At 45.2% G+C, this 57,671-nt stretch carries 51 protein-coding genes (1 of these 51 only partly in view); 28 read left to right on the top strand and 23 right to left on the bottom strand.

Features of this window, described 5'->3' with window-relative positions; translation table 11 throughout:
* Nucleotides 1-968: 968 nt before the first annotated feature.
* A complete protein-coding gene (locus ACFI6L_RS12410; RefSeq protein ID WP_014948543.1) occupies nucleotides 969-1,616 on the bottom strand; it encodes a GNAT family N-acetyltransferase in 648 nt (215 codons plus the stop codon).
* A 220-nt stretch (nucleotides 1,617-1,836) separates the two neighbouring features.
* Nucleotides 1,837-2,202, bottom strand: coding sequence for a DUF3192 domain-containing protein (locus tag ACFI6L_RS12415; RefSeq protein WP_014948542.1), 366 nt, complete (start codon nucleotides 2,200-2,202; stop codon nucleotides 1,837-1,839).
* A gap of 298 nt (nucleotides 2,203-2,500) precedes the next feature.
* Here ACFI6L_RS12415 and ACFI6L_RS12420 point away from each other — a divergent pair, with 298 nt between their 5' ends.
* Nucleotides 2,501-2,812: a hypothetical protein gene (locus ACFI6L_RS12420; protein WP_462574117.1), complete on the top strand. Its 312-nt coding sequence runs from the start codon at nucleotides 2,501-2,503 to the stop codon at nucleotides 2,810-2,812.
* Between the two features lie 59 nt (nucleotides 2,813-2,871).
* Here ACFI6L_RS12420 and syd read toward each other — a convergent pair whose 3' ends face one another.
* Nucleotides 2,872-3,414, bottom strand: a complete 543-nt coding sequence (gene syd / locus ACFI6L_RS12425) for a SecY-interacting protein (RefSeq protein ID WP_283626524.1) — start codon at nucleotides 3,412-3,414, stop codon at nucleotides 2,872-2,874.
* Nucleotides 3,415-3,559: 145 nt separating this feature from the next.
* Between syd and queF the strand changes: the two genes are divergently transcribed.
* The 7 genes from queF (at nucleotide 3,560) to ACFI6L_RS12460 (ending at nucleotide 11,508) form a co-directional block, all read left to right on the top strand.
* Nucleotides 3,560-4,420: an NADPH-dependent 7-cyano-7-deazaguanine reductase QueF gene (gene queF / locus ACFI6L_RS12430; RefSeq protein ID WP_252119880.1), complete on the top strand. Its 861-nt coding sequence runs from the start codon at nucleotides 3,560-3,562 to the stop codon at nucleotides 4,418-4,420.
* 72 nt (nucleotides 4,421-4,492) lie between these two features.
* Nucleotides 4,493-6,049: a diguanylate cyclase gene (locus ACFI6L_RS12435; protein WP_014948538.1), complete on the top strand. Its 1,557-nt coding sequence runs from the start codon at nucleotides 4,493-4,495 to the stop codon at nucleotides 6,047-6,049.
* A gap of 11 nt (nucleotides 6,050-6,060) precedes the next feature.
* Nucleotides 6,061-7,437, top strand: coding sequence for a nucleotide 5'-monophosphate nucleosidase PpnN (ppnN, locus tag ACFI6L_RS12440; RefSeq protein ID WP_462574118.1), 1,377 nt, complete (start codon nucleotides 6,061-6,063; stop codon nucleotides 7,435-7,437).
* Between the two features lie 191 nt (nucleotides 7,438-7,628).
* Nucleotides 7,629-8,003 (top strand): DUF3192 domain-containing protein, encoded by a 375-nt coding sequence (locus ACFI6L_RS12445; protein ID WP_014948536.1) that lies wholly within the window; start codon nucleotides 7,629-7,631, stop codon nucleotides 8,001-8,003.
* An 11-nt stretch (nucleotides 8,004-8,014) separates the two neighbouring features.
* Complete coding sequence (locus ACFI6L_RS12450) at nucleotides 8,015-9,625, top strand: histidine kinase (RefSeq protein WP_462574119.1); 1,611 nt, start codon at nucleotides 8,015-8,017, stop codon at nucleotides 9,623-9,625.
* A 230-nt stretch (nucleotides 9,626-9,855) separates the two neighbouring features.
* Nucleotides 9,856-10,863: an isocitrate dehydrogenase gene (locus tag ACFI6L_RS12455; protein WP_014948534.1), complete on the top strand. Its 1,008-nt coding sequence runs from the start codon at nucleotides 9,856-9,858 to the stop codon at nucleotides 10,861-10,863.
* A gap of 330 nt (nucleotides 10,864-11,193) precedes the next feature.
* Entirely contained in the window at nucleotides 11,194-11,508 is a 315-nt protein-coding gene (locus tag ACFI6L_RS12460) for a ComEA family DNA-binding protein (RefSeq protein ID WP_049585970.1), read from the top strand.
* A 145-nt stretch (nucleotides 11,509-11,653) separates the two neighbouring features.
* Here ACFI6L_RS12460 and galU read toward each other — a convergent pair whose 3' ends face one another.
* Complete coding sequence (gene galU, locus ACFI6L_RS12465) at nucleotides 11,654-12,547, bottom strand: UTP--glucose-1-phosphate uridylyltransferase GalU (protein WP_014975843.1); 894 nt, start codon at nucleotides 12,545-12,547, stop codon at nucleotides 11,654-11,656.
* An 846-nt stretch (nucleotides 12,548-13,393) separates the two neighbouring features.
* On the opposite strand from galU, the gene ACFI6L_RS12470 reads away from it, so the two are divergent.
* The 3 genes from ACFI6L_RS12470 to galE all read left to right on the top strand — a co-directional run bounded on the left by ACFI6L_RS12470 (nucleotide 13,394) and on the right by galE (nucleotide 16,336).
* The gene (locus ACFI6L_RS12470; protein ID WP_014975839.1) at nucleotides 13,394-14,914 is read left to right on the top strand and encodes a peptide MFS transporter; all 1,521 of its coding nucleotides are present in this window, start codon (nucleotides 13,394-13,396) and stop codon (nucleotides 14,912-14,914) included.
* A 100-nt stretch (nucleotides 14,915-15,014) separates the two neighbouring features.
* Nucleotides 15,015-15,317, top strand: a complete 303-nt coding sequence (locus ACFI6L_RS12475; protein ID WP_014975838.1) for a DUF6170 family protein — start codon at nucleotides 15,015-15,017, stop codon at nucleotides 15,315-15,317.
* Nucleotides 15,314-16,336 carry a UDP-glucose 4-epimerase GalE gene (gene galE, locus ACFI6L_RS12480; RefSeq protein WP_014978530.1) on the top strand — a complete coding sequence of 341 codons (1,023 nt, stop codon included), beginning with the start codon at nucleotides 15,314-15,316 and terminating at the stop codon, nucleotides 16,334-16,336. Before ACFI6L_RS12475 ends, galE begins: the two co-directional genes overlap by 4 nt.
* Before the next feature lie 185 nt (nucleotides 16,337-16,521).
* Here galE and ACFI6L_RS12485 read toward each other — a convergent pair whose 3' ends face one another.
* From ACFI6L_RS12485 to ccmA, 10 genes are all read right to left on the bottom strand, one after another.
* Nucleotides 16,522-17,466: an MlaA family lipoprotein gene (locus tag ACFI6L_RS12485; RefSeq protein WP_462574121.1), complete on the bottom strand. Its 945-nt coding sequence runs from the start codon at nucleotides 17,464-17,466 to the stop codon at nucleotides 16,522-16,524.
* A 2-nt stretch (nucleotides 17,467-17,468) separates the two neighbouring features.
* Entirely contained in the window at nucleotides 17,469-18,800 is a 1,332-nt protein-coding gene (gene ccmI, locus ACFI6L_RS12490) for a c-type cytochrome biogenesis protein CcmI (protein ID WP_462574122.1), read from the bottom strand.
* Nucleotides 18,797-19,294 (bottom strand): cytochrome c-type biogenesis protein, encoded by a 498-nt coding sequence (locus tag ACFI6L_RS12495; RefSeq protein WP_462574123.1) that lies wholly within the window; start codon nucleotides 19,292-19,294, stop codon nucleotides 18,797-18,799. Before ACFI6L_RS12495 ends, ccmI begins: the two co-directional genes overlap by 4 nt.
* The gene (locus tag ACFI6L_RS12500; RefSeq protein WP_462574124.1) at nucleotides 19,291-19,992 is read right to left on the bottom strand and encodes a redoxin family protein; all 702 of its coding nucleotides are present in this window, start codon (nucleotides 19,990-19,992) and stop codon (nucleotides 19,291-19,293) included. Before ACFI6L_RS12500 ends, ACFI6L_RS12495 begins: the two co-directional genes overlap by 4 nt.
* Nucleotides 19,992-22,049: a heme lyase CcmF/NrfE family subunit gene (locus tag ACFI6L_RS12505; protein ID WP_462574125.1), complete on the bottom strand. Its 2,058-nt coding sequence runs from the start codon at nucleotides 22,047-22,049 to the stop codon at nucleotides 19,992-19,994. Before ACFI6L_RS12505 ends, ACFI6L_RS12500 begins: the two co-directional genes overlap by 1 nt.
* A 3-nt stretch (nucleotides 22,050-22,052) precedes the next feature.
* On the bottom strand, nucleotides 22,053-22,547 hold the full coding sequence (gene ccmE / locus ACFI6L_RS12510; RefSeq protein ID WP_462574126.1) for a cytochrome c maturation protein CcmE: 495 nt from the start codon (nucleotides 22,545-22,547) through the stop codon (nucleotides 22,053-22,055).
* A gap of 75 nt (nucleotides 22,548-22,622) precedes the next feature.
* Complete coding sequence (ccmD, locus tag ACFI6L_RS12515) at nucleotides 22,623-22,832, bottom strand: heme exporter protein CcmD (RefSeq protein WP_462574127.1); 210 nt, start codon at nucleotides 22,830-22,832, stop codon at nucleotides 22,623-22,625.
* Nucleotide 22,833: 1 nt separating this feature from the next.
* Nucleotides 22,834-23,625: a heme ABC transporter permease gene (locus tag ACFI6L_RS12520; protein WP_014948513.1), complete on the bottom strand. Its 792-nt coding sequence runs from the start codon at nucleotides 23,623-23,625 to the stop codon at nucleotides 22,834-22,836.
* Nucleotides 23,625-24,290 carry a heme exporter protein CcmB gene (gene ccmB / locus ACFI6L_RS12525; RefSeq protein ID WP_014948512.1) on the bottom strand — a complete coding sequence of 222 codons (666 nt, stop codon included), beginning with the start codon at nucleotides 24,288-24,290 and terminating at the stop codon, nucleotides 23,625-23,627. Before ccmB ends, ACFI6L_RS12520 begins: the two co-directional genes overlap by 1 nt.
* Complete coding sequence (gene ccmA / locus ACFI6L_RS12530; RefSeq protein ID WP_101563607.1) at nucleotides 24,290-24,913, bottom strand: cytochrome c biogenesis heme-transporting ATPase CcmA; 624 nt, start codon at nucleotides 24,911-24,913, stop codon at nucleotides 24,290-24,292. Before ccmA ends, ccmB begins: the two co-directional genes overlap by 1 nt.
* Before the next feature lie 280 nt (nucleotides 24,914-25,193).
* Between ccmA and ACFI6L_RS12535 the strand changes: the two genes are divergently transcribed.
* Together ACFI6L_RS12535 and ACFI6L_RS12540 are read left to right on the top strand one after the other, a co-directional pair.
* Nucleotides 25,194-27,791, top strand: a complete 2,598-nt coding sequence (locus tag ACFI6L_RS12535) for a flagellar hook-length control protein FliK (RefSeq protein ID WP_462574129.1) — start codon at nucleotides 25,194-25,196, stop codon at nucleotides 27,789-27,791.
* 11 nt (nucleotides 27,792-27,802) lie between these two features.
* On the top strand, nucleotides 27,803-28,120 hold the full coding sequence (locus tag ACFI6L_RS12540; protein WP_014948509.1) for an EscU/YscU/HrcU family type III secretion system export apparatus switch protein: 318 nt from the start codon (nucleotides 27,803-27,805) through the stop codon (nucleotides 28,118-28,120).
* A gap of 152 nt (nucleotides 28,121-28,272) precedes the next feature.
* Here the strand turns inward: ACFI6L_RS12540 and ACFI6L_RS12545 are convergent, their stop codons facing one another.
* The 4 genes from ACFI6L_RS12545 to ACFI6L_RS12560 all read right to left on the bottom strand — a co-directional run bounded on the left by ACFI6L_RS12545 (nucleotide 28,273) and on the right by ACFI6L_RS12560 (nucleotide 32,297).
* Nucleotides 28,273-29,469, bottom strand: coding sequence for an ABC transporter permease (locus ACFI6L_RS12545; RefSeq protein ID WP_110288384.1), 1,197 nt, complete (start codon nucleotides 29,467-29,469; stop codon nucleotides 28,273-28,275).
* Complete coding sequence (locus ACFI6L_RS12550) at nucleotides 29,453-30,274, bottom strand: ABC transporter ATP-binding protein (protein ID WP_014978519.1); 822 nt, start codon at nucleotides 30,272-30,274, stop codon at nucleotides 29,453-29,455. Before ACFI6L_RS12550 ends, ACFI6L_RS12545 begins: the two co-directional genes overlap by 17 nt.
* Nucleotides 30,275-30,590: 316 nt before the next feature.
* The gene (gene recA, locus ACFI6L_RS12555; protein WP_014948506.1) at nucleotides 30,591-31,637 is read right to left on the bottom strand and encodes a recombinase RecA; all 1,047 of its coding nucleotides are present in this window, start codon (nucleotides 31,635-31,637) and stop codon (nucleotides 30,591-30,593) included.
* A 120-nt stretch (nucleotides 31,638-31,757) separates the two neighbouring features.
* Nucleotides 31,758-32,297, bottom strand: coding sequence for a CinA family protein (locus ACFI6L_RS12560; protein WP_342324690.1), 540 nt, complete (start codon nucleotides 32,295-32,297; stop codon nucleotides 31,758-31,760).
* Nucleotides 32,298-32,440: 143 nt separating this feature from the next.
* On the opposite strand from ACFI6L_RS12560, the gene mutS reads away from it, so the two are divergent.
* From mutS to ACFI6L_RS12605, 9 genes are all read left to right on the top strand, one after another.
* Nucleotides 32,441-35,062 (top strand): DNA mismatch repair protein MutS, encoded by a 2,622-nt coding sequence (gene mutS / locus ACFI6L_RS12565; protein ID WP_239244424.1) that lies wholly within the window; start codon nucleotides 32,441-32,443, stop codon nucleotides 35,060-35,062.
* A 156-nt stretch (nucleotides 35,063-35,218) separates the two neighbouring features.
* Nucleotides 35,219-36,850 carry a CTP synthase gene (locus ACFI6L_RS12570; RefSeq protein ID WP_014978516.1) on the top strand — a complete coding sequence of 544 codons (1,632 nt, stop codon included), beginning with the start codon at nucleotides 35,219-35,221 and terminating at the stop codon, nucleotides 36,848-36,850.
* Between the two features lie 59 nt (nucleotides 36,851-36,909).
* Nucleotides 36,910-38,202 (top strand): phosphopyruvate hydratase, encoded by a 1,293-nt coding sequence (eno, locus tag ACFI6L_RS12575; protein WP_014975823.1) that lies wholly within the window; start codon nucleotides 36,910-36,912, stop codon nucleotides 38,200-38,202.
* Between the two features lie 146 nt (nucleotides 38,203-38,348).
* Nucleotides 38,349-39,083 carry a hypothetical protein gene (locus tag ACFI6L_RS12580; protein WP_462574130.1) on the top strand — a complete coding sequence of 245 codons (735 nt, stop codon included), beginning with the start codon at nucleotides 38,349-38,351 and terminating at the stop codon, nucleotides 39,081-39,083.
* 353 nt (nucleotides 39,084-39,436) lie between these two features.
* Entirely contained in the window at nucleotides 39,437-40,996 is a 1,560-nt protein-coding gene (gene leuA / locus ACFI6L_RS12585) for a 2-isopropylmalate synthase (RefSeq protein ID WP_462557848.1), read from the top strand.
* Entirely contained in the window at nucleotides 40,997-42,094 is a 1,098-nt protein-coding gene (leuB, locus tag ACFI6L_RS12590; protein ID WP_462574131.1) for a 3-isopropylmalate dehydrogenase, read from the top strand.
* Between the two features lie 9 nt (nucleotides 42,095-42,103).
* Complete coding sequence (gene leuC / locus ACFI6L_RS12595; RefSeq protein WP_014975820.1) at nucleotides 42,104-43,504, top strand: 3-isopropylmalate dehydratase large subunit; 1,401 nt, start codon at nucleotides 42,104-42,106, stop codon at nucleotides 43,502-43,504.
* Between the two features lie 3 nt (nucleotides 43,505-43,507).
* Entirely contained in the window at nucleotides 43,508-44,113 is a 606-nt protein-coding gene (gene leuD / locus ACFI6L_RS12600; RefSeq protein ID WP_014948483.1) for a 3-isopropylmalate dehydratase small subunit, read from the top strand.
* 346 nt (nucleotides 44,114-44,459) lie between these two features.
* Nucleotides 44,460-45,656: an HD-GYP domain-containing protein gene (locus ACFI6L_RS12605; protein WP_462574132.1), complete on the top strand. Its 1,197-nt coding sequence runs from the start codon at nucleotides 44,460-44,462 to the stop codon at nucleotides 45,654-45,656.
* Between the two features lie 89 nt (nucleotides 45,657-45,745).
* On the opposite strand, the gene ACFI6L_RS12610 is transcribed toward ACFI6L_RS12605, so the two are convergent.
* On the bottom strand, nucleotides 45,746-47,029 hold the full coding sequence (locus ACFI6L_RS12610) for a general secretion pathway protein GspB (RefSeq protein ID WP_462574133.1): 1,284 nt from the start codon (nucleotides 47,027-47,029) through the stop codon (nucleotides 45,746-45,748).
* The gene (locus ACFI6L_RS12615) at nucleotides 47,022-47,933 is read right to left on the bottom strand and encodes an ExeA family protein (protein WP_014948480.1); all 912 of its coding nucleotides are present in this window, start codon (nucleotides 47,931-47,933) and stop codon (nucleotides 47,022-47,024) included. The genes ACFI6L_RS12610 and ACFI6L_RS12615 overlap by 8 nt, the downstream gene beginning before the upstream one ends.
* A 220-nt stretch (nucleotides 47,934-48,153) precedes the next feature.
* On the opposite strand from ACFI6L_RS12615, the gene ACFI6L_RS12620 reads away from it, so the two are divergent.
* The 6 genes from ACFI6L_RS12620 to hemW all read left to right on the top strand — a co-directional run bounded on the left by ACFI6L_RS12620 (nucleotide 48,154) and on the right by hemW (nucleotide 54,623).
* A complete protein-coding gene (locus ACFI6L_RS12620; protein WP_462574134.1) occupies nucleotides 48,154-49,332 on the top strand; it encodes a CCA tRNA nucleotidyltransferase in 1,179 nt (392 codons plus the stop codon).
* A 13-nt stretch (nucleotides 49,333-49,345) separates the two neighbouring features.
* Nucleotides 49,346-50,380, top strand: a complete 1,035-nt coding sequence (locus tag ACFI6L_RS12625) for a WD40 repeat domain-containing protein (protein WP_462574135.1) — start codon at nucleotides 49,346-49,348, stop codon at nucleotides 50,378-50,380.
* Between the two features lie 274 nt (nucleotides 50,381-50,654).
* Nucleotides 50,655-51,368 carry a hypothetical protein gene (locus ACFI6L_RS12630; RefSeq protein ID WP_462574136.1) on the top strand — a complete coding sequence of 238 codons (714 nt, stop codon included), beginning with the start codon at nucleotides 50,655-50,657 and terminating at the stop codon, nucleotides 51,366-51,368.
* A 73-nt stretch (nucleotides 51,369-51,441) separates the two neighbouring features.
* Complete coding sequence (srmB, locus tag ACFI6L_RS12635; RefSeq protein WP_014948476.1) at nucleotides 51,442-52,668, top strand: ATP-dependent RNA helicase SrmB; 1,227 nt, start codon at nucleotides 51,442-51,444, stop codon at nucleotides 52,666-52,668.
* A 220-nt stretch (nucleotides 52,669-52,888) separates the two neighbouring features.
* Nucleotides 52,889-53,491 (top strand): XTP/dITP diphosphatase, encoded by a 603-nt coding sequence (locus tag ACFI6L_RS12640; protein WP_014948475.1) that lies wholly within the window; start codon nucleotides 52,889-52,891, stop codon nucleotides 53,489-53,491.
* On the top strand, nucleotides 53,484-54,623 hold the full coding sequence (hemW, locus tag ACFI6L_RS12645) for a radical SAM family heme chaperone HemW (protein ID WP_462574137.1): 1,140 nt from the start codon (nucleotides 53,484-53,486) through the stop codon (nucleotides 54,621-54,623). The genes ACFI6L_RS12640 and hemW overlap by 8 nt, the downstream gene beginning before the upstream one ends.
* A 101-nt stretch (nucleotides 54,624-54,724) precedes the next feature.
* On the opposite strand, the gene ACFI6L_RS12650 is transcribed toward hemW, so the two are convergent.
* The 3 genes from ACFI6L_RS12650 to ACFI6L_RS12660 all read right to left on the bottom strand — a co-directional run.
* Nucleotides 54,725-55,519, bottom strand: a complete 795-nt coding sequence (locus ACFI6L_RS12650) for a YggN family protein (protein WP_014975812.1) — start codon at nucleotides 55,517-55,519, stop codon at nucleotides 54,725-54,727.
* Nucleotides 55,520-55,829: 310 nt separating this feature from the next.
* A complete protein-coding gene (locus ACFI6L_RS12655) occupies nucleotides 55,830-56,402 on the bottom strand; it encodes an Lcl C-terminal domain-containing protein (protein ID WP_014978491.1) in 573 nt (190 codons plus the stop codon).
* Nucleotides 56,403-56,404: 2 nt separating this feature from the next.
* A protein-coding gene (locus ACFI6L_RS12660; protein ID WP_278344050.1) for an Lcl C-terminal domain-containing protein crosses the window boundary here: on the bottom strand, nucleotides 56,405-57,671 show its 3' portion. The gene runs 512 nt beyond the window's last position; only the last 1,267 of its 1,779 coding nucleotides appear in the window; its start codon lies beyond the right edge, outside the window; its stop codon occupies nucleotides 56,405-56,407.

The following is a 57,671-nucleotide window of genomic DNA, read 5'->3' on the forward strand; positions in this document are numbered from 1 at the left end:
CCTAATTCACCATTCAGGTCAGGTTTTACATAACAAGTGCATACGGATTGGTAATAAACAACGCAAAAAAAAGGGGAACCTAGCGGCTCCCCTTTTTCCTGGAATTTTGAGTATCCTTCTCCGCGATCCTTTGCGACTAAAATCTTCCCGATTAAAATCCGTATACGCCCCTTTCCATCTAATCTCGCGCCTTCCTGTGCGAGCTACACATCCATGCGTAGGTCCCTTTCCTTTTATCCTAATTTACTGCACATCCTTCATACAGTGTTCCTCTTCCTGAGGCTGTCCTTGTCAGACTCCGCTGACGTTCCCTTCCCTCATTCCATTATTTGCTGTACATCCTGCTACAGCTTTGCCAATCCCTTAGCATGTCCTTCTTTCGTCCTTGGTTTGCTCGTCCATGCAAACTAGAAATTCCTTAATGGCTATCCTGCCGTTGGCTTCTTGCCTCTAGCTCCTTGCTAGCTCTCGTCCATTTTTCCCTGCTACATCCTGTATGCGAAGTCCTTTCACATTTTACGTCCCTGAATCCCTTTATATCCTTTAAAATCCGTTTCTAACATCCTGTTAATGCAGTGTCCTATCTGCTTTCCTTTCCCTTTCCCCACTGCCTTGTGGGAGTCTCATCCTTAAGTTGTCCTAACTTATTCCGTTGATGATCCTTGACTCAATCCGTGACTCGTCGTGTTTCCTTGTGACATGTTCATAGTATCCCTTCCAATTATTACCGCCATATTGAATTACAGAGATTTAAGAAAGATTCTTGTACGACTTTTGACTAATTTTTAAAAACTTCAATATAATCAATAACTTTATACTTTAGTATAAATTAATCTTTCATCATTTAGGTAAGATCACTCACAGCGTTTGTAGGAAATGTCTTACAAACGCTGTAGTAAATTTGGTGTAAAGATTGGAACTGCAACGTATGACGTTTTTGTAGGAGTATCACAACGAATAAAAAAACATCATTTTAGCCTGAACATCACCTCACCGTTCACATGAGAAAGGCTTAGTTGTCCTACAACCTGATAATTGTCATCGTTAAAGAAAGCGCGATGTTTTTCTATAGTCACGAATACCGAAACACCCTCACTTTTTTCATCTTCCTCTACCACGCTATCAATAGCGCCAAGTAGAATATGCCCAAGCCCATGATGTTGATAATCTGGATGCACTGCGATGAAACTCAGCATGTGGAAGTTATCGGCGGGAACTAATGCTCGCACTTTTTCTTCTTTCTCTAGCATTTGCTTTGTACCGAACAAACCTGCCGTTAAAAGCATCCGCAATCTCCAGTGCCAGTAACGTCCTGAACCAAATGCTGCATCGGGCGCGGTCAAGCATGCAACGGCAATAAGCCGCTCATCATCGAACAGGCCAATCATCGGCTGCTCTGCAACCCAAAATGCATTGAGCTCTTCACGGATAGCTGACCGTAGACGGCTTTCATAACCTTCTTTTTCTGCTTGGAAAATGTCAATGAACAATGGGTCATCTACATACGCATTGTAAAGAATAGAGGCGGCAACTTTGAGATCATCTACAGATAGATAGATGGCTTTAACCGTGTCTTGCAAGGGGGCTATTGCATTATTAATAGCATCAGTATTCATCAGGGGCTCCTTGTACGCAAAGTTATACAGCTGCTTTTACCCATTTAAACAAAATGAGAGAAGTGGACACTACCGCACAACTTTTATCATTGCGCCAACCACCCACTTAAACTGATTAAACTTTAGCCTACGCGAAAAACCCCTGCATGTTAACTTTTTATTAACATTTAAAAACAGTAAGTAATGCCTACTTTCGTAATCAATTACCAACTAACGATTATTAGTGCATTAGGCTATAAGCACTGTCACCCCAGCCAACTAAGTTTCCATTTCTGAAAACCAACGGCGTGCACTCGTCTTTTGTGGTGATACCATCGCCCATCGTTTTTTGAGTTCGGTAGTAAAGTACGCGATATGTGCCGTCTTGCTTTTCGAACAGTTCATTGAAATCCGCAACGCCCATTTTTCTCAATACACTTTCGTAAGTTGTCCCTGTTTCAAGATTCGCAATGTGTTTACGATTGTTAAACTCTCTGTCTTCCCAATCAGCACCATAGTGACTATCTGAACCGCCACCTACTGATACGACACAACCTGAAAGCAAAACTGAAGATGCCAAAGCTACTGAAAGAAGAACCGTTTTCATGTGAATTCCTTAATTATGTGTGTTGTTTTTATTCGATACTACGCCTACTTTGTGAACCGACACTGAATAGACATAAATACGCTAACGTAAGAACCACTGCGTTTATGCGTGATAATGTAAGTTATGATTGGTAAACAAGATTAAGGCCAAAAATTAAATCATTGATTTTTATAATAATCTTAATAACACCATTCTACGAAGACTTGGAAAAATGGTGAAATCAGTAACTTATTAGTGAAATTGACTACGTAGACAGGCTACACTGCGACTATTCATGACTTTGAACCATTTTCGTATTATGAGTAACTCTAACCTGCAGCAACTTCACGTTTTGTGCCTTCAAATGCATAAAGAAGGAAAAACACCGTCCGTAGGCATTTTACGTGCAAAAGCTCCCTTTAAGGTATCGGTAACCGAAGCTATTGAAGCGATTAAGCGATTTAACGCACACAAACCTAAGCTAGAGGTATCTAACGAAGAAAACGTAGCGCAACAAAATCCTGTTGCCACAACTGATGAGCCGGGCAATTTGCATGCACGGGTAGAGACGTTAGAAAAAGAAGTGGCGGAGTTAAAGCGGGCGCTACATCAAATTATTAACGCCCAATAGCTTTTAGTCTTGCAGGCCGGTAATTTTAGGTCTGATTGACGTCAGTCAAAGCATTAACGTCATATAGCAGGTGTAAGTTGCTCAATAAACACCGCAAGAGATGGCGCAAGAATTTTGGCAGGCTCTCTGCCAACCTGCTCAAGTGCCACTTCGCCACTTTCGTTGACAACGGTTAAAATAAAATCTTCTTCGTCAGTTAAACCAAAAAACAATGTTGGCGCTTGCCTAAGTCTTTGCTTCATCAACAAATGCCCAATCAAGTTTTGCTGTAATCTTTCAAAATCTTCGGTATTGAAAACTTGAAGCAATTCACAGCGACCTTGCGGGGCGTTAGCCTTTAAATTATCGCTGTAGTAACGAGTAAAATACTCGCAGTAGTCAGGATTTAGCTTTAGCGATAATGCCTCTTCAACATTACTGAAAGACTGCACAGGCGATTGAAGCGTAGGAGACCATCTTACAAGTTCACCGTCTTGCGCCGTCGTCTCATAGCACGGCGAGGGCCACTCGCTATCAAATGCTATCTTGAGTCCCTCCGCCTCGGCTTGTTCGACATAAGATGATACAAATTTATCTAATTGTGCTGAAATTGTTAGAGCCATTATGACGTTACCTACGTATTTTTGGGGTACACTATACAACTAAACAGTTAAGTCAATACTGGGGTTAATTCTACTGCGCTGTAAGACTGTGTGTCGCTGTGCAGTTCAACAATTTAAATCCCGCGTAGATGCATAAAAGGTTCTTATGTCGACGGACAACTCACCTCAAAAAATTACTATCTCTGCACCTGATGACCTCTCTTTGGGTAAACAGGTTGACTATGAATTTGAATATAATCCTGACTTGTTGCAAGGCGTGCCGCGCAGTCTAAGTCGTGATACGTTGAACTTGGCCGGCTCAGGTTTACCTTTTGATGGTATCGACACTTGGACAGGATACGAACTTTCTTGGCTTAATTTAAAGGGTAAACCTAATGTGGCAATTTTAGAATGCCACGTTCCTATTACCTCAAAGAACCTAATCGAATCAAAATCATTTAAGCTATATTTGAATAGCTTCAACCAAACAAAATTCGCTTCAGCAGAGGACGTACGACAAGTGCTTCAAGCGGATTTGTCAGCGTGCGCAGGGGAGCCTGTCGAGGTAAAACTAATTCTTCCAGAGCAGTTTTCTTCGCTACAATTCCAAGAATTTAACGGAATCTTGTTAGATAGTCTGGATGTAGAAATCGATCAATATTCCCCTAATACTCAATATTTGACTGTTGCGAAAAATGAAACAGGTATTCAAGAGACGCTTGTTTCTCATTTACTTAAATCTAATTGTTTAATCACAAGTCAGCCAGATTGGGCTAGTATTCAAATAAGGTATGAAGGAAAAGCTATTGAACACGAAGGGCTTTTGAAATATCTAATTAGCTTTAGGCAACACAACGAGTTTCATGAGCAATGCGTTGAGCGCATTTACAACGACATCATGCAGCATTGTCAGCCAGATAAGTTAACCGTTTGTGCGCGTTACACACGACGAGGAGGTTTAGATATCAACCCTTTCCGTTCAAATTACGAAGCGCCTTATGCTAATCATCGTCAAGCACGTCAGTAATATAACGGTGAAGTACCTACCAACGCTACCTAAGCCGCGGCAGTAATAGCGAATTAGAACAAAGACGAGATTATGGAAGCAAAACAACTACAAACCCTAAAACAAAATAACGCGCTTCTTTGTCAGTTTATTGTGAAACTCTCAGCATTTTATGAGGGCTTCTCGGATAAGATCGATACTGAACTTAAGGTGTTACGAGGCCACCTTTCTGGCACACCTAATTTTAGTCTTGCCGCTGTGAGCATAGAGAAACTCAACAAATCACTTCAGCATCAAGAAATAACGCTTAGAAAATACAGTGTTGATACTGTTTCATCGCTAGAAGATGCAATGAAACAACTACAGAAAATTGTATTTGAAGATACTGAATTAAAAGGGTTAACCACGCAGGAATTGATTAAGCTTAATCAACCTGTAGGTGATATCTTCAGTATTTACAAACTCTATTCAAAAGCCATTGCGCTTCACCGCATTGCGCTCAACAAGGAAATGGTTGGACTTGAGCCATCTGAAACCACAGAAACTAAGTCCACTAACAATGAAAGCACATCGGCTCGTTCGATTAAAGATGATAACCCTCACTACCGTTCTATTTTGGTTGAGCTTAATCACCTTATTGCTTCTTATGCGCAAAAAAAACCTAACGATCAGCAACTCAATGATATAAAGCAACGTCTTGATGAAGGCATGGATGAAGACCAGCTGCTTAAAAGCTGCGTTGTAATTTTGCGCATGATCGTTCAAGACGCTATGTCAGAGGCGAGCTTAACAGGAAAAGTGATTCAGAGTCTGCACCGTTCATTAGGTGAAGTGAGTAGTGACGTCAGCAATACGATCCAAGGCAGCCAAGCCCAGTTCGAGCAGCGCCAAGCTGGTAATGAGCAACTTAAACGTGACATTATTCACATCGAAGAAGCCGTATCGGAAAGCAGTTCTCTAGAAGCACTTAAAGAGCAGACACAGTTTCGCGTAGAAAAGCTTGTGACTACGTTAAGCGAGCAACAAAGCAACGATCAGCAAGGTCAAGAAGCGCTAATGGCACTGCTCTCCTCTATGCAATCGCGAATAGATACACTTCAGCAGCAAACCAGCGTCTATAAAAAGAAGCTGGCCGAACAAGCAATGCAAAGCCGCACCGACCCCCTCACTCGGCTTCCAAACAGGCAGGCGTATAATGAGAGACTAGAAGCTGCTTTCACTAAATTTAAAGAAAATGGCGACTTGCTTGCGGTCGCCGTTGTGGATATTGATCATTTCAAGTCAATCAACGATAGATTCGGGCACGCAGCAGGCGATAAAACTCTTCAGGTAGTGAGTAAATTCTTAAAGCAAAGTTTGTCCGAAAATGATTTTATTGCCAGGTGGGGAGGAGAAGAGTTTGTAATGCTACTGCCTCAGGCGCAGATGGCAGATATAGATAAAAAGCTTAATGAAGTTAGAACGAAACTTGCTGCAATGCCGTTTAAATTCAAGCAAGAAAAAGTAAAAATCACCGCATCTTTTGGCGCAACCTGTTTCAATGACAATGATACTACTGAAACTGTGTTTGAACGCGCCGATGAGTACCTCTATAAAGCAAAACGAAACGGCCGCAACCTCGTAGTCACTGATTTAAGCACTGACTTATAGGAAGTAAAAATATGAAGAAAGTGCAGCTTAACCCTGTTGGCTGGATGAGCCAGCTATCACAAGTAGAAGTTTCTCGTCTTCAAGACGCCACCAACAGCGAGCTCTTTGCTATGTTCAGAAACTGTTGCCTTGCAGTATTGAACAGCGGCGTTGACGAAGACAATTTCGAAGCACTTTTTGCTCCTTATGAAAATTTTGAAATAAAACTCATTCGTCGTGAACGGGGCGTAAAAATAGAACTCGTGAACCCTCCTGAAGTGGCTTTCGTTGACGAAAAACTCGTTCGTGGTGTGCACGAACATCTATTTGCGGTCCTTCGCGACCTGCTTTATATGGGTAACAAGTACGCATTTCTTCACCAAACCGCACCGGCTGAAGGTAACGACATCACAGACATGGTGTTTGACATGCTACGCCACGCTAAAGCGCTTGAAGGGAACGATGGCGTAAACACAATTGTCTGCTGGGGCGGCCATTCCATTAATCAAGTTGAGTACAAATACACGAAAGAAGTGGGCTATCAGCTCGGCTTACGTGACATGAATATTTGCACAGGATGTGGGCCTGGAGCGATGAAGGGGCCAATGAAGGGCGCCACCATAGGTCATGCAAAGCAACGCCACAAGACAGGCCGTTACATTGGCATCTCTGAGCCGAGTATTATTGCCGCCGAGCCGCCCAACGCCATTGTCAACGAGCTCATTATCATGCCTGATATTGAAAAGCGTTTAGAGGCGTTTGTTAGACTCGGACATGGCATTATCGTGTTTCCAGGCGGTGTAGGCACTGCCGAAGAATTACTTTATCTGCTTGGCATTTTGATGAATGAACGCAATGCGCAGCAACCTTTTCCTTTCATTCTAACAGGGCCTGCTGGTAGCGAAGGATACTTTGAAGCCATAGACGCCTTTGTTGGTGCAACACTGGGTCCAGAAGCACAGTCAAAATATCAAATCATTGTAGATGACCCAGATGAAGTAGCACGCACCATGAATAAACACCTTGAAAAAGTGAAGAAGTTCAGAGGTGCGATGGGTGACGCATTCAGCTTTAATTGGTCATTAAAAATTGAACAAGACTTTCAACAGCCCTTTATTCCAACGCATGAGAGTATGGCCGACCTTCAACTGCACTTAGATCAAAGTAAAAGTGATCTAGCGGCCAATTTGCGCAAAGCGTTTTCAGGCATTGTTGCGGGTAACGTAAAAGCAGAAGGCATTGCTCAGATCAAAAAACATGGTCCGTTTGAGCTCACCGGTGATAGTACACTGATGGAGAAGGTTGATACACTACTCGAGTCGTTTGTAAAACAGCATAGAATGAAGCTGCCTGGTAGCGCGTACGAACCATGTTACGTTGTAAAGAACGATAAGAGAAACAGCGAATAACACGAGACCGTGGCAAGACGCATTTGCTTACGTTTACTACTTATGTTTAGTAGTCGTTTTGCGGTACACTATTAGAGAGTATTGTTTAACGAATGAATGTAGTGCACATTTAGCCTATGCTCGGCTCCCGAACAATGTCGGGCTTTGGCTTGCAGTAGCATTCAAGTAAAGAAAAACGAGAAGTAACGGTCATGAATACCAAGGTTATTCGTCTAATTTTAGCTGGCATCGCCCTTTATGCGGTGTTTGTTTTTATGGTTATCGCGTTCTATCCCGATAAGCCTGAGAATATGGATTGGAAAGACCGTGAAGAATATAACCGTGTCCAAATAACCAAGTTAAAGTTAGGCAGTACAAGAGAAGAAGTTTTGGCGTTACTAGGCTCACCTGACATTACAGAAGCCAAGCGGCAGGGTGCCACAGCTATTCAAGTTATGTTTTTTAGAACACAACATGTGCGCGCTGACGGCTTAACCACGCAAGATGAATGTACACCGTTGCTTTTTGAAAACGACAAACTTATTGCATGGGGTGAAGGGGCTTACTCCAGTTACCAAAAAAGTTAGAAGGATGGGGAGTGAGCGACATCATTTCCACGCTTAAACGCCTGGTTCAGTTAGGTAACACTGAACTTTCTGTCGAGCAGCGTATAAACCACTGGTTGAAAAGCGCTAAACGGATCCTGACCTTAGTAAACGCCAATCCAGCGCTTGCTGCAGCAACGTTACACATCGATAATGACCTTCCCAAAGATACTCAACATCTTTTATTATTGTCGCTGTTTGGCAAGCTTTGCCGATTAAACGACCACTATTTACAACATGTGCTTGCGTCTTTACTCGCAACCCTCTGGCTTTCAAGTAAAGGAACACCAAGCGACCAAACGGCCAATATTATTCGCTTTTTGCGTAAACACAATCTCTCGATTTGGCTGGATATCATTAAAATTCAAAAAGCATTTCAGTCAGACAAGCCAATTAACTACGTTGCAGACATTCGGCTTAATATGGTTCAAAGGCTTTGTCTCCTAGCAAATGTTTTCGCTACTAAAACAAAAAAAGCAGATTATCGTGAGGTTTTCACTCAGATTGTTTTACGCCTTCCAGCACATCATCGTCACCCTATTGCACCACTTATCAACCTATTTAATGGTGTGCTACCTGGCGCAAAGGTTTACGCAAACGGCGTACCGGGCGCGCTAGTCGACATTCAGCAAAATCACGGCTACGTATTTATGCTTAGCCAAGGCGATGAAGATGGAAAGTGGCTTCCTCTATCGTCAATACGCTCTCCCATTTCACTATCAATGCCGTTTGAGCACTTTGTTGCTCTTTACACTGATACCGCCACTGCGAGAGTAAATCATGGCGGCACACCATTTTTACCTTCTACATTCGCAATTCAGCATCCCCCTAAAGCTCTTATAACTATTATCGATGAGCTGCAAAAGCGCGATGTAGATATTGAACAACTTTGCGAAAAAATTGAAAGCGTGCCCACGTTTAATCACTTTTTGATGCACACTGCAAGTCAGGACAACCGTCTTCAGCTTCCGGTTAAAAGCATTAAACAGGCGGTTTTGACCTACGGCATTGAACGTGTGGGTGACATGCTTATTCAATTTGCGCTGTTAGAACGGCTAACGCAAAACCAATTTCCACTGATGGGCATGTGCAAGCAATTAACTTTATTGGCTTGTTCATTTGCAAGCTATTTCGCACAACTCGCCGATTCGAAGTTTTCGCCGCAATCTGCCGCATTGACTATGACCTTTGTTTGTACTCCCTTGTTCACGCTACCAGGGTTTAAAGTGTCACGAGCATTACCCGTCGACCTCAGCAAAGCTGTGTCCATTAATAGCGCATTCAAGGTCAAATCTGACACGCCTTGGCTAGCAATCGCTTCTGAACTTGCTGGAAGTTGGCATCAAAGCTCGACGTGGCGTGCCGTTATACACCAATGCAGTAAAGTAAGTACGGACGTTCCTAAATCACTTCAAAAGGAACAAGCAATTCTGGTGTTGAGCTTCGCTCTCGCCAAAGCATGCTTATTTAATCAGGATATTTATTCATTACTTCAGGATATCAATATCAAAACACTTTTAAATATCCTAGGTATTCGACGAGATGATGTGGTAAACGCACTAGACGCCAATGGGTCACTTTTGTTCTGTCCGCTTGCACAGTAACGCCATTTACTCCAATACATCGTACTCAGCTATTTAATTAATCTTTACGAATGGCTATAACTTGCGCCAGGTATCGTATAAAATACGGCAACTTTTGCAGTGCTTAACCCTTTTTCCCTACATTTTCCATTATAATAAGTAAGCAGGCAGAAATTGGCTCATAAACGCCAAGCTACAAATTGAATAAACCTAACGATTTTGACAACAGAATTACCAGAGGATCCCTCCACATGACTCAGCAACGTATTACAGTCATTCGCGGTGACGGCATTGGCCCGGACATTATCGATGCAACCACAAAAATTTTAGATAAGGTTGGCTGTGACTTTGCCTATGACTATGCCGATGCTGGCCTAGTCGCACTGGAAGAACATGGCGAGCTTCTACCTCAAGAAACTTTAGACCTAATCGCAAAAAACAAAGTTGCGCTTAAAGGTCCTTTAACGACCCCCGTTGGTGAAGGTTTTACTTCAATCAACGTTAGTCTTCGCAAGCAGTTCAAACTGTACGCAAACCTTCGTCCTGTGATGTCATTCAAAGGTACAAAAGCACGTTACGAAGACATCGATATCATTACCGTTCGTGAAAACACGCAAGGTATGTACTCTGGTCTTGGCCAAGTTGTATCAGAAGACGGTAACGAAGCTGAAGCAATGAGTAAGATCACTCGTGACGGCGCTGAAAAAATCGTTGTTTTTGCTTATGAATTAGCGCGCCGTGAAGGTCGTAAGAAAGTAACAGCTGTTCACAAAGCTAACATCCTTAAGTCAACATCAGGTCTTTTCCTTAAAGTAGCCCGTGAAGTTGGTGAGCGCTATCCTGACATCGAGTCAGCTGAAATGATCGTTGATAACTGCTGTATGCAGCTTGTGATGAACCCGCATCAGTTTGACGTTATCGTTACGACTAACCTTTTCGGTGACATTCTATCTGACCTATGTGCTGGTCTTGTCGGTGGTCTTGGTATGGCACCAGGTGCAAACATCGGTGAAGATTGTGCAATCTTCGAAGCCGTTCACGGCTCTGCACCAGATATTGCTGGTAAGAACTTAGCTAACCCGACGTCAGTAATCTTGGCAGCAGCGCAAATGCTTGAGTACCTTAACATGGGCGATAAAGCAGAGAAAATTCGCGCAGCACTAAAAGACGTTATCGAGTCTGGCGATCGCACAACGCGTGACCTTGGTGGTGAAGCAGGTACAACCGAGTTCACTCAGGCGCTTCTTGACCGCCTATAAGCATTTTAGCTTACACCTTTCAATTATTTCAAAACGGGCTTAATAGCCCGTTTTTTTATGCCTCTATTAATCACTCCCCTGCTTTAAACTGTACTAAAACTGGACTACCGCTTTTCTCGTTCACCTTTATTATTTCCTTTGTACACGTTGAAGTGTGCTGAGCTTTGTAACTTGGTCACAACAGAAGACAGGAAATTTTTAAAGAGGCCTGCTCCGCTTGCATCTAGGTTACAAAAGTCAGCGCGCTTTGGTACATGACTTAAACCCATTTACTTAAATATTGCGCCGATAACGCTTTATGGCGCGCTTAGCAACATACAAGGAAAGATGATGAAAAAATTAATCTCAGGTTTACTCGTACTATCTGCACTAGCCATTCAAACGCCAGCGGTTCACGCTCAACCAGCGGATAGCGAAAATTCGCAAGCTAATGAAGGTACAAGCCAACAACAACGTATCGATTTAAACTCCGCGACCGTAGAGCAATTAATTACCCTACCCGGCGTTGGACAATCTAAAGCGAAAGCTATTATTAAATATCGTGAAGAAGTAGGCCCGTTTCTTGAGGTCGCACAATTAACTCAAGTGAAAGGTATCGGTGAAAAGATGCTTAATAAAATTGAAGGCTATGTACAGGTAAGATAGAAGGACTAAAGCGAAAAGGCGGTACGCTGGCTCCACACACAAAAAATGCGCCGCAAGGGCGCATTTTTAATCGTTTAAAGCTATTTAATTGCCTTAGGCCTGCTGTTCTTTCATCTACACTAAAGATCAACAAGCCCTAGTAAGACTATTTAACAACAGAAGCTAAGTATTCTTTAAATTCGTCGCCTAACGATGGGTGACGTAACGCATATTCAACGTTAGCTTTCATGTAACCCAACTTACTACCGCAATCGTGACTCTTACCTTTCATGTAGTAAGCATCAACTTGTTCAAGTTTCATCAATGCATCAATAGCATCAGTAAGCTGAACTTCACCACCGGCTCCTGGAGGCGTGAACTCTAACAGATCCCAGATTTTTTCTGACAGAACGTATCGGCCTACAACGGCAAGGTCAGAAGGTGCTTCGTCGCGAGGCGGCTTCTCAACCATTTTGTGAATCTTCGCTGACTCACCTGGCGCAATTGCCGCGCCGTCTAGGTCTGCGATACCAAATTTAGAGATATCTTCGTCTGGTACCTGCTCAACCATGACCTGGCTTACTCGGCTGGTGTTAAATTTGGCAACCATGTCTGCAAGGTTATCCTTCTTAGGATTACTTGCTGCATCATCAATAATGACGTCAGGTAGTACTACCGCAAATGGCGCATCGCCAATCAGAGGTCGAGCACAAAGTACTGCGTGACCAAGTCCATTCGCAACGCCTTGGCGAATATGCATGATAGTTACATCTTTTGGACAGATTGACTGAACTTCTTCTAAAAGTTGGCGTTTTACACGCTTTTCTAGCGTGGCTTCTAGCTCAAAGGAGGTATCAAAGTGGTTTTCAATACTGTTTTTACTCGCGTGCGTTACTAGGATAATTTCTTTTAGTCCTGCAGCAACACATTCGCTTACCACGTATTGGATCAATGGCTTATCAACCACTGGCAACATCTCTTTTGGTATAGCTTTCGTTGCTGGGAGCATTCTCGTCCCAAGGCCCGCTACAGGGATTACCGCTTTTTTAACCTGACTCATAGTTAATATCCTTTTTTAAAATCCTAAATACACGCCTAAGTCGACTTTCAGCCGTTTGTTATTCCTTAAGCTGAGATATATTCACTGTTGTTCGCAAGACTAATGCAATCGATGTTCCAATTACCTTTTTAGAGCGTCTGTGTATTGAAAATGGGCAAAACAGCTCAAAACCACCGATAAAAGCACAAAATTAGGGATAAATAATATCTAATGCACCATAATAGTGAAAGCGTTTATGGTTTGTCCTTCCTTTCCTACACATCAAGTGTCGCTTTTTTTCACACTACTTTTTGGAATTAGTTAAACAGCAATTGATTCAGTCGTACCATTTCACTCGACTTTACCCAGCTTCCCTTTCAACTCTGACATCATTTCTTATTTCGTTTTATTTAAAACAACATCTAGACTTAATATACCTCAAGGGTGTTTCATCAAGATTACGAAGCCGCTTAAGATAACTTTTAGGCTGTTGGCAAAAACTACAACACTTTGTAACTGTAGAATCACCTACCCTTCCAGATGATAATGCTTACCCCACGGTTATCTATAACCTTGTTCTTTTTGGTGTGTCATTGCTGCTTATTTACGGAATAGTACGAATTGTAGTAGCTACTATCCGCGAGCTTTAGTGCCTCCATCTGTTTAGCAAGCCAACTCTTCAATCGGCTAAGTCGTACAAGACTTAGCCGATTGACACCGCTTTGATGAAGTTTGTCGCCCAAATCTTGTGTCTTTAAGCAAGCTCTAGTATAAGAAGCTATCCGCCTTACGGACTACTATCAAAGAGCCTATCCTATAAGTGCTCTACAATAACAACCATAAGCAATATGGAATTAAAATATAATTATGAAACCATCTAACGATACTAGCTTTTTCGGCCATCCAGGGGGCCTAAGAACGCTATTCTTTACAGAAATGTGGGAGCGCATGAGTTATTACGGAATGCGCGCGCTACTCGTTCTTTTCATGACCGCGAGCTTACAAACGCAGGGTTTGGGCTTTACTGTTGCAACCGCTGGCGCTATCTACGGCCTATACACAGGTGCGGTATATTTCCTAGGTTTACCGGGCGGCTGGTTAGCGGACCGCTTAATTGGTGGTAAGAACGCCGTATGGTATGGCGGTATTATCATCTTCGCAGGCCACGTGGTACTCGCCATAGACTTGCAAAACCTTTTCTTCGTGGGCCTTATCCTTGTTGCTTCGGGTACTGGCTTACTAAAACCTAATATTTCTGCGATGGTTGGCCAGCAATATGGCGACGACGACGGCCGTCGTGACAGTGGTTATGCGCTATATTACATGGGCATAAACATCGGTTCACTCATCGCCTACCTAGTTACCGGTTATTTACAGGAAAACTGGGGCTGGCACTATGCATTTGGTGCAGCTGCCATCGGTATGGCAATCGGCCTAATTCAATATTACTTCAGCAACCGTTCGTTATCGGCTGATTCTGTTGCTCCTGCAAACCCATATCAAGGTGCGGCTAAACAGCGCGCATGGATGGGCGTATGGGCAGTGATTGCACTTGCTGTTGTGGTAATTGTGCTTGCACACATGGGCACTATCGTTATTGAGCCAGTTGCCCTTGCTCAACAAGTTGCCATCGTATTTACCGCAATCTTCTTCCTTTACTTCGGGTTCATTTATTTCAAAGGCCAGCTAAGCGACAACGAGAAGAAGCGCATGTGGGCGCTGTTTTTAGTGTGTGTCGCTTCAGCATGTTTCTGGTCTGGTTTCGAACAGGCTGGCTCTTCACTCAACCTATTCGCACAGAACTATACCGACCGCGTACTTGAAAGCGGCTCGCTACTTACATCTTGGTTCGGGATGGACGCTATCCCAACAGTATGGTTCCAGCTTTCAAACTCGCTATTTATAATCATCCTGTCGCCTTTCTTCGCTGCCCTTTGGATTAACCTTGCTAAAAGAATGATTGACCCGTCGTACACGATTAAGTGTGCCGTAGGTATCGTTATTATGGCGTCGGGCTTCTTGGTAATGTTTATGGCGTCTCAATATGCTGCACAAGGCCTTAAAGTTGCGCCTATGTGGCTTGTTACTACCTACTTCTTACACACTGTTGGTGAGCTGTGCCTAAGCCCTGTTGCACTAAGTGCAGTAAGTAAGCTATCGCCTAAGCGTTTCGCAGGGCAAATGATGGGGGTATTCGTACTGACTTACTCTATTGGTAACATCATTGCTGGCTTACTTTCAGGTAACTTCGACCCAGAAAACGTAGAGCAAATGCCAGACCTGTATCTTCAGATTGCCCTATTTAGCATCGCCATTGCCATCGTGATTGGTTTAATGAGCTTTAAATCTCGTTTCTGGGAAAAAGCAGGTATTGAACAAAAAGCGTAATTTATTGTTAGCATGTTTTAAGTGCTGACCAATTACCCTACAATAACCGCCGCAACGTAACGTTCCGGCGGTTTTTTATTAAGGGCATTTGCATAAACCTATGAAGTTTTATTTTTCTACCAGAGACATTCCTGCCTTAAAAGGTCTTCCACTGACAGAGCGCGTTAAGTTGCTTGATCAGGCCGCAAAGCGGCTATCTGTCCCTGAGAAGACTTTACTGAATGTGCTAAAGTTACTCGTCATTGTCCCCGTATTCGCATTTATTCTTCAAACCGCGTCAAATTGGACCTCGTTACTGTGGGCTTTTGTGGTATTTTTAATTTATCCATTGGTTGTAAAACCTATTCAATATTCCATCTGCGCTAAATACATTGCGCAACCGTCTAGCAAGGAGAATGCATGAAGACCATCTTAGTCACTGGTGGTGCAGGCTATATAGGTAGTCACACAGTTTTACAGTTACTTGAACAAAACTACGGTGTTGTAGTGCTGGATAACCTTGCAAACGCAAGTGCTGAATCACTTCGTCGCGTAGAAGCGTTAACAGGCAAGTCGGTTACTTTTGTTCAAGGTGACATTCGCGATACCGCCGTGTTAGATGACATATTCAGCGAGCATAACATTTATGCCGTTATTCACTTTGCCGGTTTAAAAGCCGTCGGCGAGTCTGTGCAAAAGCCACTTTCATACTATGAAAACAACGTGTACGGCACGCTAACGCTATGTAAAGCTATGCAGAAGCACAATGTAAAGAATATTGTGTTTAGCTCATCTGCAACGGTTTACGGCGATCCAGCATCGCTACCGCTACGTGAAGATATGGCCACAGGCCACCCGACAAACCCTTACGGTATGTCGAAGCTTATGGTTGAGCATATGCTTAGCGATCTTTACGTATCGGACAACGAGTGGAACATTGTATTGCTTCGCTACTTCAATCCAGTTGGCGCACACGAATCTGGCCAGATCGGTGAAGATCCCAACGGTATTCCGAACAACTTAATGCCTTATATCTCTCAGGTTGCTACCGGTAAGCTAGAGCAGCTAAGCGTGTTCGGTGACGACTACGATACCGTTGATGGCACAGGCGTTCGCGACTATATCCATGTTGTTGACCTTGCCAATGGTCACTTGAAAGCACTTGATCGTTTAAACCTTAACATGGGCTTAGACAAATACAATCTGGGTACAGGTCAGGGTTATTCAGTCATCGAAATGATCAAAGCTTTCGAAAAAGGCTCGGGTAAAACCGTATCCTATAAGATTGCACCGCGTAGAAGCGGCGATGTGGCAGCCTGTTATGCCGACCCAACAAAAGCTGCTACAGAGCTTAACTGGCATGCAGAAAAAGGCTTGGAAGACATGTGTGCCGACACATGGAACTGGCAGTCACAAAACCCGATGGGCTATCCAAAGGATTAGCTTGTCGTTTGAACGCTGCCAATAGGCTTGTTCACATACCTAGAACTAAAAAGCCATGCTGTTGAGCATGGCTTTTTTTGTGCGGGCATTTATAGCTAGAGTGACGTTGAAGTTGAGGTTAGATAACAATAACTAAACCCTGCCCCCGAACTTTATCCAACATCGTTTTATTTATTACTCTTGCTCTATTTGCCGTCTTTCGACTTGGCGTCTTTTTCTTTTAGCTTAGCTTTCTCACTGTCATCAACTGACGAATCTTCTGAATCTGTCGACTCATCAACACCTTCTTCCGACGTTTCTTCATAGCTATCAAAATCATTGCCTTCCAACATTGCTTCAAAATCAGCAAAGTCATCTAGCTGCTCATCATCAATGGCTTTATCGCCGCTTTTACCGTCGGTAACGCGAAACTCCAAGTTTTCAAAGTAAGCATTTTTCACAAAAGCATAGTCATCAACAGACTGCTCAAGCTGCGCCTCTTGATCAAGTAATTGAGCTCGTGTTTCAAGTACCGAAATGCCAATACGCGCTAAGTTTACAGACCCTTCAAGTAACGACATTGGAAACGCAAAACCGTCAACATAATCCCCTGTGAAGCTTCGCGGATCGCTTGGGCCTAAAAAGGGCAGCATTAAGAAAGGCCCAGTATCTAATCCCCACACAGCCAGAGTTTCACCAAACTGCTCGCGTTTACGCTCAATGCCAATTTTTGACGCAACGTCAAACGTGCCAACTAACCCTACCGTGGTGTTAATTAAAAAACGAGCCAAGCTATCTAAGCCATCATCAACTTTGCCTTGAAACATATTATTCAAAAAGTTCGCAGGCTCTTGTAGGTTGTCCGTGATGTTCACCAAACCAGTTCGCGCAGGCTGAGGCATCACAGTCACGTAGGTAACGGTTATTGGGCGTAAGATGTAGGCATCCAACACATCCCAGTTAAAATCCCAGATTTCACGGTTAACTGGCTCGAACGGGTCACGGGGGTCTGAAGTATCCACTACAGCCTGGTTCGACCCAGTGTCTTGAGAATACGCTTGAGCCTGATCTTGCGTATGGTTACTCGCACAGCCACCTAAAAGACTTGCAGCAATAATCAACCCGGTTGCGAGTGATTTAGACAGTTCCATACTTATAATTCCTTATCAATAATAACGCTTAGTGAAGATGTTTCGTTGGCAGTAACGCTTGCGCTCACACTGCCTTGCCATTCGCCTTTTGAAACTGCCACATTACCATCTTTAGATAGTCTTGCGGTAACCACCACATCAGAAAGTGTTGCTAGCGTGAATTGTGGCATCATTGCGTTCTCTGTGGTTAGAGTAACGGAAACAGGGAAGTCTTCTATCGGCAGTTTAACCACAGCAGCAGGCATTTTGTTGTCAGAGTTCGCATCTTGAGCGAACACTATCAAGAAACCGTCTTTAGGCGCTTTTATATTAGCGTCGTCAGATAAATTCACCGTAATATTAAAGCCGGTTTGCGCTTCGCTGCTATAACTTTGAGCTTCGCTACTAGCATTTTTCGCTTCGCTACTGGCATTTTGCGCTGTTGGTGTATCAGTAATTTCAGCACCTGTATTTTGTAGCGCTGCCATTTCACTGGTATTCCCTTGTAGCTCTTTTATACGCGCCACTAAACGTTGCGCCATATCGCTATCAGCTGGTAACTTACCTTCAACTTGCTTATAAAAACGCTGAGTATTTTCAAGGTCGCCAAGTTGAGCAGAGACCACCGCCATCATCAGCGCAAGGTTATCATTCGCTGGATTGTCGTTAAGCAAGCCTAATAAGATAGATTGCGCTCGTTCCAGGTTGTTTACATCCCCTGTGGTCATCAAAGCTTGAGCAAGCGTAATGCGATTAGCAGAGTTAGATGGCGCCAAACTCACCGCTTTATCAATAGCTTCAATGGCCTGTACTTCTTGGCCAATACTCAGCATCAATCTGCCAAAATACATCCATCCTGTGTCGTCTTCGGGCTCTTCTCTCAAACGCTGGCGTATAGCAAGAGCAAGGCTAGCAATGTCTTGTTGAGTCAGGTTATTCGCATTACCGCTAGCAAGCTGTTGACTCAACTGGGGCAGCGCTTCAATGGCTTGGCTTGCCTGGGCAACACGACCCATTTGATTTACCTGCGCATATACAATCACTCCGCAGGCTATCGAAAGCACGGCGCCAATCGCGAGCGGAAGTTTTGCATTACCCGTTTTATGAGATTGAAATGCGCTTTCATCTACCAGCGCTAGTTTTAGTTCGTCAACGGCTTGTCGTTTATCATGCTCACTAATGAGCCCTTCTTGCACTTCACGATCAAGTTCAGCAAGACGCTGCTTAACAATTTGCGTATTGCTTAAACTATCTTGTTTTGCGTGATTTTTATTACGCAGCCATGGGAAAGCGACAATTAATAGAACAAGCGTAATTAAGCCTGAAACAATAATATAAAACTCAGACCAACTCATTCTTTCTCTCGCTCCAACATTTCATCTGCTTTAGCTAACTTAGCGGCCATATCTTCTGGTGGTGTTACCGATTTGCGGCGAATCACCACAATTAGGGCAATAAAAATAAACAAAACAGGGCCAGCCCAAAGCCACAAGGTCGCAGCTGTAACTGGCGGTTGATAATGCACAAAATCGCCATAGCGTGACTTCATAAAATCAATCACTTCTTGCTCTGTTTTGCCTTGCTTTAGTAACGCGTACACTTTTCGGCGCATGTCATGGGCAATCATGGCGTCGCTATCAGCAATATTCTGGTTTTGACACATAGGACATCGTAATTCTGCGGTAAGCTTTAAAAAGCTTTCACGCTGAGCAGGCGTGTCGAAAGAAAACTTATCTTCAGCCGCACTTACTGAAAAAGCGCTAAGCACAAACAACAGCGTAAAAACGCTTAGCGCAATAGCTTTAAAGGACGCGAGACTGTGGGAGGAAGTGTCCGATAACATAATCATTCCCCTCCCTGTGCACTTGCGGAGCTCTGATTATTCTTTTCCTTAAGCGTGTTCGACAATGTAGGCTCTGAGGCCATAACTGCATCTAAATCTACCTTTTTGCCATTGCCTGTTTTGCCAGATGCTTCTGCCACCAACTGGTTATATAGCGGGCCAACTTTGGAGTTCCAAACACGCTCGTTAATATCGCCTATGTGGTGCATACGAATAATGCCTTCAGCGTCGATAACAAAGTGTTCTGGCGCTCCTGTTACGCCAAGGTCGAGCGACGTATCGCGATAGACATCAAAAATATTATACGCGTAAGGGTTACCGTAACGGCTGAGCATGTCGGTAACTTCTTGCTGAACACGGCTCAGTGTTTTCGTTCCAAAGTCTGGGTCTAAGTCCTGATCAAAATACAAACCTACAATGTGAACGTTTTGTTCGTTCTTTAACTGAGTAAGGTACGGCATCTCAACAGCGCAGGTCACGCACCATACACCCCATACATTTAATATGGTTACCTTGCCCTTTAAATCTTCAGGCGTATAGGAAATGTCTGGCTGCATCAGGTCTGGCAGTGAGAATGCAGGTAACGTCTTATCTTGAACCTGAGAATCTAACTCTCTGGGGTCAGAAAAAAGCCCTTTAAACAGGAAAATGACCAGCAAAGAGAACAACACTAACGGAATAGCAACGAGTGGTGCTTTTTTCATTATGCGCCTCCTTTCACTGACGCATTTGATGGAGTGGATACTTGACCATGAGATTGCTCTGCGTCGTTCTCACTTTTCCCACCAAATACACGTTTTATCTTCTTAACCTTAGCCATGCGGTAACGTTTGTCGCTAATAGAAAAGATACCGCCTATAGCCATAACCACTGCACCCGCCCATAGCCAGATAACAAACGGTTTAATGTAAATACGGATGGCCCATGCGCCATTGTCTAAGGGCTCGCCCATAGCGATAAACAAATCCCTTGCGAGATTTGAGTGAATAGCGGCTTCAGTCATCGGCATACGCTGTACGATATACAAACGCTTTTCTGGCTCTAGATGCGCGATCAATTCACCGTCTTGATAAACGTCGAACACGCCTTTGTCCGCCTCAAAGTTCGGACCTTGAACTTTTACGACATCCCTAAAGCTAAAGTCATAACCGCCAAGAGAAACGGTATCGCCAATGTCCATGCGAACATCCCGCTCCATTTCGTAGTTTGAAACAAGGGTAATACCGATAATGCAGATAGCAAAACCCACATGGCCCAGCACCATTCCCCAGTGACTTGGCGTAAGCTTGCGAAGTTTAACTAGCACCGATGCATTATCATTGTTACCTGATGGCATAGCCGATAAGCGCTGCATCACCTCTTGCACCGTAGTAACGAGGATCCAAAATACTAATATCATGCCTAAAACGCCCATATAGGTTGGTTCATCATAGGCAAAGTTAACTAGTACACCGGCACTTAGCGCAATACCGCCAGCGATTAATAGCTGTTTTTGTAATTCACTGGCTTTTTGCTGTTTCCAGCGCGTAAGCGGGCCAAGACCGAGCATTAGTACGAATGGCACAATCAATAACGTGAACATTTGATTGAAGAACGGAGCGCCTACCGAAATACTGCCTAGACCTAACTCTTTATGTACAAGAGGCAGTAGTGTACCCAACAATACAACCAGTGTTGCTGCGCACAAAAATACATTGTTACCCATTAACAACACTTCACGGGAAAACGCTTGATAGCGGCCAGGGCTTTTAAGTGAAGCAGCACGCATAGCGTAAAGCAGCAAGCCAAAGCCACTAAGTACAATCAATATTCCCAGTATAAATAAGCCTCGGGTTGGATCGCTTGCAAACGAGTGTACCGAAACAATCACTCCAGAACGTACTAAGAAGGTGCCAAGTAAACTCAAACTAAATGCGGCAATAGCAAGCAGTACGGTCCACGACTTAAACGCCTTTCGCTTTTCGGTTACGGCTAGCGAGTGCATTAGCGCAGTACCGACCAGCCAAGGCATGAAAGAGGCGTTCTCAACTGGATCCCAGAACCACCAGCCACCCCAGCCAAGTTCGTAATACGCCCACCAGCTACCTAGCGCAATACCCACGGTAAGAAAAGCCCAGGCAGAAATGACCCAAGGCCTTGACCAGCGTGCCCAGGTTGAGTCTAGCTGCCCTGAAATTAGTGCTGAAATTGCAAAAGCAAACGCGACAGAAAAGCCAACATAACCCATGTAAAGCATAGGCGGGTGAATGATCATGCCAAAATCTTGCAGCAGCGGATTAAGATCTCGCCCATCGACCGGGAAAAATGGCAGCATGCTGTTAAACGGGTTTGAGGTAAGCAGCATGAATAAGTAAAAACCGATGCCCACCATTCCCAATACCGACAGCACCCGTGCGACCATAGCAAGAGGAATACCCTTGCTGAATATCGCCACTGCTACTGTCCATATGGAAAGCATCAACACCCACAGCAGAAATGAGCCTTCGTGGCCGCCCCACACAGCGGTAATTTTATAATAAATGGGAAGTCGACTATTTGAGTGCTGTGCAACATAGGCCACACTAAAGTCGTCGGTAACGAAGGCATAGGTTAAGCATACATAGGCAATAAGCGTGAAGGTAAATAAGCCAATCGCCAACGGCTTGGCCGTTGCCATTAACGCTTCGTGCTGACGGTGAGCCCCCCATAGCGGATAAACGGCCAATAATATAGAGAGCACTAGCGCAAGCGTCAGCGCAATATTTCCAATCTCTGGCACCATTATTTATTTGCCTCCACTGCCGGTAGTCGACCCGTAGGAAGGCATATTTTCAGGTTTAACGTGCTTAATGCCTTTCATCTTCTCAGCAAGCTCAGGAGGCATGTACTCTTCATCGTGCTTCGCTAGCACTTCCTGCGCTTTAATGCTGCTTGCACCAGTGAGTACACCCGTTGCTACAATGCCTTGGCCTTCGCGGAATAAATCAGGAAGGATGCCGGTGTAAGTCACAGTCACCGTTGGGCCAGTATCGATAAGGTCAAAGCTCACCGCTAAGCTTTCTTGATCCCTTTTCACACTACCAGGTACCACCATACCGCCTATACGAAGACGCTGGCCAACCTGCGGTTTCTGTCCGTTTTTACCTTCAATGATCTCGCTCGGCGTATAGAAAAGGTCAATACTGTCGTTTAGGGCGTAAAGCATCAGTCCAATTGCACTTACTATTAAAAAACCGATAATTCCCACTACGGCTAGTCGCTGCTTTCGTCTCGGGTTCATGCAACTCTCACTTCGAAAAAACTAATAAACGATAAAAACGCAAATGAATGCTAAGTTCACTTTTCACATTAACACTTAGGTGTTGTCTTGCTGTTGCTGTCGCGCTTTTTGAATACGCGCTTTGCGTTCTTTTTCCACCACTACCTGCTTTAAAAGGTCGCGATGTTTACTAAAACTCTGAATAGCGATAATGCCCATTGCTAAGAACGTAACGCCAAACGAAAGCCATACATAAAATGCATAGCCTCCCATATTTAAAAAATCGGCAAAGGATTCAAACTGCATCTTAACTGCCCTCTTTTAAACTAGCAGTAGCCGCATCACCAGGTTGTTGATTTAATGCTTTATTCATTGCTAGCGCTTGTACCCAAGGTCGGTGCATTTCTCTAAGCACAATCTCATTACGTAATCGTACAGTGGTAACAGCTCCAATAAAAAAAGCGAAGCCCAGCAGGTTAATTAACAACGGCCACAGCATTTCAGGGGCAATTGAAGGGTTGTCGAATTTACTGATAGTCGCCCCTTGATGCAACGTATTCCACCACTCTACCGAGTAGTGAATAATGGGGATATTTACTACGCCTACAAGCGCCATTACGCCTGCGGCTTTACCCGCCTGCTGTTTATCTTCAAAAGCACCGTAAAGCGCAATCACGCCCATGTACAAGAAAAGCAGAATAAGCTCTGAAGTTAGGCGTGCATCCCACACCCACCAAGCGCCCCACATTGGCTTGCCCCAAGCGGCGCCGGTGAACAGAGCAATAAACGTCATTACTGCGCCGATAGGCGCCATAGCAATCATGCTCATATAAGCGGTGCGCCACTGCCAAACCATACCCACCAAGGCCGCAATCGCCATGGCAACATAGGTGCCCATAGACAAAATGGCGCTAGGTACGTGGATATAGATGATTCTAAATGAATCGCCCTGCTGATAATCTTGAGGCGCAAAGGCCAGCCCCCACACGGTGCCTACGCTTAAACACGCTAGAGCGCCAACCCAAAACCAAGGCTGTAAAGTTAAACAAAGCTGATAGGCTCGCTCTGTTTTTGCGTAGGGATGTAACCACTTCCACATTAGTTTTGACTCACTTTTAAAGAATATGCGATGGCAAACGGTGCCAATGCCGCAGCCAATAAAAGCATGGCGGCAATAATAGCAAGTTGCGCATGATAAGGTAATTGCAGTGCGGCAGAATCCACAGCCGACGTGGCAAATATCAGTAACGGAATAAAGACAGGGATTAGTAGCAGTGCCAACAGCACTCCACCTTTTTGCAATCCAACGGTAAGCCCTACTGCAATGGCACCAATTAAGGAAAGTAACGGCGTCCCCAATATCAAGGTTAAGACAAGGGCGATATACATATCGACCGTTAAATTCAAAAACATGGCTAGTAGCGGAGACAACAGCAATAATGGTACAAAGCTAACCAGCCAATGGGCAGCCACTTTTACCGCACTCACCGCTGGTAATGGCATACCAGATAACATGTACTGCTCTAGCGACCCGTCTTGAAAGTCATCGCGAAAAAGCCTTTCCATCGCCATGAGCGATGACAAAATTGCCGCAATCCATATTACCCCTGGTCCAATGCGTTGAAGGGTGTCGGGAGACGGACTAACGCCTAAGGGAAATAAGGTCACCACCATCAGCAAAAACATCAGAGGTTGCACTAATTCTGCTTTTTGCTTGAACGCAACCTGCATGTCGCGCTTAAAAATTCCTTGGTAAAGTGACATTAAAAGCGGTACTCCAAATCGAATACACGGTGTTCCCCTGCAGTTTCTGATAGGTGTTGATGCGAAGTAGTAATGATGAGACCGCCGCGACCAACGTGCTCTTTCATACTTTTTTCAAGCATGTGAACCCCTTTCACATCAAGCGCTGTAAACGGTTCGTCCAGTATCCACACCTTTGCTGGCTTTAGCCACAGTCTCGATAGCGCGACGCGACGCTGTTGACCGGCCGATAAATACCTTACGGGCACATCTTCAAGTCCAACTAATCCCACTTTCTCTAATACATCAAAAAGCGTGTTAACAGGCACCGATACATTATGTTGAGCTAGCCAGAACGATAGATTATCTAGGGCAGAGAGACTGCCGTTAGTTCCGCTTTTATGGCCAAGATAAAAAAGGTCTTGGTAATAACCTGTCTTGTCCGCTGAAATGTCCATGCCGTTGTACAATACTGCACCTGATTCAGGTGAACTCAGTCCTGTTAAAATGCGCAGCAAGCTGGTTTTCCCTGCACCGTTAGGACCGCGTAAATACAGCAACTCACCGGGTTCGACAACCAGTGAAAGCCCTTCAAAAAGGGTTCTGTCTCGTTTGCTGCAGGTTAATTCGCGCGCCTCTAACACTACCTGGCTACTCCAACCTTAAAAAGAGGTTCTAAAAAATGGCGCTAGTCTACCACATGAACGCTTTTTCGCAGTCGCGAATTCCAATTAAATATGATTTACTTCAATGACAAAGGTATTTTTCCTAAGAGCCATCCGTCGTGAGTAAGTGTTATCCCTCCGCCTAAAGGATGAATTCTTTTGCTTCATCTTATCAACTGGTCAATAACGAAACTGCCAAACAGAGCTTTGCTATACTTAAATAAGTAAGGAAAAGCGCGACATTGCCGATATCTCAATTATGACAACACCACTATCATCTCTATTGGCAGCCGCTCTAAATCAAACAACTGGCCCGACGTCGCCTGTCTCGGCCGCTTTATCGTCTACAGATGCCACTACTCAAGGATCGAGTCGAGGAGCAACGCCTGTGATTGCCAACGCTGCGCTTTCGCAGGCTACCGCTTTAGACAATGCGGCGAAAGTGATAGTTGAACGCTTGCCTGAACGAGTGCTATCGATAACGATGACATCAAGTAATGCATCGTCAAATTTAGTGCCGTCGGTCGCCCAAGTATTGCACGTTGTCTTACCCGCAGAAGTTAGCGCTAAACTCTCCAAACACGCTATTCATAATGCGCAAATTGCTCTTCTGCCCCAAACTTCAGACCAGGTTTCAAACCCAGAAACGAAAAGTGTTCAAAATGCTTCTCAAAGTCAGTTAAGCGCTCAGTCTGCAATACTCCTTTCTACAAGTTTGTCTCAACAAGGCGCGTCATTGTCAGCGCCCGATAAAGCTGGATTACTGAAAGCTGTGGCACAAGCTCTGGCTGCAAATAACGCCGCCGTTACGCTTAAGGGTCAGCTTTCTATTTCTACAAAGAGCGAAAACTTTGGGCAACTCATTCTTACCACGGCTAAAAACGAGGATGTTCCCCTTACAGACATAAACACTGAAAAGCTGGATAGCAAGGCGAAAGCAGCGCTTCAAAAGCTGGTCGGCCAGCAGGTCGTTATAGGACTAAGCCGAGCTCGCAACGGTGGAATCGCGCTGCAAATCTCTCAAGATTTTTCCAATGGAAGCGGTGGTCCGAAAAGCAGCCATCACAATTTCGCCACTATCACCCATAAAGATGTAAGTACCAACTTACAACAAAAGCTCATTTCCGATTCACTAAAGCAAGGTGGCGTAGCCGTAGAGCACAACTTAAGCAACCCGCCACAACTTAACGCGCTGTTAAAAGGCTTTGGTGCTGACACTAACGCGTTAAAAGTGCTTTCTGCGTTAACCTTAACGGGTAGCAAACTCTCAATTCGCACTGCGCAACAAAGCGCGTTATTACATATAAGCTTACCGCAGAACAAGGCCCCTTCCCTTTCGGCTCCAACTTTGAATCTGGAGCAGGTGAATAAACTTAACCTTTCACAATTACCAAAAGTGACGGCGAAAGGGCTCGATGCCGTCACGAGGAATAGCTCGCTCGAAGCCTCTTCATCCATTACAAACCTAAAGGCAGCGGCTCCCACATCGCTTAAAGGAACGGATGTACACAACGCAATTAGTACACTTTCTCGGGTATTACTGAGCCAAACAGGCAGTACCAGCCAAGCATTAAGCCAACTCGTTGCTATTGTTGAGAATGGAAAGTTACCGCCCAGTAGCGGCGCTCCTCAAACACATGGAGCCCAGCATTTCGATAAAATTTTGCAGCACCTAAAAGGCCTTGATGCACTCAACGCGAAACCTTCGCAAGTCAAAATATCTGATGGAGCGTTTATCGGCCCGCCTAAGCCTTCCAGTGAACAACTGCTAGCAACGGCAAAAGCTATATTGACGGAAGGGAAAGAAACCGCCTCAGCAGAGAATAATGGCATGCAAGGAAAAGACGGTGGGAGTAAATCTTCTCTTGTATCACTTGCCTCTATCGCACAAGCGTTAAGCTCACAGGCAAAAGGCTTATCAAATAGCTTACTGAGCAACATCGCTGCTCAACTTGCGGCTACACAAGGTAAAGGCGCAGAGATACCACCAGTGGTTTCAGATAGTCACGTCACTATAGCGGGTTCAAAATCAAACGAGAGCGTAGCTGGCGAGAACGTAGGCGCTGTCGGCGATTTAAAAAACGGCGCGAAAAAACTAACGCCCGATATGAACGAGCAAGGATTGTCGCAACGCTTGCAGCAGCTTATATCCTCACAGGCGCTGGTTACCACACCAATAAACTTATCCTCACCCGTAAACGCTTCCAGCTTCGTTCAAGGGCTGGTCGCCTTAGTTCAATTAGCACTAGCGGGGCGTGCCATGCAGCGTCAGCCTGGCTTAAAAACGCAAATAGATGCGCCTGACTCTATCGTTTCAAAAACGTTAGCGAATATGGGGGTAACGACTCAACCAAGTCGCGTTAGCCAAGACATGAACCAGTTAGACGGCAGACAACAGCTGCTTTCTCAACTTAAAACGCTGCTAAGTAGCCACCAGCAAAACAAAATTGCTAATGTAGATAGCCGTATTCAAGGGCAAGATAGTTTCTATTATATATTGCCATCACTTTCACAACATCAAAGTCCACCAGAACTCTTGATAAAACGAGAGCTGGGTGGCCAGAACAATAAGCACGCACAAGCAGGCCAACGTTCTCTTTGGAATATCACGATGAAACTGGATATTGGTGACAGCGGACAAGTGTTGGCAAAATCTAAAATTGATAAAAGCACCATTACTTTAGATTTGTACGCTTCAAGCGATGAGGTACTTAAACGTATCGGAGACACCCTACCCTATTTACATAAACGTCTTACTTTGCTCGGCCTGGTTGTTGAAAACACCAGCTACCAGCGAGGCCACATTCCGGACACATTAAATTCGCGCCCTCATCAAATCTTTGAAACTAGGGTTTAGGTAAAGCGTTTATGACTGATTCGCAAAAGACAAAACGCGCCATCGGCCTAAAATATGACGGCGGCGATAAGAAAAACGCACCTAAAGTGGTAGCAAAAGGCTACGGAGATTTGGCGGAAGCCATCATAGCCATGGCTGAAGAAACCGGGATATTAATTCACGAAGACCCATACTTAAGCGAAGTCCTTGCTACCCTTGATGTGGGGCAAGATATCCCTGAATCGCTGTATTATGTAATTGCCGAGTTGCTGGCCTATTCTTATGTCCTTCAAGGAAAAATCCCTCCTGGTTGGGAGGGAATTATCAAGCGTATCGACTTTGAGGTGTAGTAAACACAAAACTAAAGCGTATTGAACCTGCACTTCGAGTGTTGAATTGTCCACCTTGTAAAAAACCTTGATGCCACAAAGAATAAGCCCGCTTTTAGCAGGCTTATTACAAAGATGCTAAACATCCACATGGTGCTAGGTAAGCAGTTTTGTTATCTAAACAGGACCTTTTCCTTGTTAAACCAATGGATACAGAAGAAAATCAGTCCGGTTGCAATCACTGCGGTAGACGTAAATATGCCAAAGAGTGCAAAGTAGTCCATGGTACCTTTGAACAGCTCTTTCATCGCTAGGGCAACGTTAGTCAGCGGTACCCAAACCCAGCCGCCTTTAAGCTCTACACCAGGCATCATGGCTATAATTACAGGGAAAATAACCACCATAATAAGTGACCCCATGTAGCTTTGCGCCTCTTTAAACGAGCGAGCATAAATTGAAAGTGATAGTAGAATAGCGGCGAAAACTGCCACCACTGGCACCAACATTAGAAAGATCAGCAGGAAGTCCACAAGACCAATCATCGACATGATCTTAACCACAAACTCAACGGCCATGCCTTGCGATAACACCAGTCCCCATATAGCCATGGAAGAAACGGTAATAAGCGCAGTAATTATCCCCGCAGTAGCGATAGTAAAGAATTTACCCAGTACCAGCTTATGACGGTCCATCGGCGATATAAGTAGTGTTTCTAATGTACCCCGCTCTTTCTCACCGGCGCCTAAGTCAGCCGCTGGGGCCATAGCGCCTTGAAGGCACAAGATGAAGATGAAATATGGCAGCATACCGCCTAAGCGTTCACCCCACACTTCGCGATCGTCGGCGACATTTTGCTTTTCTATCTTGATTGGCTTTAGCAAGGCCTCTTGCTGAGTTTCATCTAGATTAAGCTGCGCAAAAGCGGTTTGTTGGAATGCATCGGTATATTCATCAATGATGTCGGATACGCGCCCCATCACCTTATTTAGACCAGCATCGTTGAGATAAAGCTCAATCTTATGCTGACCTGAACGCAAAACATCGCTATCAAAGGTTTCTGGAATAACCAAAACAAAATCCAACGTTTCGTTTTTGATGAGTTTGGCGTAGTCAGTCTCATCGCCAATCGCAACCGGTTCGAATTTATCTGATGCGTCGTTAAAAGACTGTACAATTGCTGGCGCGTAAGCTTCACCAACTATCGCGTATTTCAGTATTTTATTTTCCGCTTTATCCGCCGCTGAACTCATGAAAAAGAACGCGACACCAAAAATCGCTGGGAATAATAAAAGCGGTAAACCAATCATGAATATGATGGTTTTCTTATCCCGTAATAGTTCTTTGAATTCCTTTTTAAAGATTAACCACATTACCCATCTCCTCAGAATCCATTGATAGTGTTTTTAGGAAGCTCTTATGCATTTGCCCGCCAGCCCCGTCATTACCAGACAAAGCGCTAAAGGCGGCTAGCGAATCGTTAAATACCGTTTCACCTTGGTTAATCACGGTCACCTTGTCGCAAAGGGTTTGCACCTCATCAAGGTGGTGAGTAGAGAAAATAACCGGGGTACCTTTATCTTTAAGGCGCTGAATAAATTCCATCACGGTACTCGTTGCCATAATATCAAGGCCGGTTGTGGGTTCATCAAGCACCACTAGTTCAGGCTCGTGTATAACGGCGCGAGCAATAGAAACTTTTTGCTTCATCCCCGATGAGAAATTCTCGGCACGCCTATCAAGGAAGGTTTGCATGTCGAGTAAATCAGCCAACTCTTCAATACGCGCGTTAATCACATTTTTTGGAATACCGTGCAACTCACCGAAGTAGCTAATATTCTCTCGGCCACTCAAACGACCATAAAGGCCCGTTGAGCTAGATAAAAAGCCAATTTTTTTACGGGCAATATTAGGGTTAGAAAGCACATCCTCACCACCAATGATAACTTTTCCGCTATCAGGCTTTAGTGCTGTAGAAAGCATGCGAAGTGTAGTTGTTTTGCCAGCTCCATTTGGCCCTAACAGCCCAAGTACCTGTCCTTTTTCGCAAGTAAACGACACATCCCTTACCGACTGGAAATAGCGCCCTTTTAATCGCGGGTCCTTTTTTTCCTGTTCGCTAAGCTTTTTTGGGTTCTCCACCTCAAAACGCTTAGCAAGGCCTGATATTTCAATCATTTCCCTTCCCTCTTCTCACGTGTGAACAGTAGCACCGTTCATTATTGTTGTAGGCTTGCTTTGCTGTAGCCGCAAATTATGCCGTTCTATTTGTTTAAAGTTGTTTTAGCGTACTAACCAGCTTTGGCAGTAATGGCCATTGCACCCTAGTAGTCTGAACTTACAAATATTTATTACAGCATTCCTTGTTTTTATTTGTTGTACAAGTTTCAGCCTTGCATTAAGTGTTAGTAAATATTTCTTAATATACCCTTTGATGAAGCCATAAAAAAACCCACCTAGCGGTGGGTTCTTAATATGCGGTTAAGCGCTAATTTTACTCAGGAAGCACATCGTCTTCTTGCTGAGGTACCGCTTCCTCTGCTTTCATTGTTTTAGAAAGCAAAAGTTCTTGGCGGATCTTAGTTTCAATCTCGTTTGCGATCTCAGGGTTCTCTTTCAAGAACTTCATTACGTTCGCTTTACCTTGACCAATGCGGTCGCCCTTGTAGCTATACCAAGCCCCCGCTTTATCAACTAGCTTTTGCTTAACACCAAGGTCGATAAGCTCAGCTTCTTTGCTGATACCTTCGCCGTAGCGGATCATAAATTCAGCTTGCTTAAACGGAGGTGCAACTTTGTTCTTCACTACCTTAACGCGAGTTTCGTTACCCACTACCTCGTCGCCTTCTTTCACTGCACCAATACGGCGAATGTCTAGACGAACAGAAGAGTAGAACTTAAGCGCGTTACCACCGGTTGTAGTTTCTGGGTTACCAAACATAACACCAATCTTCATACGAATTTGGTTAATGAAGATACACAGTGTATTTGAACGCTTGATGTTTGCAGTTAGCTTACGCAACGCTTGCGACATTAGGCGCGCCTGAAGACCAACGTGAGAATCACCCATGTCACCTTCAATTTCAGCTTTAGGTGTAAGCGCCGCTACCGAGTCAACAATAACAACATCTACCGCACCTGAACGTACAAGCATGTCGCAAATTTCTAGCGCTTGCTCACCAGTATCAGGCTGAGATACCAATAGTTCGTCGATGTTTACGCCTAGTTTTTCAGCATATACCGGGTCTAGTGCGTGTTCAGCATCAACGAAAGCACAGGTTTTACCCTTGCGCTGCGCTTCAGCAATAACTTGAAGTGTTAGCGTGGTTTTACCTGATGATTCTGGCCCGTAGATTTCAACAACACGTCCACATGGCAAACCGCCTATACCTAGAGCGATATCAATGGTAAGAGAGCCAGTAGAAATCGCTTCAATATCCATGGCTTGGTTATCGCCTAAGCGCATGATTGCGCCTTTACCAAATTGCTTTTCAATTTGGCCAACTGCGGCGGTTAAAGCTTTTGATTTGTTATCGTCCACGTATGTATCCTCTAGGATTTGCGGTTAAATTCTGTATTGGTGTTTTCCATATCTTGTATGAAATTACCAAATAATGATCACATTCTATACTGTACAAGCATACAGTTTCAACCAGTGTTTTTAATTTTCACTCAACATTTTAACTAAGTGAGTAATCGCAAAGCTAATAGCGTGTTGACGTACTTCGTCGCGATTGCCGCTAAACACCTGTTTAACTTGCGCTTCGTGTTCTCCACATAAAAAGCCGAACCATACCGTGCCCACTGGTTTTTCTTTGCTACCACCGCCAGGACCGGCAATGCCACTAACCGTTACAACAAGTTGCGCTCCGCTATTACGGCGCACGCCGTCTGCCATTTCAATTACCGTTTGCTTCGACACCGCGCCGTACTCTTTTAGCGTCTGCTCTGTTACGCCCAGTATGCTTTGCTTTGCGTCGTTTGAGTACGTCACCCAGGATTGGTTAAACCAATCAGAACTGCCAGCCACACTGGTAAAAGCAAAAGCGACTCCTCCGCCTGTACACGACTCAGCGCTTGATACAGTCCAACCTTTTTCCCTTAGTGCGTCGCCTAACACCTGAACTTGCGCAGATAATGCGCTATCAAGCGTTAAAGGGGTGGCGTTTGCTGTCGAATCAGTTAAAAATGTTGTGCTCATTTGGATATACCTAATTACACCTGTTGTGCTTTATCAGATCTTCGCTTGATCTTAGTGGGCGTGAGTTTATCATTTATTCCCCTCAACAGGCATTAAACCCAGCAACAAATTCGCAGAGGCATTTTTTGGAATCACATACTCCTATGATGCGCCAATACCTGACTATTAAGGCGCAGCATCCGAATATTTTACTGTTTTATCGCATGGGCGACTTTTATGAGTTGTTTTACGACGATGCCAAAAAAGCTGCTGAATTACTGGATATCTCATTAACAGCCAGAGGAAAATCTGGTGGTGAACCTATTCCTATGGCTGGTGTGCCTTATCATGCGGTAGAAAGCTATCTGTCACGCTTAGTGAAAATGGGCGAGTCAGTAGCCATTTGTGAACAGGTAGGAGACCCAGCCACCAGTAAAGGCCCTGTTGAACGCGCGGTACAACGTATTGTTACGCCTGGTACAGTCACCGACGAAGCGCTGTTAGAAGAACGTCGCGACAATATTCTGGCCGCCGTTTGTGGTCACAGTATGCACTATGGTCTGGCAACCCTAGATGTTACAAGCGGTCGTTTTGTTGTGTTTGAATGCGACAGCGATGAAAGCCTACTTGCTGAAATTCAGCGCATTAACCCGGCAGAACTGCTCTACCCCGAAGGATTTGAAAGCTTAGCATTGGTTGAAAACCGCAAAGGACTTAGACGCCGTCCTGAATGGGAATTCGACATTGATACCGCCACAGAGCAATTAAACGCACAGTTTGAAACCAAAACATTAGATGGCTTTGGAATAAAAGGCGTCACTAAAGGCTTAGGCGCAGCGGGCTGCGTTTTACAATATGTAAAGGATACCCAGCGCACTGCTCTGCCTCACATTCGCCGCATTCAGACCGAACAGCAAGACAGCCGTGTGCAGCTTGATGCTGCCACCCGCAGAAACCTAGAACTTACCCATAATTTGTCGGGCGGACAGGAAAATACGCTGTTCAGCGTGATGGATACCACCACTACGGCCATGGGTAGTCGTATGCTGCAGCGCGTTATTCACTCGCCTTTAACCGACCAGCATGAACTGCACAGCCGTTTAGATGCTGTTGAAACGTTTATTAATGACGACCCTGAAGATATTCGCACCGCGCTCAAACACATTGGTGACATTGAGCGTATTATGGCGCGCTTAGCTCTTCGTTCAGCGCGGCCACGGGACTTTGCTCGCCTAAAAAATGCCTTTAACGCCCTGCCTGACTTACAAGATGCTCTAGCTCGGTTCGACACAGGGCAAATCCGAAGTATTAGCGAAACCATTGGCACTTACCCTGAACTTCAAGCCCTGTTAAATGATGCCATTATCGATAACCCACCAGTGGTAATACGGGATGGCGGCGTGATTGCCGAGGGCTACAACGCCGAACTTGATGAATTGCGTAAGCTATCACAAGGAGCTACCGACTACTTAGACGCTATGGAGCAACGTGAGCGCGAGCGCACCGGCATTTCTACGCTAAAAGTGGGCTATAACAAAGTTCACGGGTTCTTTATTGAAATTAGCCGGGCCAACAGTGCATTAGCGCCTGCTGAATATATTCGAAGACAAACCCTTAAAAACACTGAACGTTATATAACGCCAGAACTTAAAGAGCACGAAGATAAAGTGCTAAGCAGTCAGGGTGCTGCACTTGCTCTTGAAAAGCAGCTTTATGAAGCCTTGTTTGATAACTTTGCTCCACACTTAAATAACTTAATTGAAACCGCCGCAGCCCTTGCCAAGCTTGACGTGCTGTGCTGTTTTGCCGAACGGGCAGTCTCCCTTGATTGGCATCGACCAAATCTAAGCCAAGAATGTGCACTTACCTATGATGCCGGCCGCCACCCTGTGGTTGAAAACGTAATGAAAGACCCCTTCATTGCTAACCCGCTTCAGCTAGACACCGAGCGCCGCATGCTGATTATTACTGGCCCCAACATGGGCGGTAAATCAACCTACATGCGTCAAACCGCGCTCATTGCATTATTGGCCTGTATTGGCAGTTTTGTGCCCGCAGAAAATGCCCATATAGGAAAACTTGACCGTATCTTTACCCGTATTGGTGCATCAGATGACTTAGCCTCAGGCCGCTCTACCTTTATGGTTGAGATGACAGAAACGGCGAACATTCTCAACAATGCCACAGAAAACTCTCTGGTATTAATGGATGAAATAGGCCGTGGCACCAGTACCTATGATGGATTGTCTCTGGCGTGGGCATGCGCGAGTTATTTGGCAAAACAGCTAAATGCTTATACGCTTTTTGCCACGCATTATTTCGAACTTACTGAACTTCCAGAAACGCAAAGTGGCGTAGTGAATGTGCACTTAGACGCGATGGAGTTTGAAGATACCATACGCTTCATGCATACCGTGTCAGAAGGCGCGGCGAGCAAAAGCTTTGGTTTACAAGTTGCCCAACTTGCAGGCGTACCTAAGGCGGTAATAAAAGCGGCGCAACAAAAACTTGCGGTGTTGGAATCATCACACCTTATGACCAGCACGGAAGATGGATCAGAGAAAGCCAATGATGAGTCTTTTGTGGCGAAGAGCTCGGTAAAAGGTGGAAATAAAACAAGCGCATCAGGTAAAGCTCCATCAAATACCAAAGGCCAAGCTGAAATGCTGTTCCCTGATAAGCCGCACCCGGTAGTAGAAGCCCTTGAAAACTTGTCACCCGATGAGCTATCACCGCGCCAAGCGCTAGACCTTATCTACACACTTAAGCGCCTGAGCCAATCTTAAACCAAGCTTAAGCGCGTATAAATTGCGCATCATGTGGGCAAATTGATTGTCTGCCCACATGAATTTGCGTATACTATCGCCCCGTCCAAAGTGTAGCTGGTTTTGTTCTAAACTCAGCCTATATTTACCATACAACCCAAACGTTCTAGGTTTCGCATGACAAATTATATTTTCGTCACCGGTGGTGTAGTTTCATCGCTAGGTAAAGGTATTGCTGCAGCATCGTTGGCCGCAATTCTGGAAGCTCGCGGTCTCACCGTAACCATGTTAAAACTCGACCCTTACATCAATGTCGACCCGGGCACTATGAGCCCTATCCAGCATGGTGAAGTATTTGTTACCGATGACGGCGCTGAGACCGACCTTGATCTTGGTCACTATGAGCGTTTTATTCGCACCCGCATGACTAAGCGCAACAACTTCACTACCGGCCGTGTATACGAAGAAGTGTTAAAGCGCGAGCGTCGCGGTGATTACCTTGGCGCAACTATTCAGGTTATCCCTCATATCACCAATGAAATTAAGCGCCGCGTAATTGAAGGTGCTGAAGGTCATGATGTAGCTATTGTTGAAGTGGGCGGAACCGTAGGTGACATCGAGTCACAACCTTTCTTGGAAGCAATTCGTCAGCTAGGTACCGAAGTAGGCCGTGAACGCGCTATGTTCATGCACTTAACACTAGTACCTTACATGCCAGCATCAGGTGAAGTAAAAACTAAGCCTACGCAGCACTCAGTAAAAGAGCTTCGCTCGATTGGTATTCAGCCAGACATTCTTGTATGCCGTTCAGTAGGTGCATTGCCTGCCAGCGAACGTTCTAAAATCGCGCTGTTCACCAACGTTGCTGACAAAGCCGTTATTTCTTTGAAAGACGTAGACAGCATTTACCGCATCCCTGCTGCACTTAAAGCACAAGGCATGGATCAGCTAGTTGTAGACCGTTTCGGTCTTGAGTGTGAAGAAGCCGATTTATCTGAGTGGGAACAAGTACTTTATGCTGAATCTAACCCTACTGCAGAAGTTAACATTGGCATGGTAGGCAAGTATGTTGAATTACCAGACGCTTATAAGTCTGTTAATGAAGCGCTTAAGCATGCTGGCCTTAAAAACCGTCTGACTGTGAACATCCACCACATTGACTCACAAGACGTGGAAAGCAAAGGTACCCAAATTTTAGAACAACTTGATGCTATCTTAGTACCTGGTGGCTTTGGTGAGCGCGGTATAGAAGGCAAAATTGCTGCTGCGCGTTATGCTCGTGAAAACAAAGTCCCTTATCTTGGCATTTGCTTAGGTATGCAGGTAGCACTTATCGAATTCGCTCGTAATGTTGCGGGTATGGAAAACGCGAACAGCACAGAGTTCGACTCTGAAACCCCTTACCCTGTAGTCGGCCTAATCACTGAGTGGTTAGATGCTGCAGGAACAACTGAAACTCGCACAGAAAACTCAGATCTTGGCGGTACCATGCGTCTAGGTAGTCAGCTATGTCACCTTATTGAAGGTACAAAAGTTCATGAGATGTATGGTAATGCCGAAATTTATGAGCGTCACCGTCACCGTTACGAAGTGAACAACAATCTGCGTGACCAAATCGAAGCCGCTGGATTAAAGGTAAGTGGTTTGTCCACTGACAAGCGACTTGTAGAAGTGGTGGAAATCCCTGATCATCCTTGGTTCATTGCGGGCCAATTCCACCCTGAGTTCACATCAACTCCTCGGGATGGACACCCATTATTCACTGGTTTCGTTGCTGCGGCAGGAAAATACCAGAAAGAAAATCACTAATTTCTAATAAAAGGGGTGCTCTCTCCCGTTGCACCCCATTCAATTGTTGAGGAAAAAACATGGCGAAAATTAGTCGCATTATCGGACGCGAAATCTTAGATTCACGCGGAAACCCTACCGTAGAAGCAGATGTATACTTAGAATCAGGCGTAATGGGCCGTGCTGCAGCACCATCTGGTGCATCTACTGGTAGCCGCGAAGCACTAGAGCTACGCGACGGCGACAAGTCTCGTTACCTAGGTAAAGGTGTAACAAAGGCAGTTGCAGCAGTTAACGATACCATCGCGCCAGCGCTTATCGGTAAAGACGCACTAGCGCAAGCTGATATCGACGGCATCATGATTGACCTTGATGGCACAGAAAACAAAGAAACCCTTGGTGCGAACGCAATTCTTGCAGTTTCTCTTGCTGTAGCTAAAGCGGCTGCGGCGGAAAAAGGCGTAGCGCTTTACGAGCACATTGCAGACTTAAACGGTACATCTGGCCAATACTCTATGCCAGTACCTATGATGAACATCATCAACGGTGGTGAGCACGCTGACAACAACGTAGACATTCAAGAGTTCATGGTACAGCCAGTTGGCGCGAAGAGCTTCAAAGAAGCACTACGTATGGGTGCAGAAATCTTCCACGCTCTTAAGAAAGTACTGTCTGCTAAAGGTCTTAATACAGCAGTTGGTGACGAAGGTGGTTTTGCCCCTAATCTTAGCTCAAACGCTGAAGCGCTTGCAGTAATCGTAGAAGCCGTTGAAAACGCTGGCTATAAAATGAATGAAGACATCACCCTTGCACTAGACTGCGCGGCGTCTGAATTCTATAAAGAAGGCAAATACGTACTATCTGGTGAAGACAAGAGCTTCGATTCAGAAGCGTTTGGCGATTACCTTGCTGACCTTTCTTCACAATACCCAATTGTATCTATTGAAGACGGCCTGGACGAAAGCGACTGGGACGGCTGGGCAAGCCTAACTAAGAAGATTGGCGACAAAGTACAGCTAGTTGGTGACGACTTGTTTGTAACTAACACTAAAATTCTTAAGCGCGGTATTGATAACGGTATTGGTAACTCAATCCTTATCAAGTTCAACCAAATCGGTTCACTAACTGAAACCCTTAACGCTATTAAGATGGCGAAAGATGCGGGCTTTACGGCAGTTATCTCTCACCGTTCTGGTGAAACTGAAGACGCCACTATTGCCGACCTAGCAGTAGGTACAGCGGCGGGCCAAATCAAAACGGGTTCACTATGCCGTTCTGACCGTGTTGCTAAGTACAACCAGTTACTTCGTATTGAAGAAGCACTAGGTGACGCTGCTACTTACAAAGGCCGTAGCGAAATCAAAGGTCAATAATTGACGCCTGAGATTATGATGAAAAGCCGCTTTCTATAGCGGCTTTTTTTGTGTCTATTTTTCGCATTGTTTAATGAAACCGTGTAGCAACAAGCGCTTAATCTTGCTAGGGTTAAATAACTTTAGACAGGTATTTGATAATCCCGATGGCTTCAGGCGACAAACTTTCCCACTCTTTGCCCAACTCCCAAGTTGGCTTTTTCAGTGAAGCTGGTGAACTCGGCGGAAGCCACCCTCAATTAAATGAAATATGTACTGCTCTGTATGAAAGAGAAATCGTCTCTCTAGCTCATAGCGAAATAAAAAACCTATCGCTGCTAAAGCGTCGAATGGGCGGGCTTCCTTATCACGTGAAAGCTATTGCTCGATATATGATTAGTAATGGCATCGCAAACAATCCATCCCCGCTAAAAACAGATACCCATAATGGAAGTTGGTATGCCAAGCAATCTGCAAAGTGCCCCGGCATTAATCATTTAGACGATGTAGAAAAGCGAGAAGCGTGGTATAGAAAAAACGCTAGGTATGGTCTTGTTGTACCTGTTTTAATTTTAAATATGGAAGGCTCTCACATTGAGCTTGATTCCATTGATATGGTAAACCAAGACAATACCCAGCTCCATCTGAACAAAAATGGATGGTTTGCCAATACAGGGGAGTGCATTTCTTCAACTCCACTACGCGATGAAATGGAAGCGGCCACGGCACTTTCAGTTCAAAACAAAATACTGCTGCGGCCTTCAAAGTCGATAATGACCGCTGCGTGCTGTGGCCACGCATGGAGCTTTAAATCCAAGCGTTCACCACGTGCCTTATCCCTTCGCGAAATGCGCTTATCTACTCAAATCAACTGGAAGAACTTTACGCTGCTTAATAGGTAACAAAGCCTCAGTAAGAATAAAAACCCAGCATATTCGCATAAAAAACCACAACCCCCTTTGCACCTCCACAGCCAAATTTAGTACAAACATCCTAAATAATTAAAAGAAAGTATTTATACACGAAAAATATACTCATTATTGTAAACAATGGTTGACCTCTTCATGCCACATGGGTACATTGTCGCTATCAACTTGGTCAGCAAAGAAACAACAAATGCGTATTCGTTTCCTTCTTCTATCTCTACTCCTTATGGCAGCCAGACTGCACGGGTAGATTGCGACCAGCGATTTAATTTCACAAAAACCCGTGCCAAGCACGGGTTTTTTTTTAACTATTCAACTGAGAGAGCGTCATGACAAATCAAGTGAAGATCTTTGATACCACATTGCGAGACGGCGAGCAGGCCTTACCTGCAAGCCTAAGTGCCAAAGAGAAATTGCAGATCGCGCTGGCGCTCGAACGGTTAGGCGTTGACATCATTGAGGCAGGCTTTCCTGTCTCTTCACCCGGCGATTTTCGCTCTGTACAAATGATTGCAAAAGAAGTTAAGAACTCTATCGTTTGTGGCCTATCTCGCGCATTGCCGGGTGACATTGATGCATGCGGACAAGCATTAAGCGTCGCTGAGCAATTCAGAATTCACACCTTCATCGCAACGTCAGAGATTCACGTAGGTGCCAAGCTTCGCAAGTCACAAGATGAAATTGTAGATATGGCCGTAGCCGCGGTGAAACATGCACGTAAGTATACTGACGATGTAGAGTTTTCCTGTGAAGATGCGGGGCGTACCCATATCGATTATCTATGCCGAATGGTTGAAGCCGCTATTAACGCTGGTGCAACGTCGGTAAATATTCCGGACACTGTAGGCTACACAACACCTACAGAGTTTGGCGGTATTATTCAGCAATTGTTTAATCGCGTTCCAAATATCGATAAAGCAACCATTTCAGTACATTGTCACAACGACTTGGGCTTAGCGGTAGCAAATTCATTAGCAGCTGTTGAGCAAGGTGCCAGACAGGTTGAATGTACGATAAACGGTATTGGCGAGCGTGCTGGTAACGCTTCACTTGAAGAAATTGCCATGATCTTACAAACCCGTAAGAACATGTTGGGCTTTGAAACTAACATTAATTCTACCGAAATATCGCGCACATCTAAGCTAGTCAGCCAGCTTTGTAACATGCCAGTTCAATCAAACAAGGCCATTGTTGGCGCGAATGCGTTTAGCCATTCATCTGGTATTCACCAAGACGGTGTCTTAAAAGCGCAAAATACCTATGAAATTATGACTCCAGAAAGTGTGGGTATTAATAAGAACAACCTAAACTTAACGTCACGTTCTGGCCGTCATGTGATTAAGCATCGCTTAACCGAACTTGGCTATAAAACCGAAGACTATGACTTAGAAGCGGTGTATGACGCATTCTTAAAGTTAGCGGATAAAAAAGGCCAAGTATACGATTACGACCTTGAAGCCTTGTTGTTCTTCGATAAGCAAAAGCACGACCAAGCACACTTCCAGTTGCTTTATCTTCAAGCGAATTCAGGGCGTGAAATTATTCCAAGCGCCACCGTTAAAATGAAAGTGGGCACTGAAGAAATTACCCAGTCTAGCATTGGAAACGGCCCGGTAGATGCGGCTTATAAGGCCATCATGTCTATACTAGGTCACGAAGATCTAGAAGTTGTCGACTTTAAACTAGATTCAAAAGGTGAAGGTGCCGACGCTTTGGCGCAAGTGAGCGTTATCGCTACATATAAAGGCCGTCGTTTCCATGGAATCGGCTTGGCTACAGATATTGTGGAAGCCGGCGTTAAAGCCCTTATCTTTGTATTAAACAACACATATTTAGCCGATCAAATTGATCGGCAAAAAAATCAACAAGAACGCGTTGCAGGAGTATAAATGAGCCAGTATTCAATTGCCGTATTAGCCGGAGACGGTATCGGCCCAGAAGTTATGCAGGAAGCCAATAAGGTTTTAGATGCTGTTGAAAAGAAGTTTAACGTCACCCTCAACCGTACTGCATATCCTGTAGGTGGCTACGCCATTGATACTGAAGGCGAAGCGCTACCCTCAAAAACGCTTTTGGGCTGTGAGCAAGCCGATGCGATCTTGTTTGGCAGTATCGGTGGCCCTAAGTGGGACACCTTGCCGTTAGAGCAACGTCCTGAGCGTGCCGCACTACTTACCCTTCGCAGTCATTTTGACCTGTTCAGCAACTTGCGCCCAGCTCGCATTTATCCGGGCCTTGAAAGCCTGTCTCCCCTTCGTGAAGACATTGCTAAATCAGGCGTAGATGTTTTGGTAGTGCGCGAGTTAACCAGCGGTATCTACTTTGGTCAGCCGAAGGGCCGAGAAGGTGAAGGCGAAGAAGAATTCGCGTATGACACTATGCGCTACAGTAAACGTGAAATTCGCCGTATTGCTATTGCAGCGTTTGAAGCAGCACAGAAGCGTCGCAGCAAAGTGACTTCAGTAGACAAAGCTAACGTACTGGTAACCAGTCGTTTATGGCGTGAAATTGCTGAAGAAGTCGCAAAAGACTATCCAAATGTAGAACTTGACCATATCTACATCGACAATGCCACTATGCAAATAATGAAGAACCCAGCGCAGTTCGATGTGATGCTGTGTTCAAACCTTTTTGGCGATATCGTTTCTGATGAATGCGCTATGATGACGGGCTCTATGGGCTTGTTGCCATCGGCAAGCATGAACGAGGAAGGCTTTGGCCTTTATGAGCCAGCAGGCGGTTCGGCCCCAGATATTGCAGGCCAAGGCATTGCTAACCCTATCGCACAAATTTTATCGGCCGCCATGATGCTGCGTTTCAGCATGAACTTGAATGATGCTGCCGACGCAATTGAAAAGGCAGTAGTGGCAACGCTAGAAGCAGGTGTACTTACAGGCGAGTTACTTCCTGCAGATAAACGCAGCCAAGCGGCAAGCACGTCACAAGTGGGCGATGAAATCGTTAAACAATTAATGGCGCAGGAGTAAAACAACCTCATGGCCAAGACCTTATATGACAAAGTGTGGCAAGCCCACATTATTGACCAAATCGGTGAAGACAGCTTAATTTATATCGACCGTCACTTAATTCATGAAGTAACGTCACCTCAGGCATTTGCAGGCCTTAATGAAAAAGGCCGTAAAGTACGACGTCCCGATCGCACCGTTGGTACTATGGATCACAGCATTTCAACCCGTTCATTGGCAATTGATGCCTGTGGTCCAGCCAATGCGCTTCAGCTACAAACCTTGGCAAAAAACTGTGAAGAACACGGCATTCAGCTATTTCCAGTGGGCCACCAAAAGCAAGGTATCGTGCACGTTATGGGCCCTGAATTAGGTTTAATTCAGCCTGGTATGACGGTGGTGTGTGGTGACTCACACACTGCAACCCACGGTGCATTTGGTGCGCTGGCATTTGGTATTGGTACCTCTCAGGTAGAGCATGTATTGGCCACGCAAACGTTGAAACAAAGCCGCGCGAAAAGCATGCTTATCAACGTAAATGGCAAGCTTCCTGTCGGTATTACCGCAAAAGACATTATTCTTGCCATTATCGGCAAAATTGGCCACGCTGGCGCTACTGGCCATGTTATCGAATACGCAGGTGAAGCTATCCGCGGTTTGAGCATGGAAGAGCGCATGACGGTGTGTAACATGAGTATTGAAGCTGGCGCGAAAGCTGGCCTTGTTGCACCAGACGAGAAAACCTTCGCCTACCTTGAAGGCCGCGAATACGCACCTAAGGGTCAAGACTGGGAAGACGCTGTCGCTTATTGGAAAACCCTTTACACCGAAGAAGGCGCAACCTTTGACACTGTGGTTGAACTTGAGGCGGCGGATATCGCTCCTCAGGTTACGTGGGGCACCAACCCAGGTCAGGTTATTGGCGTAAACACGCCTGTACCTGCCCCTGAAGATTTTAGCGACCCGATTGAAAAAGAGAGCGCAGTAAAAGCACTAGAGTATATGGGCTTGAAACCTGGTGAAAAGCTTGCCGATATTGCAGTAAACCACGTATTTATCGGCTCGTGTACCAACGGTCGAATTGAAGATATGCGTGCAGCAGCACAAATCGCCAAGCGCGGTAAAGTTGCCGATTCAGTAACAGCTATTGTTGTTCCGGGGTCTGGTAACGTTAAGCGCCAAGCGGAAGCTGAAGGCTTAGATAAAATTTTTATCGATGCTGGCTTTGAGTGGCGGTTGCCAGGTTGCTCTATGTGCCTTGGTATGAATGACGACAAGCTAGTGGCAGGCGATAGATGTGCCTCTACCAGTAACCGTAACTTTGAAGGCCGTCAAGGCCGTGGTGCGCGCACTCACTTAGTAAGCCCAGCAATGGCTGCCGCTGCTGCAATTACCGGTCGCTTTGCTGACGTTAGAGATTATCAGGAGTAACTTATGTCTGAACAAGGTTTTACACAACACACAGGCATTGCTGCGCCGCTTGATCAGGCCAATGTCGATACCGACCAAATTATTCCAAAACAGTTTCTAACTGGCGTAACACGTGCTGGCTACGGCAAACATTTGTTTCACGACTGGCGTTATTTGGATTTAGAAGAGAAAGAGCCAAACCCAGCGTTCGCGCTGAATAAGCCTGAGCACAAAGGTGCGAGTCTGTTGCTAGCTCGCGAAAACTTTGGTTGTGGATCAAGCCGAGAACACGCGCCGTGGGCACTTGCCGACTTTGGATTTAAAACGGTTATTGCCACCAGCTTTGCTGATATTTTTTACGGCAACTGCATTAATAATCAGCTAGTGCCTGTGGCATTATCAAGCGAGCAAATGGACGCTTTGTTTGCTGCAGTGAAGGCAGACCCAGCAACTAAGATCACCGTTGATCTTCCAGCGCAAACAGTAAGTTTTAACGATACAAGCTTCAGCTTCGATATTGCTGAGCATCACAAAAACAACCTGATTAAAGGCTTAGATGCTATCGGTCAAACGCTTGAACTCACAAGTGCTATAGAAGCCTTCGAAGATAAACAGCCCGCGTGGTTGTAAAAGTGTGGGGCTTTAGCGCTTAACAACGCCCTAGCATGACACATGGGTGCTGTCGCGAGATGGCACCCTGTTTATTTCTCTCATCTATGCCTCTACCTTAACTTCGCATCAAGACGCCTAATACCAATCCGCAATAAAAATATCAGTTCACCTGATTTGAGCCATAAGCAACTTCTCGGCACATTTACACGTCACGCGTTTTCTCACGAATTCGGTAATCCTACATTCGCCGACTCTAGCTATACTAAAGACTAATAAACTCCTCACTTTTTTCACTGGAATATCGTACTATTCGTTTCTATTGTAATTGAAGGCTATGGCAACGTTGTGCCTCACAGGAGAGATAATGCTAGAACAGGTACCCATTGATGATTTGCAGCCAGGAATGTACGTCAATCAAGTACTTGAACAAACAGGTTCACTTAAAATGCGCTCTAAAGGCATTGTGAAAACCCAAGCCATTATTGATAGTCTAAAATCAAAAGGTATTTTAAGCGTCGAAGTAGATCTTGCGAAATCTAAGCTGCCCGAGCCAGTTGTGCCACCCGAGCCAGCTCAAGAAAAAGAGCCTGAAGTGACTAAACCGGTTGTTAAGCTAGTGGGTCGTGATTCAATTAACGAAGCCAACGAGCTTTACAGCAGCGCAATTGCCATTCAAAGCAGCTTTTTAAAGTCACTTAAAAATGGGGCGGTAAAAGATTTGTCTCCCATGGAGTCGCTGTCGCAAAGCCTGATCGAAAGTGTATTTGATAATAAAGATGCGCTGAGCTGCCTGACTATGATCAAGGATACCGACCATTACCTTCTTGAGCACAGTATTAATTGCAGTGTACTAAGCGGCATTTTCTGTGAGTTTCTTGGCTATGACAGAGATACCACAGAGCAAGTGAGTTTAGGCGCCCTATTGATGGATATCGGCATGTCTTCCCTGCCAGATGAAATTCGCAATAACACAGGCGAATTTTCCAGTGATGATTGGGAAGTGATGAAAACTCACGTTGAAATTGGTGCTGACCTAGTTGAACAGTGTGGCGATATTTCTGACCTATCGCTACGCATCATTGAAGAGCACCACGAGCGCGTCGATGGAAGCGGCTACCCGAGAGGATTGGTTGGTGACGAAATCTCAGAGTTCGCGCGTATTGCTGCCATTGTGGATGCATACGATGCCATGACATCTAATCGTACGCACAAAAACAGTATCACGCCTACTCAGGCGCTAAAGCGACTAACTGCGACAGAGAACTTAGACCAAGAATTGGTAAAACAATTTATCCAGTGTATTGGCGTGCACCCTGTTGGCTCCTTGGTGAGGTTAAAGAGCGGTAAATTAGGTATTGTTAGCAAAATCAACCCTAAAGACCCCGTAAGCCCTCACGTTATGACCTTTTACAGCGTGACGTCGCAGCATTTCAATGAAGTGAAACGCGTTGATTTAAGTCAGTACGACGATGAGATTGTGTCAGGCGTTCGCCCCGAAGAGTTTAGTTTGAACTTACCAAAATTCTTTAAAGACGTTTTCATCAATCAGATGCCGCTGTAGAACACACAGTTTAACCAGCGAAAGGCCCTTTTTTCAAAGGGCCTTTTTTGTATTTCTTGTTAGTGTTTTTTGGAACCAACAGATAGTAATTACCAATCGGTTAATGCTGCCATAGTAAAAATCTCATCTTCGAAAGCAAGCACCACACGTTGCGCTTCAATATTGACGATTTGCACTCTATCAGCAATCCAGTCGCCCTCACCTATTTGACGGCCATTGACTCTCACCCACCTATCGGCAGGACGAGACGCATACATATGCGCGCTAAAGTTCATGGTTGGAAGTCGTGTTAACAAGCGAACGGGTAACTGATCTACACGGGGTAGTTCGTCTTTAACCGTCACCCTTGTTTGCTCTTCAGCGGGTTTATTATCTTGTGCCTTTGAGTCTAGCGCTTCAACGGCAGCATTAAAACGGGCCATGAGTTCTGGTGACACGGATACGTCAGATTGAGACGTAGCTTCATTTAATACTCTCCCTTCATAATTCCCTGAAGTCTCAGTTTGTCTTGTATCCATTGAAGAGCTACGCTCATATCCACTACTTGGCTCGGCGCCAGAACGTTGGGACACGTCGTTATTGTAGCGATTCTGAGTACCTGTTGTGTTTGGGTTTGTATTTGGAACTGCACCTAAATCAGTATTTTGCGTTGCAGCTAAGTTGCCAACAGACTGGTTATTTACCATAGCGTTCGCTTGCGTGCCTTGCTGAGCTGCACCGCCGTTACTCATGTTTGCATTTACCGCCGTGTTAGCAGTTTCATTTGAACCTGCGCTTTGCCCACTTTCCTGAGTGTTGGAAGATACCTGTTCACTTTTGTTGCTTGAAGTGCCTGGTGCTTCATTACTACTTTGCGTGGCCGTAAGCGCTGAAGCGTCTCCGCTTGCTTCAACCTGTGAAACTGAGCTTTCAGAGTCTGCCACCGGTACAGAAGCGGGTGCAGTTAGCATTGGCCACCAGCGTGTTGCCGTAGCGGCGGAAAAGCCAATGCATAAACCACCAAGAATAACGACGGCAAAAAGCGCAACTTGCTTGGTGTAAAGCTTCCATGCTGACGGAAGCCCTTCCACTGTGGGTAAGAACAAGCTTCGATTAAACTGCTCGTTGAGGGATTTATCAAATTTGGCGGTAGTGTCGTGCTCGCCCCGAAGCAAAGCTTGGGTCTGTGTTCTATGATGAACTGCCGGCGCTATTTCCACGGTTTGCTCAGGGTCTATTTCGACCTCTTGCACGCCCATTTCAGACAAGCCCTGCACCATAGCATCGCTTGTCACTAAACCCGACTTTCTAATTTTAACTGGCCCATTTTGCTTGGTAATTTGAACAATCACCATACCGGGCACTAAATTTTCAATGGCGACGATATTAGACATACAAACTCCCTAACCCGTAGCCGAATATGATGGCCAAAACAAACGCCGATGCGAGATACCATTTACGCTGGCTTTGCACGCGCTGACTGACAACATCTTCACCTAGAATTTGCTCTGCCGCGGCCAAGAATATAGGCTTTTGCACAACCGCATGCTGCTTAGTAAAAGATAAGGTTAACGCTCGGTCGCACAGCAAATTAATTACCCTTGGAATCCCACCAGTAATTTGATGCACCGCGCGCAATGTAGACTTACTGAAAATACTGATATCACCTTCAGCCACACTTAAGCGGTGTGCTATGTAAGCACTAACTTCAGGCGCAGTTAAGGGTAGCAGATGATAACGAGCGGTAATGCGTTGAGCCAGCTGACGTAATTCGTTACGCTTTAACAACTGCTGTAATTCAGGCTGACCTATCAATACAACCTTTAACAGTTTTTCACGATTCGTTTCTAGGTTGGTCAATAAACGAAGTTGTTCTAGTACTTCGGGCAACAGATGCTGCGCTTCATCAACCATTAGTACCGTATTCATGCCTGACTGATGATTCTCTGCTAACTTAGACAAAATCAAATCGGTGAAATACTTAAGGCTTGCTTTTTCAGGTGTATAAGCCAAGCCTAGCTCATCACAAACCGTTGCTAATAGCTCAAGGGCGGATAAGGTAGGATTCAAAATCATGGCTACCTGCGTATTATCGGGTAGCTGCTGCAACAGTTTTCTCGATACCGTTGTTTTTCCCGTGCCCACTTCTCCGGTGAGCATTACAAAACCACCGCTTTCTCTGAGGCCAAAGGTCAAATGGGCCAAAGCCTCTTTGTGCCTTGGACTCATATACAAATAATCGGGGTTAGGCGCAATCGAAAAAGGATTGTCATTTAACCCGAAGTAGTTCAAATACATGGTTGCTGAAGCGCCTATCTGTTTTAATTTTTGACGACGATTAAACTACCAGACGCAACCTTGAAGTGAAAGCGCATAACGATGTGGCTACGAATTTTATTTGTAACATTGCTATACTGCGCCTCTGTTACCTAGGGAAGGTTGATTTTCGTTACACGTCAAAAGTCGATGTATTCCCAATCTAAAAAAGTATTACTGACTAAAAAATCGTTGGAAGAGCATGCAAGTATATCTCGTTGGTGGCGCAGTGCGTGACGCACTGTTAAACAGAAAAGTTGTTGAACGCGACTATGTCGTGGTGGGCGCCACGCCAGAAGAAATGCTCAGCCAGGGTTTTACCCAAGTAGGCAAAGACTTCCCTGTTTTTTTACACCCTAAAACACAGGAAGAATACGCACTTGCACGTACAGAACGTAAGTCAGGAAAAGGTTACACCGGTTTTGTGTGCGATGCGTCAAGCTCAGTCACGTTAGAAGAAGATTTGTTACGCAGGGACCTTACCGTTAACGCAATAGCGCAAGACAACCTTGGAAACCTTATCGACCCCTATGGTGGTAAAAAAGATTTAGAAAACCGCCTACTTCGCCACGTATCTGAAGCCTTTAGTGAAGACCCTTTACGCGTATTTCGCGTTGCTCGGTTTGCCACCCGCTATGCTTATTTGGGGTTTACTATCGCCACTGAAACCATGGCTCTTATGCAGTCTATGGCGCAAAGCGGCGAGCTAAGCACGCTAAGTGCAGAGCGGGTATGGCAAGAAACAAAGCGCAGTCTTTTAGAGAAAACACCGCATGTTTTTTTCACTGTATTATACCAAGCCCATGGCCTCAATGACTGGTTTACTGAGCTTGAAAGAAACGTAGATACTGCTCTGGAAACGTTAAAAACGGCGGTAGCACTAGAAAAGGCTGAAAACGAAAGCGTTGTTAAATACACGGGTTCAGAACCCCCATTACCTGAAAGTAGCGATTCAGAAACCGCTAGGCTGATAACAAGGTTTACTGCCCTGCTCACTCACCTTAATGAGGAAGAAGCGAAACAGTTATGCAGTCGGCTCAAAGTGCAAAACCAAGTTAGTGAAATCGTCAGCCTTGCCTGCAAATTCAAAGGCTTTCTTTTGAACGCGCAGAACTCGCCCGCCGATTTACTTGCCCTGTTCAATGGCTGTGATGCGTGGCGAAGAGAGGAACGTTTCACATTATTACTTAGCGCTTTTGCGCCTTATGCTCATAACAAGGGCGTAGATTGGCAACATCAACAAAAACGCATTGAAAATGCGTTAGCCGCCGCCAACCAAGTGAACGTGCAAGATATCATTGCCACGGGCGTTAAAGGCCCTGAAATAAAAGACGCGCTTAACCGGGCAAAGCTATCCGCTATTGCCTGTATTAATACATAATTGTGCTAAAGCAATGATCGAAAGAAAAACGAACGGACGCTTTCTCTCACCTTTAGCGTCACCACTTTTTTATTTACTTTGCACCGTTCTCCTTGCGCTTTCTGGTTGCACTGAAGAGACGCGCGTATTACCTGTTCACGAGTTTCGCTTTACCCAAGAGCCAGTGAGGAATGCTGCGCTTTCAGACGATGCCCGTCTTGCGGCATTCATTTTTGACGATTCCTCTGTTTCTGTTTGGGATGTTGATGAAAAACGAGAGCGCTACAAATGGCACAGTGACGTGCTTGATGAAGAGTCACTGCACCTAATTACGTTTTCCAAAGACAAGGCATGGTTAGCGCTCACAGGCTGTTGGAGCACTACACTGATTAACTTGCAATCAGGTGATGTGGTAGGTAGTTGGCATTTTAGTGGTAAAGATCCCGGCGCCACAGCGTCATCAACTTCCCTATCCCACCATGGTGACAGCGCACTAGTTGGTATGACCGACGGTACCGTATTGCTACTAAATTTTGATAACGGCACTGCATTGCAATACCAGCACAATACAATGAAAGTGCTTCATGTCGGCTATTTTTCTGATGACTATGCGTTTTCTGGAGGGATAGATAAGCGCTGGTTTCTATGGGATTTAGACAAAAACGATGTGTTGCTGGAAAGGCAATATCGCAGTCGAGTTACCGCTTCAGTGCTAGACAATAGAGCTCAGCGAGCTTTTATATCCGATGCGCTGAACAGCCAAGAAATTATTGATCTCGCCACCCATGAAGTGATGTCTGAACTACAATTTATGGAACGTTTCCGCTTTTTCCGAAAAGGGTTATTTTTAGAAAACGGTGACTACCTAATGACAACATCACCCAAATCAGTGGTAACGCTATGGCATGCTAACTCTGGCGAAGAGATAGCCTCATGGGAAATTAAACGCTACTCAAGCGAAGCCACCACTCACGCTATTACACTTAACAAGGATGGTGATGTTGTTACCCTCTCCTCTGATGGCGTGCTTCAAAGCTGGGATTACCGCGCACTGGTTACATCACTGTGATATACCTTATGCTTATACCGTCCCTCACAGCCTTTGCCCCACCTTCTTGCTAACAAGTTTTCGTTTACACAACTTAAGCATGTCGCTATTATTCAACTTAGATTACAAATGTAATCCTTAACTATATTTGTGCGTTCTTGTGCAACAGTTGCTCGCTAGTTATTCGTTGCTTGTTCGCAGCTTGTTAAATAACAACTTCAAAGCGCGCTTCGCTTTAAACAAACAATTCGCCCTTTTAAATGAAAAAATCTGGCATCGGCTTGGAGATTCTTAAGTGAACAAAACAATAATAACGTACCTTATAACTTTAGCTTTTCCCCTTATAGTTAGTGGATGTGCAAGCCCCCCAACCGTCTACCTTTATGGCAAATATCTTGAGCCGTCCAAAGTTCAAGCCTTATCTGAACAGTTAACGGACCAAGGCTTGAATGTTGAAGTAAACGACTTTGATTTTCCTACATCCGTGTCTACAAATACGTTGCTCTATTCATTGCTGCTACAATCACCAGAAGCAATCGACAATACCACTAGCATCGCAGAGCATGCGGGTTACTCTATAAACCGTGTCCAATCGCTCATTCAAGGCAATCATTGGTATACTAAAAACTCTTTGGCGCTGTTCGTGTTTCCTGACGGCAATCGCCCCCACGGAACCCTCCTTGCCCAAGATCTTATCCATAACTATATCGCCAATGGATGTGGTAACGGCGAGCGCCTCACGCTGTATAAAGACGGTACGTATACCCTCACACTTCAAACGCCCACATCTTCAGAAGACGTAAAGGGTAAATGGAAGTATCGCCAGTTTCCTTACCTAGAGCTTCAAGAACCCAATTCACCGTACGCCAACTACTACTTCGAAATTTCACGGGTTGAAAGTGAGGATAAAGTGAGTAAGCTCGATTTGACGCACTTGCACTTACTTAACGCCAACAGTACCAACCCGTTAGCATCAGAATGTGTATTTACCTACGGTGTGCGAATTTAACGCCAGTTTTTCTCAATGTTTTGGTATAGCAATGCTACAATACGCCCCATTCATTTAGAGCGTTTTTTATACTATGACTTTCGAAGAACTCGAATTAGACGAAGCACTGTGTCACGCAGCTGCCGATATGGGGTTTGAAACCCCAACTAGCATTCAAGAACTGGTTATCCCGCATGCGTTGGATGGACGAGATATCTTGGCCTCTGCTCCTACAGGTACTGGTAAAACAGCCGCTTTCTTATTGCCTGCATGCCAGTTTTTACTTGATTATCCGCGCAGACAGCCTGGTGCTACACGTATTTTGATCCTAACGCCTACCCGCGAGTTAGCGCTACAGGTTTATGAACAAGCCCTGGCCATAACAAAGCATACACAAATTGTGTGCGGGGTAATAACCGGTGGTATTAACTACGGTACCGATAAAGAAACCTTAAGCAAGAATCTCGATATTCTTGTGGCCACGCCAGGTCGTTTGCTTGAGCATATCGAAAAAGAAGCCGCAGATTGCCGTGATATCGAGTGTTTGATCCTTGATGAAGCTGACCGCATGTTGGATATGGGTTTCTCAACGGTAGTTAACCAAATTGCTGCCGAAGCGCGCTGGCGCAAGCAAAACCTATTGTTCTCAGCCACGCTTGAAGGCAAAGGCGTTAAGACTTTCGCTCATGACATTCTTAACAATCCTGAAGTGATTGAAGCGAACCCATCGCGCAAAGAGAAAAACAAAATTCATCAGTGGTATCACCTTGCTGACGACATGAATCACAAGCAAGCATTGCTGGTGAATATTTTGAAGCAAGAAACAACGACGTCAGCGGTTGTGTTTGTGAAAACCCGCGAACGCCTGCAAATGCTTAAGGACTTCTTAGCCTCGAAAGATATTCCAGTGTGCTGGCTACAGGGTGAAATGCCACAAGACAAACGTATTGCAGCGCTAGCCCGTTTCAAAAGTGGTGAAGTACCTATCTTGCTGGCAACGGATGTTGCTGCCCGCGGTATTGATGTGCCTAACGTGAGCCATGTTATTAACTTCGACATGCCGCGCAAAGCCGACGTTTATGTTCACCGCATTGGCAGAACCGGCCGCGCTGGCGCCAAAGGTACTGCAATATCTTTGGTTGAGGCCCACGATTTTGACATGGTAGCCAAAACCGCACGTTACATGGGCGAACCACTTAAAGCTCGCGTTATTGACGAGCTACGCCCTAAAAACAAAACGCCTAAGATTGGCCCCAAAAAGAAAAAAGTAAAGGCCAAAGACAAAGCCAAGGCAAAAGCTAAGCCTAAAAAGAAAAAGTAAAACTCGAGCACTTAGAGGGTGAGCGATGCGATGGCCGAAGGTTGGGAGTGGCTTTCGCAAACACGCGGTAAACACATCCATGTGCGCTCCGCTGCCGCATCCCTGCGGCAGAGGGTTTGCTCAAACCACTCCCAACCTTCGTCCTGAATAACCTAAAGTAACCCGATGAATGTGCTCGAGCTTATTTCAGGAGCAAAGAAAAAACGAGGAGTCTGGCACAATGAAATTCCCAGAAAAAATTGTTTTAGCCACAGGTAATCAAGGCAAGGTGCGAGAGTTTGCATCCTTATTTGCAGATTACGGCGTAGACGTTGTGGCGCAAAAAGAATTAGGTGTATCTGATGTGCCTGAAACAGGCACAACATTCGTTGAAAATGCCATTATTAAAGCGCGTCATGCGGCACAAGTAACAGGCCTTCCTGCTATTGCTGACGACTCAGGCTTAGTAGTCGACGCCCTTGGCGGTGCACCCGGTATCTATTCAGCCCGCTATGCTGGCGCTGATGCAACTGATGACACCAATATTGACAAGCTATTAGCTGCCCTAGATGGCGAAACCCAGCGTAAAGCGCATTTCTTCTGTACATTAGTGTTTATGCGCCATGCTGACGACCCTGTGCCATTAGTTAGTCAAGGCAAGTGGCAAGGTGAAATTTTAACTGCTCGCTCTGGTAACGACGGTTTTGGTTACGACCCGGTATTTCACGTGCCAACTCATGGCTGCACAGCTGCAGAATTGGAGAAAGCCGAAAAGAACCGTATTAGCCATCGCGGCAACGCCTTAGCGATTTTGCTTGATAATATGAGAGCGACTTTTGCGTAATCCACCGCTTAGCCTTTATATCCACATTCCTTGGTGTGTTCAAAAGTGTCCGTACTGTGACTTTAACTCTCACGGGCTTAAATCTGATTTACCCGAGAAAGAATATGTGGCGCACCTGCTGGACGATTTAGCCATTGATGCCAAACGCATTGGCGACCGCCCTGTCGAGACAATCTTTATAGGCGGTGGCACGCCCAGTTTGTTTTCAAGCGAGGCCATGGCTGACATCTTAAACGGCGTCAAACAGCGGGTTAACTTAAGCGACACTGCTGAAATAACCATGGAAGCCAACCCAGGCACCGTCGAGGCAGGTAAGTTTGCGGGCTTTTATCAGGCAGGCGTAAACCGAATATCGGTGGGCATTCAAAGCTTTCAGCCGAAGCATTTAAAAGTGCTAGGCCGTATTCACAATGAAAGCCAAGCTGAAAATGCGGTAAAACAAGCACACAGCGCGGGACTACCCACGTTTAATTTAGATCTCATGCATGGTCTACCTGAACAAAGCGTAGAGAATGCTATGGCAGATTTGAAGCAAGGCATTGAGCTCGATCCTTACCACTTGTCGTGGTACCAGCTTACCATCGAGCCAAACACGCCTTTCTATTCAAAACCACCAGAGCTACCTGACGACGACATTCTGTGGGAAATACAGGAAAAAGGCCACAGCCTCTTAGAGCGTGCAGGCTATCACCAGTACGAAATTTCAGGCTACGCCAAAGCCGGGCACCAATGCCGCCATAACCTGAATTACTGGCGTTTTGGCGATTACTTAGGTATTGGATGCGGTGCGCACGGGAAGATTACCGATGCCGCTAACGGCACAATTCATCGTACCGTTAAAGTGAAGCATCCAAGAGGCTATATGGAAATGAGCCGCCCGTATTTAGATACGCAAACGCTGGTTAGTGCAGACGACCTACCGTTTGAGTTTTTTATGAATAGGTTTCGTTTAGTTGAGCCTTGCCCGATGAGTGATTTTAGTGACTTCACAGGTACTGAGTTAATGGATGACGTTAAACGCGCACTGTCTGATGCTCATCACCAAGGGCTGCTTTCTATTTCAGATAGTCACTGGCAGGTAACTGCTAAAGGACGTAGATATCTCAACTCTCTGCTGTCGTGCTTCGTATAATCTTGCCCATTTGAGCCAACCAAAAAGCTAGATCAAAAAAGCCTGCTCACGCAGGCTTTTCAGTCTTTAACCAGAATTAGTACACGTAATACTTATTTCAACTAGTTTTCACTCTTATCATGTCGCGTAATGATATTGTAAGGCTTGAATGCAGGCACACTTGCTCGAAGGTTTTCTTCCGCTACGTCTAAGCGTTTGAGCTTTTCACAAAACCACTCTGCCTTTTTACGCAATGTCGTAGCTTTATCACCCACATCAAGATGCTCGCCCACGTTATTAAGCTGACGAGTAATTTCCGCTACTTTCTCTTGATTTACTTCGCCACTTCCGGTGTTAATGCCGCTGATTGCCGATAATATACCGCCTACTGAGGTAGAAATTGCTTCCTCAAGCTGCGCTTCAATTTCACTATCCACGAATTCATCAACGCTTTCCAGTGATCCTGGGCCAATAAAATAATGATTACTGGCATGCCTGAATTTATCTTTCACACGGTTTTGAACTCGCTTCATAGCAGCATTCAAACGCTCGTAGCTGTCGTGATCACTGCCTACTAGGCCTAGGTAAACATGCTCAATGGTATCAATAGCTAAATCTACACCTTCAGTGGCCAAAATAATCATTTTTGGTACTACATAGTGTAACCCTGAAGAATACTCTTCTAGCCACTGCCGTTCTTGCTCATTCAAGGTTTGCCAACGTCCACCTACAAATAGCTGGTTTTGGTCATTAATCTGAACTACGGTGCGGGTTTTATCCATTACGCGAAGCTGTTCGTTATTAACGGCAATACCGTAAGCAAAATCGATATTACAGGTATATTCAGCCTGCGCCGATGTGCTAAGTCCAGCGAATAAACAAATTGTAAAAAGGGCAGCCTTAAGGCTCGATATCATTTTCATACCAACATTGTGGCTAGCTTACTGGGAAATAAAAAGCCATCATGAGTCTAACGTGCTAAAAATCAGGTTGAACATGTCGATATTATCAATCTACTCAAAACGCAGCTTGATAGTAGGGCTTGTTGACTTTTGTTATTCACCAAAGGTCAACAGGCTCTAAGCAAGAGTGTCGATTCTCTTTAAAATTGACGTTCAAACCAAAAAACAAAGCACGCATTATAGAGCGTGCTTTGTTGATAAAAAGTCTAAGGGTCAGATACTAGACGAAAGACTAATACGAAGCGGTGTAGATCTTTATCTACACCTATTCGTTGGTGTAGGTGCGCACCAGTCGTACGTAAATGAAACGGTCTTTCTCTTTAATCGAATGGCTCGCATTAAAGAATGCAACAACCCAGGCTCTGTCTGGATCATCTGCCGAAGGGGTAGAAGTCCAAAAATCATCCGGAGGCGTAGCTGGGAAAAGGGAGCTATTAATCGCCGGGCGTACGCAGTCGCGTTCCGTTAAGGTGGCCAACTCTTTAACGTTGGGCAAGCGCCATCCTAGCAGGTCTTCGTTACTCGCCTGCTGCGCAAGTTGTAGCGCCTGCTGCCACGTATACTTCACCGCTTCACCACTGCATGTTGAGCCGTCCCAAGTTTGCCCTTCGGAACATCGTCTCCATACTAAATCTGTGGTGGTATCCAACAAAGTGCTGGTAGTCACTGCTTCAAAATTATCGTTGGGCGTGGTTTCTAGTCCATCAGACAAGCACTCTTGAGCGAAAGTTGAAAGCGATGCACTAGCAAGCAACGTCGAGGCCGCAACCATTTTGAGTGTAGTTAGCACTGCGCTTTTCAGTACGCGTTGAGCGGATTTATTAACTTTATTGCTCATGACTATCTCCCTGCTCTTACAAGACGAACACGCGCCGCTGATGACTTATTAAGAAAGTTATCGACACCTGAATCGAAATCCAATGCCCATGCATTTTGTGCATCATCACTGTTTACCCCATCCGCACTTGGCACTGAGGTCCAATACCATAGGGGCTCGGTAGAGACTGCGCCAGTGTTAGGGAAGTAATCTTCATCAATGGCCACGTCGTCGGCAATGCCTAAATGCATTAACGAAAAGAGTTCATGGTGAGTAGGTAGCCGCCAGTCGTAAAAACCACACAGCCCTTGTGCGTTAACCGCCTGTACATATGCAGAGGTATTACAGCTGGTTAATAAGCACGTTGCATTCGCGCCTGTCTGGTCGCCCTCAAAACCGCCATTTACCTCTTCGCTGTACCAAGAATAGGTGTAGTCTTTATCTTGAAATGCCCCATCGTCAGTTTTAACTTCCCACACCAATCCGGTGACATTGTCACGAACGCACGACCACGTATCTGCGCTGGCGTCTTGTTCGTCGCCATTGGCATTTAAACGGGTAAAGTCGAAGCCGGCTTTACCACGCCCAGCTTTTTCAATTAAGCCATTCTGTTCAATAATATCAGCTCCGCGTTGTCCGTCTTGGCCAGGAAAATCATTTTGCTGCGCCTCTGTTAACGCATTATTGGTGGCTTGCTGCAAAAATCCCGTGTCGTTCAATAGCGGCGTCGGCATGGGGCGTATTCTAACGTTAATGGTGTCTTCAACACTGTTGTTGTTAGCGTCTGTTACAGTAAGTGTATAGGCCACCACAGTCGCGGTGGATACGGAAGGGGCAATAGCAAACGTAGATAGTGCATCGTTGTCATCTACCGGGCGAGCTGCCACTCCCGTGTTTGCCCCATTGTTAGATGTAAAGTTGTTACTGCGCTCCCAAGAATAAGTAAGCGGTAGAGCACTGGGAATACTGGTGCTTGCTTCACCATCCAAAATAACCACCTCACCACTGAAAACGCCTTGCGAGAAGCCTGCATCAACCACAGGCAGTGTCTCGGTTTCAGACTGCACTGAGATTGTCACTGTGTCTACGTCGGTTGCACCTTCGCTATCAGTTACTTCAAGTTGAAAAGTAAGTTCCTGAGACTCGTTAGCGATAGGCGTAGTAATTGTTAAGGTAGAAAGGTTCGTTTCCACCCCCGTAATAACGTTAGTGCCGCTGGTTTGAGACCAAACATAATCGGCAATTTCGCCATCGGACGTAGATGAGTCAGTATCGCTGCTTCCCGTGCCA

This window comes from Alteromonas sp. G4i35 (assembly GCF_054960375.1).

What these genes read in the sequence shown, in the direction of transcription:
- ACFI6L_RS12410 (WP_014948543.1), bottom strand. Translation starts at nt 1,616, where the DNA reads ATGAATACTGATGCTATTAATAATGCAATAGCCCCCTTGCAAGACACG.
- ACFI6L_RS12415 (WP_014948542.1), bottom strand. Translation starts at nt 2,202, where the DNA reads ATGAAAACGGTTCTTCTTTCAGTAGCTTTGGCATCTTCAGTTTTGCTT.
- ACFI6L_RS12420 (WP_462574117.1), top strand. Translation starts at nt 2,501, where the DNA reads ATGAGTAACTCTAACCTGCAGCAACTTCACGTTTTGTGCCTTCAAATG.
- syd (WP_283626524.1), bottom strand. Translation starts at nt 3,414, where the DNA reads ATGGCTCTAACAATTTCAGCACAATTAGATAAATTTGTATCATCTTAT.
- queF (WP_252119880.1), top strand. Translation starts at nt 3,560, where the DNA reads ATGTCGACGGACAACTCACCTCAAAAAATTACTATCTCTGCACCTGAT.
- ACFI6L_RS12435 (WP_014948538.1), top strand. Translation starts at nt 4,493, where the DNA reads ATGGAAGCAAAACAACTACAAACCCTAAAACAAAATAACGCGCTTCTT.
- ppnN (WP_462574118.1), top strand. Translation starts at nt 6,061, where the DNA reads ATGAAGAAAGTGCAGCTTAACCCTGTTGGCTGGATGAGCCAGCTATCA.
- ACFI6L_RS12445 (WP_014948536.1), top strand. Translation starts at nt 7,629, where the DNA reads ATGAATACCAAGGTTATTCGTCTAATTTTAGCTGGCATCGCCCTTTAT.
- ACFI6L_RS12455 (WP_014948534.1), top strand. Translation starts at nt 9,856, where the DNA reads ATGACTCAGCAACGTATTACAGTCATTCGCGGTGACGGCATTGGCCCG.
- ACFI6L_RS12460 (WP_049585970.1), top strand. Translation starts at nt 11,194, where the DNA reads ATGAAAAAATTAATCTCAGGTTTACTCGTACTATCTGCACTAGCCATT.
- galU (WP_014975843.1), bottom strand. Translation starts at nt 12,547, where the DNA reads ATGAGTCAGGTTAAAAAAGCGGTAATCCCTGTAGCGGGCCTTGGGACG.
- ACFI6L_RS12470 (WP_014975839.1), top strand. Translation starts at nt 13,394, where the DNA reads ATGAAACCATCTAACGATACTAGCTTTTTCGGCCATCCAGGGGGCCTA.
- ACFI6L_RS12475 (WP_014975838.1), top strand. Translation starts at nt 15,015, where the DNA reads ATGAAGTTTTATTTTTCTACCAGAGACATTCCTGCCTTAAAAGGTCTT.
- galE (WP_014978530.1), top strand. Translation starts at nt 15,314, where the DNA reads ATGAAGACCATCTTAGTCACTGGTGGTGCAGGCTATATAGGTAGTCAC.
- ACFI6L_RS12485 (WP_462574121.1), bottom strand. Translation starts at nt 17,466, where the DNA reads ATGGAACTGTCTAAATCACTCGCAACCGGGTTGATTATTGCTGCAAGT.
- ccmI (WP_462574122.1), bottom strand. Translation starts at nt 18,800, where the DNA reads ATGAGTTGGTCTGAGTTTTATATTATTGTTTCAGGCTTAATTACGCTT.
- ACFI6L_RS12495 (WP_462574123.1), bottom strand. Translation starts at nt 19,294, where the DNA reads ATGATTATGTTATCGGACACTTCCTCCCACAGTCTCGCGTCCTTTAAA.
- ACFI6L_RS12500 (WP_462574124.1), bottom strand. Translation starts at nt 19,992, where the DNA reads ATGAAAAAAGCACCACTCGTTGCTATTCCGTTAGTGTTGTTCTCTTTG.
- ACFI6L_RS12505 (WP_462574125.1), bottom strand. Translation starts at nt 22,049, where the DNA reads ATGGTGCCAGAGATTGGAAATATTGCGCTGACGCTTGCGCTAGTGCTC.
- ccmE (WP_462574126.1), bottom strand. Translation starts at nt 22,547, where the DNA reads ATGAACCCGAGACGAAAGCAGCGACTAGCCGTAGTGGGAATTATCGGT.
- ccmD (WP_462574127.1), bottom strand. Translation starts at nt 22,832, where the DNA reads ATGCAGTTTGAATCCTTTGCCGATTTTTTAAATATGGGAGGCTATGCA.
- ACFI6L_RS12520 (WP_014948513.1), bottom strand. Translation starts at nt 23,625, where the DNA reads ATGTGGAAGTGGTTACATCCCTACGCAAAAACAGAGCGAGCCTATCAG.
- ccmB (WP_014948512.1), bottom strand. Translation starts at nt 24,290, where the DNA reads ATGTCACTTTACCAAGGAATTTTTAAGCGCGACATGCAGGTTGCGTTC.
- ACFI6L_RS12535 (WP_462574129.1), top strand. Translation starts at nt 25,194, where the DNA reads ATGACAACACCACTATCATCTCTATTGGCAGCCGCTCTAAATCAAACA.
- ACFI6L_RS12540 (WP_014948509.1), top strand. Translation starts at nt 27,803, where the DNA reads ATGACTGATTCGCAAAAGACAAAACGCGCCATCGGCCTAAAATATGAC.
- ACFI6L_RS12545 (WP_110288384.1), bottom strand. Translation starts at nt 29,469, where the DNA reads ATGTGGTTAATCTTTAAAAAGGAATTCAAAGAACTATTACGGGATAAG.
- ACFI6L_RS12550 (WP_014978519.1), bottom strand. Translation starts at nt 30,274, where the DNA reads ATGATTGAAATATCAGGCCTTGCTAAGCGTTTTGAGGTGGAGAACCCA.
- ACFI6L_RS12560 (WP_342324690.1), bottom strand. Translation starts at nt 32,297, where the DNA reads ATGAGCACAACATTTTTAACTGATTCGACAGCAAACGCCACCCCTTTA.
- mutS (WP_239244424.1), top strand. Translation starts at nt 32,441, where the DNA reads ATGATGCGCCAATACCTGACTATTAAGGCGCAGCATCCGAATATTTTA.
- ACFI6L_RS12570 (WP_014978516.1), top strand. Translation starts at nt 35,219, where the DNA reads ATGACAAATTATATTTTCGTCACCGGTGGTGTAGTTTCATCGCTAGGT.
- eno (WP_014975823.1), top strand. Translation starts at nt 36,910, where the DNA reads ATGGCGAAAATTAGTCGCATTATCGGACGCGAAATCTTAGATTCACGC.
- ACFI6L_RS12580 (WP_462574130.1), top strand. Translation starts at nt 38,349, where the DNA reads ATGGCTTCAGGCGACAAACTTTCCCACTCTTTGCCCAACTCCCAAGTT.
- leuA (WP_462557848.1), top strand. Translation starts at nt 39,437, where the DNA reads ATGACAAATCAAGTGAAGATCTTTGATACCACATTGCGAGACGGCGAG.
- leuB (WP_462574131.1), top strand. Translation starts at nt 40,997, where the DNA reads ATGAGCCAGTATTCAATTGCCGTATTAGCCGGAGACGGTATCGGCCCA.
- leuC (WP_014975820.1), top strand. Translation starts at nt 42,104, where the DNA reads ATGGCCAAGACCTTATATGACAAAGTGTGGCAAGCCCACATTATTGAC.
- leuD (WP_014948483.1), top strand. Translation starts at nt 43,508, where the DNA reads ATGTCTGAACAAGGTTTTACACAACACACAGGCATTGCTGCGCCGCTT.
- ACFI6L_RS12605 (WP_462574132.1), top strand. Translation starts at nt 44,460, where the DNA reads ATGCTAGAACAGGTACCCATTGATGATTTGCAGCCAGGAATGTACGTC.
- ACFI6L_RS12610 (WP_462574133.1), bottom strand. Translation starts at nt 47,029, where the DNA reads ATGTCTAATATCGTCGCCATTGAAAATTTAGTGCCCGGTATGGTGATT.
- ACFI6L_RS12615 (WP_014948480.1), bottom strand. Translation starts at nt 47,933, where the DNA reads ATGTATTTGAACTACTTCGGGTTAAATGACAATCCTTTTTCGATTGCG.
- ACFI6L_RS12620 (WP_462574134.1), top strand. Translation starts at nt 48,154, where the DNA reads ATGCAAGTATATCTCGTTGGTGGCGCAGTGCGTGACGCACTGTTAAAC.
- ACFI6L_RS12625 (WP_462574135.1), top strand. Translation starts at nt 49,346, where the DNA reads ATGATCGAAAGAAAAACGAACGGACGCTTTCTCTCACCTTTAGCGTCA.
- srmB (WP_014948476.1), top strand. Translation starts at nt 51,442, where the DNA reads ATGACTTTCGAAGAACTCGAATTAGACGAAGCACTGTGTCACGCAGCT.
- ACFI6L_RS12640 (WP_014948475.1), top strand. Translation starts at nt 52,889, where the DNA reads ATGAAATTCCCAGAAAAAATTGTTTTAGCCACAGGTAATCAAGGCAAG.
- ACFI6L_RS12650 (WP_014975812.1), bottom strand. Translation starts at nt 55,519, where the DNA reads ATGATATCGAGCCTTAAGGCTGCCCTTTTTACAATTTGTTTATTCGCT.
- ACFI6L_RS12655 (WP_014978491.1), bottom strand. Translation starts at nt 56,402, where the DNA reads ATGAGCAATAAAGTTAATAAATCCGCTCAACGCGTACTGAAAAGCGCA.